Source organism: Streptosporangium sp. NPDC004379 (genome assembly GCF_042873875.1).
Lineage (GTDB): Bacteria > Actinomycetota > Actinomycetes > Streptosporangiales > Streptosporangiaceae > Streptosporangium.
On sequence record NZ_JBIAMC010000014.1, the window covers coordinates 1 to 57671 of the forward strand.

Genomic DNA, 57671 nt, shown 5'->3' on the forward strand with positions numbered 1-57671 from the left:
GACGGCATGTCGATCGAGATGCGCGACACCGACGAGGACGTCTTCCGCGCCGCGGAGGAGCTCGGCATCGACCTGTCCCGGCGCGAGCCGAGCAGCGTCGAGGAGGTCTGACGACCACGGAGGACCCGGTCGTGCCGTAGGGCGTCCGGCCGCCGGTGGGGCGGGCACGCGCGATGTGCCCGCCCGGCTCGCGGAAGGCTCCAGGACCCCCGGCCGACGGGTTCCGCCGCGGCGGGGACCGGCCGCGCGGAACTCACGGTTCCCCGGGACGACCGGTCCCCGCCGGGGCGGGACGGCCGCGCGGCAGCAGCAGCGCGGCCAGCGCGCCGATCCCGCACAGGGCGGCGGTGATGAGGAAGATCTCGCCGTACTCGGTGTGCAGGGCCGCCTTGACCTGGGCCTCGTAGGCGGCGAGCCGCCGCGCGTAGACGGCGGGGTCCACACCGAACGGCAGCGGCGTGTCCAGGTCCGCGGTGAGCGACTGGAACCGGTGGAACCCCCAGGCCGACAGCGCCGCGATCCCCAGCAGCATGCCCATCATCCGGGCCACGACCACCGCGGCCGACGCCACGCCGTGCCGGGCGGCGGGTACGGCCCGCAGGACCGCCGAGGAGACGGGGGCGATCACCGCGCCGAGGCCGAGCCCGGCCACGACGAGGTCGGCGTCCACCCGGAGACCGGCGGAGGCCAGGTCGAGCGGCCACCCGCCGATGCGGAGGTAACCGGCCGCGGCCACCGCCAGCCCGGCGACCGCCACGGCGCGCTCGCCGTACCGGCGGACCAGGGGGCCGCCCAGCAGGGCGGCCACGCAGAGCGCGACCAGGAAGCGCGACAGCACCAGCGCGCCGTCCAGCGCGTCCAGCCCGAGGAGGGTCTGCGCGGTGAGCTGCGCGTCCACGAGGGTGACCATGAGCGCCGCGCCGGTCAGCGCGCTCACCCCGAGCGTGGCGAAGAACGGCGTGCGCGCCACCCCCGCCAGGTCGAACAGGCGGACCCTGGCCCGTCGCTCCCAGACGGCGAACCCGGCGGCGGACGCCGCCCCGGCCGCGATCGTGACCGGCCCCCACGGCGGCAGGACCGACCGTCCCGGGTCGGGGTTGTACAGGCCCGCCACGAGCAGGCCCAGCGCGAGGGCCAGCAGCAGCCCGCCGGCGAGATCGACCCGGGCGGCCGGGGGCGCGGCGCGGTCGCGGGGCGGCACGGCCCGCCGTACGGCCAGCGCGGCCACGGCGGCCAGTGGGACGTTGATCCAGAAGATCGACCGCCAGCCGCCGAGCGGGACGGCGCCCAGCCGCAGGGACACCGGGACCGCGGCGGCGAGGGCCGCGCCGTACAGGGGGCCGAGCACGCTGCCGAGCTCCTGGGCCGCGCCGAGCGCGCCGAGGGCGAGCGGCCGGTCGCGGTCGTCCCACAGGTCGGCGACCAGGGCCATGGTGACGGGCAGCAGCGCGCCGCCCGCGACGCCCTGCAACGCCCGCCCGGCCACCAGCCAGGGGACGGTCTCGCCCAGCGCGGTGACGACCGAGCCGGCCGCGAAGCCCGCCAGGCACAGGTGGATCAGCGGGCGCCTGCCGTACCGGTCGGACAGGCCGCCGAGCAGCGGCATGGCCGCGACGTAGCCGAGCAGGAAGCCGGTGACGATCGGGGTGGCGCGTTCCAGGTGGTTGAGCGGCACCCCGGCGTCGCCCGCGACGTCCACCAGGATGGTCACCACGACGTAGGCGTCCAGGGCCGCCAGCAGCACGGCGGCGCCGCCGACGCCGAGGGCGGTGCGGCGCCGGACGGTCCGGGACGCGGTGGAGGGGGCGTCGGGGGGAGCGGGGGCGGTCACCGGGTCACCCGGCCGGCGCGGTGATCCGCACCGGCGCGCCGTAGTCGTGGAAGGCGACGGTCACCTTCCCGCCGTCCATCGGCAGGTCGGCCTTGAGCAGGCGGCCGGTGGCGCGGTCGATCCAGAGCGTGCCGTTCACGTCCTGGCCGAGGCCGGGGACCATCGTGACGAGGATCCGATGGGGGAGCGTGGCCGAGACCCGGTAGGCGTCGGAGCCGTCCACCTTCTCCGCGGCCTCCGTCCGGGGGTTCACCGCGCCGGACATGAGCTGGACGACCCCCCGGTCCGGGTCGAGGATGGCGGACGGGTCGTAGATCGTGGCGAGCTGGCCGCGTGACATCTTCTGGAAGCCGCCGGTGACGCCCTTGAAGTGGACGGTCTCGCCGAGGAGGACGAACTGGATCTCCTGGAGGGTGCCCATCAGATCGAGCTGGATGGTGCCGTCGGCGTCGCCGGTGCCGCTGAGGCGGCCGGTCGCCTTCTTGACCGGGACGGCGGGGCTGCCCTCGGTCTCCAGGGAGAAGGCCACGGACGTGACCGCCCGCATCGCCTCCGCCGACTTCCGCACCAGCTCCGGCCCGCCGGGCAGGCTCGGCCCGCCTCCGCCGCTGCACGCGGCGGTCAGGGACAGTACGGCGAGCACCGCGGCGAGCACCGCGGCGAGGGGGATCCGGCGACCAGGCATGGCCGGATAGTAACGACCGCGGGGACGCCGGACGATGCCGGAGCGGTATCGGTTTCGCCTCCTCCGGCTCCCGCGCGGACGTCCTCCGGGACGGGAGCGCTCCCAGCGGGACATGGCCGGAGGAGCCGGAGGGGGGACCGTTCCCGGAGGGCCCGGAGCCCGTCAGCTCCCGCTCGCCGTCCGCAGGCTCTTGAGGTGCTCGACCACCGGGGCGTACGCGGACTCCAGCGCGTGCAGCTGGTCGTCGGTGAGCAGGTCGATGAAGTGCCGCCGCACGCTGGCCACGTGGTGCGGGGCGACCTTCTGGATGGTGGCCCAGCCGTTCCCGGTCAGCACGGCGAAGGTGCCGCGCCGGTCGTCGGGGCAGTTCTCCCGCGTGACCAGCCCGGCCGCCTCCATCCGGGAGATCTGGTGGGAGAGGCGGCTGCGTGACTGGATCGTCGCGCTCGCCAGGTCGCTCATGCGCATCCGGTGCTCGGGGCTCTCCGACAGGTTGACCAGGATCTGGTAGTCGTTGATGGACAGCCCGAAGGATTGCAGCTCGCGATCGAGACGGTGTTCCAGCAGCCGGTAGGCGTCGAGGTACGCGCGCCAGGTGCGCTGCTCCATGGAGCTGAGCCAGCGGGTCTCCTCGTCGGTCACCGGCCGTTCACCTTCTTCCCCCGTCACGTGGGACGGCTCCGGCGAGGTGCCTGTCGCGTCCGCCGTACCGGTTCGACTCCCCGTTCATGGATCAGAACTTACCGGAAAACGGCGGAACGCCCTTTCCCCGGACCGGGAACGCGCCACACCGGCGCGGCGGGCGTCCTCCACGCGGTCCTGCGCGGTCCTGTGCGGCCCCGGGCGATCATGTGCGGTCCCGCGCGGTCCCGTCCCCGGGCGGTTCCGTCCCCCGAGCGACCGGCGGGGCGGCCGGCGCTCGGACGGGCGGCTCTCAGACGCCGGTGCCCCAGACGCCGGTGACTCAGACGCTGGTGACGACCTCGTCGTAGGGGAGGCGGGGAAGGCGGCCGAACCAGGCGTTCTCTCCGGGCCTGCCGATGTTGACCACCGCCATGACGGTGTGGGCGTCGTCGAGGAACTCCTTGTCGATGCCGTCGGCGTCGTAACCGGCCATCGGCCCGGCGGCCAGGCCGGCGGCGCGGACTCCCAGGATGAAGTAGCCGACCTGCAGGGCCGCGTTGAACGTGGCGGTGCGGGCGCGGACCGCCTCGTCGGCCGCGAACCGCTCCCTGGCGCCCGCGGCGTGCGGGAAGACCTTCGGCAGCTCCTCGTGGAAGTCCAGGTCGGCGGCGAGGATGGCGACCAGCGGGGCGGCGGCGGTCTTCGCCTGGTTCCCGGGCGCCATCAGGGGCACCAGGCGCTCCCGGGCCTCGGCGGAGCGCACCAGGACGATGCGGAGCGGCTGGCCGTTCATGGCGGTCGGGGCGTACTTCACCAGGTCGTAGATCGCCCGCATCTGCTCGTCGGTGACCGGCTCGTCGCTGAAGGCGTTCGCCGTACGGGCGTCGCGGAAGAGGAGGGCCTGCGCTTCGGGGGCGAGGACGAGTGACATATGTACTCCTAAGCGGCTGATGTCCTTTTCTCTCCGCAACATAGGTGAAGATTCAACTATTCCCGGTGTCTCGTTCCCCGGCTCGGAGGGAGGTTTCATCCTCCGGAGGGGAGGAACGAGACACCGGCGTACAGCGGCCGGACAGCGGAGATCCCAGTGAACGACCCCGAAGCGGACAGGAACGGCCCGGAGAAGCCCGACCCGGAGAAGTCCGGATCGGAGAGCCTCGGCACCGTCATCGTGGCCGGTCTGGCCAACCTCGCGATCGCCATCGCCAAGCTGGTCGCCGGCCTGATGAGCTCCTCGGCGGCGATGATGTCCGAGGCCGCGCACTCCGCCGCCGACACCGTCACCGAGGTGCTGCTGTTCGTCGCGGTCCGCCGGTCCGACAGCCCCCCCGACGCCAGGCACCCGTTCGGGCACGGCATGGCGGGATTCTTCTGGGCGCTGATGGCGGCCTTCGCCACCCTCATCGGCGGCGCGGGCTTCTCGATCACCCACGGCGTGCAGGAGATCATCCACGGCGAGGAGCTCGCCGACCTGAGGGTCTCCTACGCCGTCCTCGTGATCTCGTTCGTGATCGAGTCGGTCTCCTTCTTCAAGGCGCTGTCGCAGGTGCGCTCGGAGGCCGCCCGGGTGAGGGTGAGCCCGCAGCGCTACGTCGCCCGGACCTCCGACACCGCGGTCAAGGCCGTGCTCTTCGAGGACGCCGCCGCGCTGGCGGGCCTGGTGATCGCCGCCTGCGGCCTGCTGGCCTACGAGATGACCGGTGACCCCGTGTGGGACGGCGTCGCCTCGGTCGCCATCGGCCTGTTGCTGCTGGGCGTCGCCGCCCACCTCATCCGTGCCAACGTCTCCCTGCTGATGGGCCAGGCCGCGCCCGAGCGGCTCAGGAAGGAGGTCGAGCGGGAGATGCTCGCCCAGCCCGAGGTCGAGGACGTGGTGGAGCTGCTGACCATGATGCTCGGCCCGTCCGAGGTGATGGTCGCCGCGCGCGTCGACTTCTCCGACGAGAGCACGGGGGCCGCCCTGGAGCGGGCCGCCGACCGGGTGGAGGAGCGGCTCCGCGAGCGTTTCCCGTCGATCTCGCACGTCTTCCTCGACCCCACCCCGGGCAGGTCGTCCCACGACCACCGCCGGGCGGCGGACCAGGACTCCTGAACGGCGGGGGCGGCGGATCGCGGAGCCCCGACGGCGGGGCGGCGGTGCCGGGGTGACGGTAGCGGGCCGGATCGGCGCAGGCCGGGCCCCGGGGCCGGGGCGGGAGGTCCCAGGTGGCCTACTCGTCCTCTCCCGAATCGTCCGCGGAGTCGTCTCCCCAGGCGTTCCCGGAGGGGCCGGGGGACGGCGCCACGGTCCTGCCCTGGGGGTCGGTGACCAGCTCGTCGGCCGTGCCCATGACCGTCGTGTCGTCGACCTTCCAGTTCCCGCCCGTCCTGACCAGGTCGAGCCGCAGGTAGGTGCCCAGGAGCCGCCGGGTGCCCGCGGTGCTGGTGACCGTGGAGTCCACCACCGTGATCGCCCTCGCCCGGTCCGGGGCGACCCCGGAGACGTAGACGTCCCGCACCGATGCGGCCGAGCGCGCCCGCATCGAGATGATCGCCTCCTTGAGTCTCCCGAAGGCCTCGTCGTAGGCCCTCTCGAACCGCTCGCTGGAGGAGGCGCGGACCCGGTCGCGGCAGACCCGCAGGTCCGCGTAGTCGTAGGTCTGCAGCGCCACGGCGAACTCGCGCGCCCGCCCCGCGACCGCCGCGCGTTCGGACTCCTCCTGCCGGAGCCGGTCGGCGGTCCTCCACTGGATCGCGGCCGTCAGGGTGGTCGCGAGCATCCCCGCCACGGCCGCCGCCGCGACGACGCCGGCCCGGCGGGTGACCGTCCGGCCCGGAGCCTCCGGAGCCCCCGGAGTCCCCGGGCCCCTGCCCGCCTGGGCCGCGGCCGCATGACGGGTGGCCGGGTGGACGGAGGGCGTCCCGGCGGGCCGGGCCGCCGGGCTCGGCTGGGTGGGGGGTCCCCCGTCGCCGGAGTCCCCGCCGCCCGTGGCCCCGGCGCCGTAGGGGGTTCCCTCGGGAGCCCCGCGGTGGTCCGGGGCCGCCTCCCGGGGAGCCCCCTCGTCCGGCTGCCGAGGCGCCCGGCTCAACTGCTGCTCCTGATCACGGCGGCCCCGCTCCCGATCGCGGCGGTGCGGCGACCGGCGGGCGGCCGGGCTCGCCGTATCGCCTCCGGGCCCCGTACGGCGGCCCTTCACGGCGAGTCTTCCCTGACGGAGTGTGTCCGGAACGTCGCCTAACGTCCCTTTTGGTATGTATTGCTCAGTCGGGTCGGGCGGCCATGACCCTCCGCCCGGCCGCCGGGACGTCCCTGACCGGACACCCCCGCCCGGTGCGGCCGGGCGGGGGAGCGGTACGCGGTCAGGCGGAGAGCGCGGCCATCCAGCCTTCGATCTCGTCGGGGTGGCGGGGCAGCCCCGCCGACATCAGCCGGGCGCCGTCGGCGGTGATGACGAGGTCGTCCTCGATCCGCACGCCGATGCCCCGCAGCTCCGGCGGCAGCGTCAGGTCGTCCGGCTGCAGGTAGAGGCCGGGCTCGACGGTGAGCACCTGCCCCTCCTCCAGCACGCCGTCCAGGTAGACCTCCGCGCGCGCCCTGGCGCAGTCGTGGACGTCCATGCCGAGCATGTGGCCGCTGCTGCACAGCGTGTAGCGGCGGTACAGGCCGCTGCCGGGCTCCATGGCCTCGTCCGCGCTGATCTTCAGCACGCCCCAGTCGCGCAGCCCCTCGGCGATGACCCGCATGGCGGTCCGGTGGAAGTCGCGGAACCGCGCCCCGGGCCGCAGCGCCTCGATCGCCGCGCTCTGGGCCTCGTAGACCAGCTCGTAGACCTGCCGCTGGACCGGGCTGAACCGCCCGGAGATCGGCAGGGTCCGGGTGACGTCGGCGGTGTAGAGGCCGTCGGTCTCCACGCCCGCGTCGAGCAGCAGCAGGTCGTCGGGGTTCAGCCGCCCGTCGTTGCGGATCCAGTGCAGCACGCACGCGTGGGCGCCGGAGGCGACGATGCTCTCGTAGCCGACCGCGTTGCCCTCCAGGCGGGCCCGCAGGCCGAAGATCCCCTCCAGGTAGCGCTCGCCACGCCGGTGGTCCAGCGCCGCAGGCAGCGCCCGCACGACGTCCTCGAAGCCGCGCACGGTCGCGTCCACCGAGAACTGCAGCTCGGCGACCTCCCACTCGTCCTTGATCAGCCGCATCTCCGACAGGAACGTCTCCAGCTCGGCGTCCCCGTCGTGCGGGGCCACCCGGGCGTCCACCGAGGCGTCCACCCCGCGCAGCACCCGCGCCGGGCCGGCGAGAGCGTCGCCCAGACGGTCGATCGGCGCGCAGTCGAGGAGGTAGAGCGCCTCGGCCTCGGCGAGGTCGGGGCGGCGGCCCACCCAGAACTCCCCGTAGCGGCGGTCGCGGTAGAACTCCTGCCCGGCCGTCCCGGAGGCCGAGCGCGGCGACCGGGGGCGCAGGAACAGCGTCGCCTCCCCGGACGGGTCGACCACCAGGACGTCGTCGGGCTCCTGGTCACCGGTGAGGTGGGTGAACGCGCTGTGCGGGCGGAAGCGGTAGTCGCTGTCGTTGCTGCGGACCTTGAGCGTGCCGGACGGGATGACGAGGCGCTCGCCGGGGAACCGCGCGGCGAGCGCGGCGCGTCGCTTGGCCGTGTACGCGGCCACCGGCAGCGCCGCCACGTCGTCGCGGCGGCTGTCGGCCCAGCCGGTCCTCATGAACTCGGCGAGGGCGTCGGATACCGGCAGGTCGTGGCTGCCGGTGTTCAGCTTGTCGGTCATCGGATCCCCGGGGGCGAAGGCTTGTGATATTTCACACACTACAGTCGGGAGGAAGGGTCCGCATCCCCGGCGCGGAGACACGGCCGACGTCGGCCACGGGGATCCGGCGGCCGTGCCGCACGGCCGCGCCGCCGCGACGGGGAGGCTCGGCGGGAGCTCGCCAGGACGGGCGCGAACAGGGTGTACGGGCTGGGCGCGGGCGGAGGCTCAGCCGGGGATCCCGCCGGGACGGGGCACGGGCGGAGGCTTAGCGGGGAAGCCCGCCGGGCAGGAAACAGGAACCCCCACCCAGCCGAACACCCAGGTGGTCTCGATGCTCATCGGTGCGCTCCTCGCCAAAAAGGGAAATCAGGTGGTCACCGTCCGTCCCCGTTCGACGGTGACCGAACTGCTGGCCGTACTGGCCGACAACAACATCGGAGCCGCGGTGGTCTCCGAGGACGGTTCCTCGATCAGCGGCATCGTCTCCGAGCGCGACGTGGTCCGCGGCCTCGACGACCGCGGCGCCGCCGTGCTGGACGCCCCCGTGTCGGCCATCATGACCACCGAGGTCCGCACCTGCGGCCCCGGCGTCAAGGTGGAGGACCTGCGCCAGACCATGACCACGCACCGCATCCGGCACGTGCCGGTGGTGGCGGACGGCCGGCTCGCCGGGATCGTCAGCATCGGCGACGTGGTCAAGAGCGCCATCGAGGCGCTGGAGACGGAGAAGGCGCACCTGGTGGACTACCTCCACCGCTGAACGGATCCACCCGGCTTCCGCTCCCCGTCCCACCAGGCCCGCCGCGTCGCCGGGCGGGCCCCGCGCGGCACCCGGCGGCGTCCTGAGGGGCGTCGGCGGGGACGTCCGAGGGACGCCGATGGGGCCCGGCGCCGGGTGCCGGGCCCCACGGACCGCCGTCGCGCGCCGTTACCGGACGGTTATCCTGTCGACCTCGATGGTGAGGCCCTTCACCTCGGGCGTCGAGGTGCCGGTGGTCACCGTTCCCGTGCCCGTCGCGACCCCCTTGACCTTCATCGTGTAGGTGAGGGTGCCGCCCGGGGCGCCGGGCGTGCTGGTCACCCGGAGGTCCCGCGTCGGCGGGCCGCCGATCTGCGACCCGGCCGTGCCCTCGGAGTTCTCGGCGCCCACGGTCAGGCCGTAGCCCGCCGGGGTGTCACCGGGCAGCCGGTCCGGGTCGTAGGCGTAGGTGATGTCCTCGGTGCCGTTCAGCCCGATCCACTGCTGGAACACCTTGGTGTCGGTGGTGCCGTAGAGGTTGACCCGCCATTCGACGACGAGCCAGTCGTCGACGCCGTCGGTGAGGGTCGCGACGTAGACGCCGGGCGCGCCGGTGCCGTCCAGGTCGGTCCAGTAGGGGGCGAGCACGTTGTTGGGAGCCGCCGGGTCGGGCAGGGACTGCGGGACGGGGTCGATGTCGCCGGAGCCCGAGGTGCCTCCCGCGACCGTGTAGCCGTCGGAGACGACACCGATCCGGGTGTAGGTCCGTCCCGCGTACGTGAACGCCGGGACGGTGAAATTGAGCGCCTGCTCGTCGCCGATCGGCGTCGGCGCGATGCCGAAGGCGTCCAGCGGCAGGTACGGCGCGGGCCCGGTGCCGGGCGATACGACGGGCCTGTCCGGCTGCCTGCCCGCCAGGGTCGTCTTCGCCGTGGCGATCTGGGAGCCGGCCTTCGTGGCTCCCGTGACGCCGTTGAGACGCAGCTTAGCGTCCAGCGTGCTGACCGCCGTGACCTCGGTGTCGTTGAGCGTGTCGTTGCGCACGCTCACCGTGCAGGTGGATTCGCCGGTGTCGCGGGCGATGGTGTCCGGCGTGCAGGTCTGGTCGACCGGGACGGCGCCCTCCCTGCGGAAGAACGCCACCGGCAGGTGCAGGTCGCGGCTCCCGCCGACCTGCTTGAGGTCCACCTGGCCGAAGTACTGGCCGTCGGGCAGGTCGGGGGCGGTGACCACCACGGTGATCTTCGCGCTCTTGCCCGGCTTGACGATGAGCAGCGGCGGCAGCACCGCGATGTCCGCCCCGCTGACGGTCCTGCCGGTCGCGGTGTAGGTGAGCGTCCTGTCGGTGACGTTGGTGACGGTCCGCTTGGCGGTGATGAGACCCGGCATGGTCGGGGCGTTCACCGACGGCAGGTTGAGGTCGATGCGGTTCCGCTCGTCGGTGGCCGAGGCGGCGAAGTTCTCCGCGGTCTCGTCCAGGGTCAGGCCGGGGTCGCCGGCCCTGGTCAGGTCGATGCGGCCGCCGCCGAGGTCGAACGGGTCGGCGGGGGTGACGCGGTCCTGTTTGGTGACCGACGTCCTGGCCGTGGTCTCCAGCGCGGACTTGACCTGGCCGGGGGTCCAGCCGGGGTGCAGCGCGAACACCAGGGCCGCGGCGCCCGCGACGTGCGGCGACGACATCGAGGTGCCCGCGATGGCCTGGTACAGCTGGCCCGCCGGGCCGCCGGCCGGGTCCTCCGGCGTCGGCGTCTGCCCCGCCAGGATGTGCAGGCCGGGCGCGGTGACGTCCGGCTTGAGGAAGTCCCCGCCCGGTCCGCGGGAGGAGAACGTGGTCATGACGTCGCCCTGCCAGGTGGTCTTGGCGCCCTGCGGGAACGCCGCGGTCGCGCCGGGGTTGGCCGACAGGAAGGCCAGCAGGGCGTCGGTCTCCGGCTTGTCGATGTGGACCGTGGGCAGCCAGTGGTTGTCGGTCATCACGTCGAGCGGGGTGGTGTTGTAGAGGATCATCCCCGCCGCGCCGCCCTGGCGCACGTTGAAGCCCTTCAGGACCCGGCCGGGGCCGCGCTCACAGGCGACGATCTTGCCGGTGAACAGTCCCGGGGGAGCGGGGGCCGTGCACAGGGGGTTGGAGTACGGCGGAGCCGAGGCGAGCACGACCGGCAGCGGGGAGTTCACCCCCGCCGTGATGGAGGCGCCCCTGAGCTTCGCCGTCGCGCCGCCCGTGCCGGTCAGCGTGACGGTGGACTGGAACGTCCTGGACTGCGTGGAGGCCGCCACCGTGGTCACCCACGGGCCGCGGTGGTCGGTGGTCCCCGCGCCGGGGCCGGAGTTGCCCGCCGAGGCCGACACGAACACGCCCGCGGCGTAGGCGTCGAGGAAGGCCAGTTCCACCGGGTCGGTGTAGGGGGAGCCGCCTCCGGAGATCGAGAAGTTGATCACCCGGACGCCGTCCAGGATCGCCCGGCCCACGGCCTGCGCGGAGTCGGAGGGGAAGCAGCCCTGCACCCCGCACACCTTGTAGACCGACACGTGCGCCGCCGGGGCGATCCCGTGGATCGGGCCGCGGCTGATGCCGAGCGGGGCGGCGTCGGCCGCCGGGCCGCCGGCCGAGGTGGTCGCGGTGTGGGTGCCGTGGCCGTTGGAGTCGCGCGCGCTGTCGGGGTAGACCTCGCCGCCGATCACCGCGTTGTAGGTCTCCAGGAACGGCGCGCCGCCGATGAGCTTGTTGTTGCAGGTGAAGGGGTCGGCGGCCAGGGTCAGCGGATTGTCCCCGAAGTCGCAGACGCGCGGGGTCCCGTCCTTGGTGGGAGGCGGGGCGGGCAGGTCGCCGGGGTCGGCGAACTGGGGGTGCTCCGGCCAGGCGCCGGAGTCGAGGACGCCGACGACGACGCCCTTGCCGGAGGAGGAGCTGCCGCCCAGTCTGCTGTAGATCGCCGGGGCGCCGATGAAGTCGGAACTGGAGTCGGTCAGCGGTTTCTCCGGTTTGTCGTTCTGGACCGCGGCGACCCCGGGCAGCCTCAGCACCTCGGCCGCCTTGTCGGCGGGGATCCGCAGTGCGATGCCGCCGTAGACCGTCCGCAGCCTCTGCCCGGCCCGGGCGCCCGGCACCTTCCTGGACAGCTCGGCGAGGAAGGCGTTCTCCACCCGCTCGATGTGCTTCTCGTACTTCCTGGCGGTCGCGCTCCTGACGTCGAGTGCCCTGCCGGTCTTCGAGGGACTCGTGGCGGGAAGCCCTTCGAGGTCTCCCTGGTAGGCGGCGTAGGAGTCGTAGTCGAGCTTGACCATCACGTTGACGGGGGCGCTCGACGCCGACCTCAGCAGCGTCGTGTCGCTCCGGGCGAGCCTGCCGGTCGCCGACTTGGCGCCCTGGACCGGCTCGCCGCCGGTCAGCGGGGTCGCCGTCCATTTCTTCGGAGCCGGCGTGGGAGCGGGATCCGCGTTCGCCGGCGGCGTCATCGCCGCGACGAGCCCGAGGCCGGCGGCGAGCACCGCCGCCCGCCTGATCCCGGGCAGCTGCGGGGTACTGGGCAAGGAGACCTCCCTGTGGGGGGACGCATGAGCGCGTCACCCCGCGTGGAGGCCCCAGGTCACCCGGCCGTGCCCGGCCGCGGGCATGGCGTCAGGAGGTCTCGGCCCTCCCCGTTGGGTGACGAGCGATCGACCGTCCGTGAGGGCGGCCGACATGACTGGGAGACTAATCAGCGGCCATTTGCTTGGCTAGGGACGGAAATTGCCACAATAAGCGTCCTGCTTGGGCAAGTCTGATCGCATGATCACCGGCGCCCCCGCGGGGCCTCCTCGCGGAGACCGGTGTCCGCCGTACCGGTGCCGGGGCCGGCCGCCGCATCGGCGGCGCGGTCGTCCGCCTGGCGGGTGCGAGCGCGATGCCAGCCCAGCGCGGCCGGCACGCCGGCGACCGTTCCCGCGATCCCCGCGACGGCCAGGGCGCCCGTCATCCCCATCCGCTCGGCGAGCAGGCCGCCCGCGAGCATGCCCAGCCCCTGTGCGGCCACCAGCGCCGACGACGCGATTCCCAGCACCTGGCCGCGCCGTTCGGTGGGAGTGATCCGGACGAACTCCGCGTTGGCGGTGACCTGGTACGCCCCCAGCAGTCCGATCAGCGACCACAGCGCCAGGGAGGTGGCGACGCCGGGGAGGAACGCCGACGCCAGCAACGGCAGGCTCGCGGCGCACGCGAGCGGCCCGAGCCACCGCAGCCGGGCCGGGGTCGGCACGAACCGGGTGAGCAGGAACACTCCAAGCACGTTTCCCACCGGGATGGAGGCCATGAGCAGCCCCACCACCGCGGTGCCCTGCCCGAGCCCGGCGGCGTAGGGGCTGGCCAGGGCCTCGGGGACGACCTGGAATCCGGCGAGCATGGCGAGTGCCAGCAGGCTCCGCAGACGACGGTCACCGACGAGCAGGCGAAGCCCGGCCGCGGGGCCGTCCCGCCCCGCCCGTCCGCCGGAGTCGCGGGTCCCGGTGGCGGGCCGGAAGCGCACCCCCCGGAAGGCGATCAACGCGGCCGACACGAAGGTCGCGGCGTTGATGAGGAGCGATCCGGTCGTTCCCGCCGCCGCCACCAGGACGCCCCCGGCCGCGAAGCCGGCCAGCGTCACGATCTGCGAGGTCAGATGCTGGATCGCGATGCCGGCCTGGTAGGCGTCCTTGGGAAGGATGTCGGGGGTCATCGCCATCTGGGCGGACACGGCCGGCGATTCGAGCAGCTGCGAGGCGAAGAGGAGCGCGCACAGGACCGGGAGCGGGATCGACGGCACGGCGACCAGCGCGATCAGCACGGCCCGCGCCAGCCCGCACACGACGATCAGCCGCCGGCGCGGGTACCGGTCGGCCAGCCCGCCCAGCAGCGGGCCGCCGATGAGCGCGGGGAGAAGGGTGAGGGCGTAGACGAGGGCGGTCACGGCGGCCGAGCCGGTGCGCTCGAAGGCGAGCACCGCCAGGGCCACCCGTCCCAGCTGGTTGCCGGCTCTCATGATCGCCACGGCTGTCCACAGCGCCCGGAACTCGGGCACGCCGAAGGCCCTCCGGAAGCCGCCGGCGTCGGCGATGGCACTCAACTCTTCGTTCTCCTGCCTGGGGTTCACGGGCCGCCGTACGGGAGCCGTACGGGAGCCGTACGGGAGCCGTACGGGAGCCGTACGGGAGCCGTACGGGGCCCGTGTGAGAGGGGGAAGGCGTACGGAAGGCGGCGTCCGCGCCGGACGCCGCCTTCCGCCGGGTCGCGTCACGGATCCGGCGGGTCGCCCGCCCGTCCGTCCCGCGGCCCGGACGGGTTCATCGGATCAGGTCCGGACGAAGTCGCGCATGCCCGCCTCCCGCGGGTGTTCGCAGGTGTCGTGTGTCCGGGTTCCTGTCAGTGCCACTCGAAGTCGCGCGTGGTCACCTCCCACGGGCTCCGCAGGTGTCGCGTGGCTCCCATGTTCCGGTCAGTACCAGTCGAAGTCGCGCATGGTCACCTCCCGGTGGGTTCCGTCGGTGTCGGGCGGGTTCCGTCAGCCCCCGTCCCAGCCGCGCGTGATCACCTCCCGTCGTCGCGAACCGGCCGGTGATGCCTCGCCGGTGGTGAGCGGCCACCGGGTCATCGTGCCGAGGCCCTCCGGCGCCCCCGTGCGTGGCGAAACGGAGGGCTTCGACGGGTTCTTTATGGCAGAAAGGGTTGATACGTGAGCTATGCGCGAACTACACGTTCTCCTGCCGCTCCAGCTCAGCGCGTATCCGCCGGGCGTCGGCCCTCGCCCGTGCCGACGCCTCGGGCTCTCCCCGCCGATCGTGGATCTCCGCCAGCAGTTCCATGGCCTCGGCCCGCAGTGAAGGGGGCGCGGGCCGCGAGAAGAGCGGCAGGACGTGTTCGAGCGTCTCCGCCGCCTCGGCGGTGTGCCCGGTGCCCAACCAGGCACGGGCGCTCGCCACGCCGACCCTGCAGATCATCGGCGTGATCCCGCAGCGGGCGGCCTGCTCGGTCGCGAGATCGAACTGGACGCGTGCCTCCTCGTGGTCGCCGAGCTCGGTGGCCACCTCCGCCAGGCCCAGCCGGGCCCAGCTCGCCCCCGCGATGTCCCCCGCCGGCTCCACCGCCCGGACGACCGACAGGTAGGCCGTCCGCGCCTCCTCAAGCCGTCCCAGCTGCCGGTACGCCTCACCGAGCCAGTACAGCGTGGTCATCCGCGGCCAGTCCCCCCGCCCCCGCGCCGCCACGGCGTAGGCCTCCTCCAGGTACGGCAGAGCCTCGTCGAGGCGGCCCCGGGTCAGGTGTATCTGGCCGATGCAGCGCAGCGCCAGCGCCTCTCCGGCATGGTCCTCCTCCACCCTGAAGACCTCACTCAGTTCCTGGTAGCGCTGGAGGGCGGCGGCGTGCTCCCCCCGGACACGGTGCAGGTACCCGAGGTTCCGCCCCGCGTCGGCCGTTCCGTGCCGGTCCCCGAGCTCACGGAAGATCGCCTCGGCCTCCCGGAGCAGCGCCTCGCCCTCGACCAGGGCGCCGAGCATCACGCGCATGTCGCCGACGGCCGTGGTGACCACCGCCTCGGCGCGTCTGTCACCCGCCTCCCGGGCGGCCTCCAGCGAGATGGAGAGCAGGGCCTCGTACTCGCCGGTGTAGGTCTGGGCGTCGTAGAGCCAGCTCGTCATCAGGGCGATGCGCCAGCACTCGTCGAACAGCCGGTACGCCGACGTCTGCCGGATGAGGCCGGAGAGGGTGGACCGCTCCGCGTCCAGCCAGGTCACCCCGTGGGCGGCGGCGAGGGCCAGACTCCGGGCATCGACCTCGACGGCCAGTTCCTCGCCGCACCGGGTCCAGTAGTCGCGGCCCCGGTTGGCGGCTCTGGCCTCGGTGGTCAGCCGGAGCAGATACCGGGCGGCCGACGCGACCACGGCCGCCGCGCCGGCGTCGTCCTCCTCCTCGGCCATCCGCTCCCGGCAGTAGACGCGCACCAGATCGTGCATGCCGTACCGGATCTGCCCGGTGCGGTCGACGCCCTCGACCCGCAGCAGATGGACATCCGTCAGGCTCTCCAGCGTCTCCTCGGCCTCGGCCGGGCTCTCCCCGCAGGCGGCCGCGGCCAGCCAGGCGGTGGCCTGGTGGACGTCGAGGAGGGCCAGCCGTCGCAGCAGCCGTCGCTGCGGCACGCTCAGCCCCCGATAGCTCAGGTCGAGCCCGGACCGGACGGCGAGCCCGGAGTAGGAGAGCTCGTCCAGGCGGCGCCGTTCGTCGGCGAGGCGCTCGACCATCTCCCCGATGCCGCGGTGCGGCCGTGCGGCCAGACGCGCCCCCGCGATGCGCAGCGCGAGAGGCAGGCCCTCGCAGAGGCGCGCCAGCTCACGGGTCTGCGCGCTCTCCGCCGCGACGCGTTCCGCCCCCGCCAGCCTGCCCAGCAGGACGACCGCCTCGTCGCCGCCGAAGGGTCGCAGGTCGAGCAGCGTACGGGCCCCGAGACCGGTGAGCCTCCTGCGGCCCGTCACCAGCACCGCGCAGGTGCCGGTTCCGGGGATCAGCGGCTGCACGTGGTTCTCGTCCGTCGCGTTGTCGAGGACCACGAGCACGCGCCGTTCGGCGAGCAGGGTCCGGTAGAGAGCCGCGCGCTCGTCGCGGCTGTCCGGGATCGCCCCGGTCTCGACGCCCAGCGCGCGCAGGAAACCCGCGAGCACCTCCTCCGGTTCCATCGGGTAGGTGTCGGCGCCGCGGAGGTCGACGAAGAGCTGGCCGTCCGGGTAGTGCTCGCGGACCCGGTGCGCGACGTGGACGGCGAGGGTCGTCTTCCCCACGCCGGGCGGACCGGTGATCACGCAGATCCCCGGTGCCGTCTCCTGCGGTCCGGTCATGCCCCGGACGGCGGTGGCGATCTCCTCGTCCCGCCCGGTGAAGTCGACGGTGTCCGCGGGCAGCTGGGCGGGGACGCCGACCGGCGGCGCCCCGCCCGAGCCCGCCGTGACGGCCGTCGCCGGGAGGTCGAGAGAGGGATCGCCGCGCAGGATGGCCTCCTCCAGCTCGACCATCGCGTGACCGGGGTCCAGCCCGTGCTCCTCGACGAGCCTGCCGCGCAGGTCACGTGAGAGGTCGAGAGCCTCGATCCGGCGTCCGCTCCGGTAGAGGGCCAGCATGAGGCGGGTGCACAGCCTCTCCCGCAGCGGGTGGCTGTGGGCCAGCTCCCGGAACTCGCTGATCACCACGTCGTGCCGCCCCAGGGCCAGCTCCGCGTCGATCAGGTTCTCGACGCAGGCGAGCCGCTTCTCCTCCAGGTGCAACCGGGCGGGTTCCACGTAGGCTCCGGAGGCGTCGCTCAGCGCGGGGCCGCTCCAAACCCCGAGGGCGCGGCGCAGCAGCCGGGCGACCTGCGCGGGGTCCCGCTCCGTCCGGGCCCGCCTCTCACAGTTCTCGAACACGGCGAGGTCCAGGTCCTCCGTGCCCGCGCGCAGCAGGTAGCCGCCCCGGACCGACGCCACCTCCTCGATGCCGAGCCCTCGCAGCTCGCCGCGGATCGCGTGGATCCCCGAGTAGATCTGGGCGCGGGCCGACGACGGCGGCGCACCGCCCCAGAGGGCCTCGACCATCGCCTCCAGCGTGACGACCAGGTCGGCGTTGAGCAGCAGGAACCCGAGGAGCCCTCGGCGCTGGGACCGGCCGAGCGTGCTGACCCGTTCGCCGTTTCCTGCTCTGACCGGCCCCAGAACGGTGAATCTCATCAGTTCCCCCGCCACCGAATCGCTGAGACCAACAGGGAGCGGTCTCGTGAAGTCCGCTGTTTGCGATCATTCCAGGCGAGGCCCGATGTGGGGCCATTATGTCCCCGCGGGGGTACATCGGGGCGGAATCCGTGGCGCCCGCCGGACGGGGCTGCAGGCCGTACGGCGGGGCGAGCCGTACGGCGGGGCGGGCGGCGTGGCCCGGCCGGCGCCGATCGGCACCGGGCGACGCCGGACGGCCTGCGGGAAACCGGGCGCGAGGCCGTAGCCTGAGGGGTGCCGGAGCCCAGGAGGGCGTGACCGGCGTCGAGGGCCGCCCGGCGGAGGGGACACCGTGAAGCTCAAGCTGGACCTGCACCCGATCTTCAACCGCGGCGGCGAGATCGACAAGGCGCTGCGCGGCATCATCGACGAGGCGATCAGGAAGAAGGCCACCGAGGTCGAGATCATCCCCGGGAAGGGCTCCGGCCAGCTCAAGAAGAAGGTGCTGCGCTTCCTGGAGCAGAAGGAGATCAAGGCCCTCTACCACCGCATCGACAAGGACTCCAAGAACCACGGCCGGCTGTTCGTCTACTTCCGTCACAAGTGACGCGCTCCCCGGGGCACGCCGGCGGAAGGTTCCGCACCCCACCGACGTCCTGACCGGTCCGCCGGCCCCTCCCGGGCCCGCCCTCTCGCGGGCCCTCCGGGACCGCGCCCACCCCACACCCCTGGCCTGGAGCTTCGATGATCGCTTTGTCCGCGGACGGCGTCGGCGTCGTCCTCGACCTCGCCGGCCCGCACCCGCGCGTGTCGCACTGGGGCGCCTGCCCGGGGCCGCTCACCGGGCTCCCGCCGATGCCCGGCCAGGACGTGGTGCCCGGCCAGGGCGACGGCTGGTTCGGCAGGCCGGTCCTGTCCGGGCGTCACGACGGCGGCTGGCGTCCACCCCGGTTCACCCTGGCCGAGACCGTCGTTGCGGACGGGAACCGTGTCGAGACGCTCGCCACGGATCCCGGCTGCGGGCTGGAGCTCACCACCGGGATCGAGCTGACGCCCCAGGGCGTGCTGCGGATGCGGCACACGCTCGTCAACACCGCCGCCTCGCCGTACACGCTGGACCGCCTGGCCTGCCTGATGCCGCTGCCCGCGCAGGCCGGGGAGGTGCTCGACTTCGCCGGCCGCTGGGCGAGGGAGCGCTCCCCGCAACGGGCGCCGCTGCGCCAGGGCGTCTGGTCGCGGGAGAACCGCCGCGGCCGGACCTGGTTCGACGCCGGTCCGCTCGTCGCCGGCACCCCGGGGTTCGGGTTCCGGACCGGTGAGGTGTGGGCGGTGCACGTCGCCTGGAGCGGCGACCACGTCCAGTACGTCGAGCGGCTCCCCGAGGGGGAGACCGTGCTCGCCGCGGGCGAGCTGCTCGAACCCGGCGAGGTCCGGCTCGGCCAGGGGGAGTCGTACAGCACGCCGTGGGTGTACTTCGCGGCCTCCGACGCCGGTCTGGACGGGTTGAGCCGCCGGTTCCACGCCATGCTGCGCGCGCGGGAGACCCATCCGAGGTCGGCGCGCCCGGTGACGATGAACACCTGGGAGGCGGTCTACTTCGACCACCGCGAGGACCGCCTGCTCGCGCTCGCCGACGCCGCGGCGGAGGTGGGGGCCGAGCGGTTCGTCGTCGACGACGGCTGGTTCCGCCATCGCAGGAGCGACGACGCGGGCCTGGGCGACTGGTACGTGGACGAGACCGTCTGGCCGGACGGCCTGCACGAGCTGGTCCGGCGGGTGCGCGGGCACGGCATGCAGTTCGGGCTGTGGTTCGAGCCCGAGATGGTCAACCCCGACTCCGACCTGGTCCGCGCCCATCCTGACTGGCTGCTGGCCGACCCGCGGCGGTGGCCGCTGCCCCGGCGCAGCCAGCACACCCTGGACCTGGCGCGTCCCGAGGTGTACGCCTACCTGCTGGAACGGATCGGCGGCCTGGTGGCCGAGTACGGCATCGACTACATCAAGTGGGATCACAACCGTGACCTGGCCGAGCCCGTGCACGAGGGCGTGCCCGGCGCCCACGCGCAGACCGGGGCCGTCTACCGGCTGCTGGACGAGCTGCGCGCCCGGTTCCCGGGGCTGGAGATCGAGTCGTGCTCCTCCGGCGGAGGCCGGGCCGACCTCGGCATCCTGGAGCGCACCGACCGGATCTGGGGCTCGGACAACATGGACCCCGTCGAGCGCCAGCACATCCAGCGGTGGACCGGTCTGCTGCTGCCGTACGAGCTGATCGGCTCGCACGTCGGCTCCTCTCCCTCCCACCTCACCGGGCGCGTCACCACGCTCGGGTTCCGGGCCGCCACCGCTCTGTTCGGACACGCCGGGGTCGAGGCCGACATCACCGCGTGGACCCCGGCCGAGCGGGCCGCGCTGGCCGAATGGATCGCCCTGTACAAGGAACTGCGCCCGCTGCTGCACACCGGTGAGGTGGTGCGGGCCGACCACCCCGACCCCGCCGCGTGGCTCCACGGCGTCGTCGCCCCCGACCGGAGCCGGGCCGTGTACGCCTACGTGCAGCTGGAGACCACGGTCGTGGAGCGGACGGCGCCGATGAGACTCCCCGGACTCGACCCCGTCGCCGAGTACGCCGTCGAGGCCGTCCCCGGCGAGGTGTCCGGAGAGCCCGGCCGCCATCCCGGCTGGGCGTCGGACCGGGTGCGGCTCACCGGCCGCGCCCTCGCGACCATCGGCCTGCCCGCCCCGCGGTTCGCCGACAGGCCGGGCTCCGCCTTCCTGTTCGTGTGCCGCCGCGTCTGAGCCGCGGGGGAGGGCGAAGGGGGTCCGTGCCGGAAGCGGACGACTCCCCGCCGGAGATGTACGGCGGGCCGCCTGGTGTGTGAGGCGGCCCGCCGTTGAACGCCACGCGGGCGCGCGCGGACGCCCGCGCCTCGCGCCGGGCGGCGGTCAGGGGATGCGGGGGATCATCCGCTCCATGCCGTTGATCCAGTTGTCGCGCAGGGCGCTCACCGCGCCCTGAAGGTCGCCCTCGGCCAGTCGCTCGGCGATCCGGCGGTGCTCCTCGGCGGCGCGCGCCGTGGGGGTGGCGTCGCCGGACAGCAGGTGGGTGTAGCGGCGCATGCCCGCCTTGACGCTGGTGATCAGGTCGATCAGCCGTTCGTTGCCGCAGCCGCTCAGCAGCAGGTCGTGCCATTCGTCGTCGTGACGTTCGATCTCCTGGCGCGCGGCGACGTCGGCGGAGAACTCACGGGCGAGCCGGAGCAGCTCGGGGGCGATCTGGCGCAGGTGGGCCGGGTCGGAGCTCTCCAGGGCCAGCGCCTCCAGGGCCGCCACGATCGCGCACAGCTCCCTGAACTCCTTGCGGCTGACCGGGGCGAACCTGAAGCCCCTGCCCTGGTTGCTCTCCAGCACGCCCTCGCCGGCGAGGGTGATGAGGGCCTCGCGCAGCGGGGTGCGGCTGACGCCGAGCTCTCCGGCCAGGACGGCCTCGTTGATGTCGGTTCCCGCGGCGAAGTCGCCACGGTCGAGCCGGAGCATCAGCTCCTCGCGGATCTGCTCGCGGAGGGGGCGCCGCTCGATCGCCATTGCACTCCTTGCGTTGATCTTCCCTCAAGCCTAGCGGCTTGACGGCATTCAGTACACTGCACTATGAATTCTGCATACAAAATATTACATGTCACAGATTGGAGTTTCGGGTGGGGCTGACCAGGGTTTCCGGTCTGCTGTTCGGCGGTGACTACAACCCCGAGCAGTGGCCGGAGCACGTCTGGGAGGAGGACGTCCGGCTGATGGCCGAGGCGGGCGTCAACATGGCGACCGTCGCCGTCTTCTCCTGGTCCCGACTCGAACCGCGTCCCGGGGAGTACGACTTCGGCTGGCTGGACCGCGTCCTCGACCTGCTGCACGAGCACGGCGTCGCCGCGGACCTGGCCACCGCCACCGCGACCCCGCCGCCCTGGCTGGTCCGCGACCACCCCGAGGTGCGGCCGGTGGACGCCGCCGGGACGCGCCTGGAGTTCGGCTCCCGGCAGGGCTACTGCCCCAGCTCGCCGGTCTTCCGCGACGCCGCCGTCCGGCTGGTCCGCGCCATGGCCGCCCGGTACGGCCGGCACCCCGCCCTGGCCCTGTGGCACATCGGCAACGAGTACGCCGACCACGTCCTCGAATGCTTCTGCGCCGAGTCGGCCCGGCACTTCCGGAGCTGGCTGGAGAACCGCTACGGAACCGTCGACGGGCTGAACGACGCCTGGGGCACCTCCTGCTGGGGCCAGCACTACACCGCGTTCGGCCAGGTCGAACCGCCCCGCAGGGCCCCCGGCCCGGTCAACCCCGCCCAGGTCCTCGACTGGCGCCGCTTCTGCTCCGACGCACTGCTGGAGTGCTTCGAACTGGAGAAGGCCGTACTGCGCGAGGTCACCCCCGACGTGCCGGTGACCACCAACTTCATGAGCATCCTGCACGGCCTGGACTACTGGAAGTGGGCCGCCGCCGAGGACGTCGTCAGCGACGACGCCTACCCCGACCCCGCCGACCCCGGGTCGCACGTGGCGGTCGCGCTCAGCTACGACCTGATGCGCTCGCTGAAGCGGCGGCCGTGGATCCTGCTGGAACAGGCCGCGAGCGCGGTGAGCTGGCGGGAGGTCAACGCCCCCAAACCGCCGGGCATGATGCGCCTGCACAGCCTCCAGGCACTGGCCCACGGCGCGGACGGCGCGATGTTCTTCCAGTGGCGGCAGGCCCGCTACGGCCCGGAGAAGTTCCACTCCGCGCTGCTCCCGCACGGCGGCACCGCCGCCCGCGGCTGGCGGGACACCCTCCGGCTCGGCGCCGACCTGCGACGGCTCGCCGAGGTCGCCGGGACCGGGACGCGCGCCGACGTGGCGCTCCTCCTCGACTGGGACAGCTGGTGGGGCCTGGAGGCCCCCGAGTCGATGCCGTCGAACCGGCTCGCGCTCAAGGACCTCCTGCTGTCGTGGTACCGGCCGCTGCACGCCCGCGGCGTCGCGGTCGACCTCGTCCCCGCGGGCCGCGACCTGTCCGGCCACCGGGTGGTCATCGTCCCCAACCTCTACCTGTGCACCGAGGAGCAGGCCCGGAGCCTGGCCGCCTTCGACGGGCACCTCGTCGTCGGCCCGTTCAGCGGCGTCGTCGACGCGGCCGACCGGGTGCACGACGGCGGCGCCCCCGGCCCGCTGCGCGAGCTGCTCGGCCTGACGGTCGACGAGTTCTGGCCGCTCCCCGACGGACAGGTCCAGCGGGTCCGGCCCGTCACGGGGACAGGGGCGCCCGCGGCGGCCGTGCCGGCGCGGACCTGGGCCGAATGGCTGCGCGTCGAGGACGCCGAGGTGCTCGCCCGCTACGAGGGCGGCGACCTCGACGGGCAGCCCGCCATCACCCGCCGCGGGCGGGCCACCTACCTCGGCTGCCTGCTCGACGACGTCACCCCGGTGCTGTCGGAGGTCCTGGCCGCCGCGGGCGTCCGGCCGGTGGCCGACGTGCCCGAGGGCGTGGAGGCCACCCGCCGGGGCCCGTACCTCTTCCTGCTCAACCACGCGACGACCCCCGCCCGGGTGGACCTCGCCGAGTCCGGGACCGACCTGCTGACCGGCCGCGAGCTGCGCGGCCGGATCGAGATCCCGGCCCGCGACGCGGTGGTGCTCCGCACCGGCGCCGGGCCGACCGAAGGAGAACGGTGACACACCCCTACATCCCGAACGCCGAACCGGGCGTGCGGGCCGAGATGCTGGCGGCCGTCGGCGCCGCGAGCGTCGAGGAGCTCTACGCCGCCATCCCGGCGGACCTGCGCCTGGACCGGCCGCTGGACCTGCCCGAACCTTTGCGCTCCGAGCACGAGCTGGTCGCGCACATGCGCGGGCTGCTGGGCCGCAACACCGACACCACCGAGGCGCTCAGCTTCCTCGGCCACGGCTGCTACCCGCACCACGTGCCGGCCGTCTGCGACGAGATCAACGGGCGCGGCGAGTTCCTCACCGCCTACGCGGGCGAGCCGTACGAGGACCACGGCCGGTTCCAGGCCCTGTTCGAGTACGTCAGCATGATGGCCGAACTGCTGGAGATGGACGTCGTCAACGTCCCCACCTACGACGGCTACCAGGCGGCGGGCACCGCGATCCGGATGGCCGTCCGCTACACCGGCCGGTCGAAGGTGCTGATCAGCGGGGCCGTAGCCGCCGACAAGATGAGCAAGCTGCGTGACTTCCTCGACCACGACGTCGAGCTGGTCGTCGCCCCGGTCGGGCCGGGAGGCGAGATCGGCGACGTGGAGATCGACGAGACCTTCGCCGCGATCTACCTGGAGACCCCCAACGTCTACGGCGTCGTGGAGACCCGGGGCCGCGAGCTCGCCGACCTCGCGCACGCCGCCGGAGCGCTGCTCGTCGTCTCCGCCGACCCGATCTCGCTGGGCGTGCTCGCCCCGCCCGCCGCCTACGGCGCCGACATCGCCTGCGGCGACATCCAGTCGCTCGGCATGCACCAGGCCCACGGCGGCGGCCACGCCGGGTACATCGCCACCCGCGACGAGGAGCGCCTGGTCGCGGAGTTCCCCTCGCGGCTGTTCGGCCTCGCGCCGACCGAGGTCCCCGGCGAGTACGGCTTCGGCGACGTCTTCTACGACCGGACCTCCTTCGCCCACCGCGAGGAGGGCAAGGAATGGGTGGGCACCGCGGCCTCCCTGTGGGGCATCACCGCCGGGGTCTACCTCGCGCTGATGGGCCCCGAGGGCATGCGCGAGCTGGGCGAGACGATCCTGGCCCGCACCCGCTACGCGATGGAGCGGCTCGCCGCCGCCGGCGCCCGGGTGCTGCACCCCGAAGCGGTGCACTTCCGCGAGTTCGCGATCGAGGCGCCGTCCGCGGACGGCCTCCTCGCCGCGCTGCGCGGGCACGGCATCTTCGGCGGCGTCCGCCTGGACGACCGCACGCTGCTGGTCTGCGTGACCGAGCGGCACTCGAAGGACGACATCGACCGGCTGGCGGCAGCCGTACGGGAGGGACTCGGCGTGAACGGGACCAGCGAGGGCGCCGCGGGCGCCGGGACGCCGGCTGCGGGGGAGACGGCGTGAGCGGGCACGCGGGCGAGCCGTTCGCCGAGCTCCCGGTCGCGCCCAAGCCGCGGCTGCGCCGGTTCCACCAGGCCCGCTGGGACGAGCCGATCATCTTCGAGCAGTCGCGGCCCGGCCGGCGGGGCATCGCCGTACCGGCCCCGGGCGTGCCGCCGGTGGAGCTGCCCGACACGGTACGGCGGGCCGAACCGCCCAGGCTGCCGGAGATGTCGCAGCTGCACGTGCTGCGGCACTACGTCCGGCTGTCGCAGGAGAACCTGGGCGTCGACCAGGCCATCGCGGTCGGCCAGGGCACCTGCACGATGAAGTACAGCCCGAAGGTCAACGACCGCTTCGTCACCGATCCCAAGGTGGCCGAGCTGCACCCGCTGCAGCCCGACGACACCGTGCAGGGCGTGCTGGAGGTCTACTGGCGGCTGGAGCGGATGCTCGCCGAGATCTCCGGCATGCACCGGGTCTCGCTCCAGCCCGCCTCCGGGTCGGCCGCGATCTACGCCAACGTCGCGATGATCCGCGCCTACCACGCCTCCCGCGGCGAGGGGGAGCGGCGTGACCAGGTCATCACCACGCTGTTCTCGCACCCCTCCAACGCGGCCTGCGCCAAGACCGCCGGGTACGAGGTCATCACGCTGATGCCGGACGAGAACGGATACCCCGACATCGAGGCGCTGCGCGCCGCCGTCGGGCCCCGCACCGCCGCCCTGATGATCACCAACCCCGAGGACACCGGCATCTTCAACCCGCGCATCGCGGAGTTCGTCGAGCTGGTGCACGAGGCGGGCGGCCTGGCCTGCTACGACCAGGCCAACGCCAACGGCCTGCTCGGCGTCACCCGCGCCGCGGACGCCGGGTTCGACCTGTGCCACTTCAACCTGCACAAGACCTTCTCCACCCCGCACGCGAGCGGGGGACCGGCGGCCGGCGCGAGCGGCGTGTCCGAGGCGCTCGCGCCGTTCCTGCCGGGGCCGACCGTGGAGTACGACGGCTCGCGCTACCGTCTCGACGCCGACCGGCCGCTCTCCGTCGGCAAGACGCGCCCGTTCCTCGGCGTCACGCCGAACGTGGTCCGCGCCTACGCGTGGATCATGGCGCTGGGCGCCGCCGGGCTGCGTGAGGTCGCCGAGATCGCGGTGCTCAACAACAACTACCTGATGCACAAGGTCCTGCAGATCAAGGGGGCCTCGGCGCCCTGGGGACGCAGCCGCCTGGAGCAGGTCCGCTACTCCTGGCAGGAGCTGTCGGAGGAGACGGGCGTGCACTCGGAGGAGATCGGCGTGCGCGCCGCCGACTTCGGCGTGCACTACTGGACCAGCCACCACCCCCACGTGGTCCCCGAGCCCTTCACCCTGGAGCCGACGGAGTCGTATTCACAGGAGGACCTCGACGAGTACGCCGCGATCCTGGCGCACGTCGCCGACGAGGCCCGCCGCGACCCCGAACTCGTCAAGGGCGCCCCGTACAACCAGACGGTCCACCGGATCGACCCGTCGTCGCTGGACGATCCCAAGCGGTGGTCGCCCACCTGGCGGGCCTACACCCGCAAGCACCTGTCATGACAGCCGACCGGCCGGGCCCCTCCCGCGTCGCCGCCGAGCCCCCCGGCTCCTCCCGTGCCGCGGGCGGAGCGGGGGGAGCCGAGCGACCCGCGACCCGCGCGGCCTTCACGGTCGGGCTGGTCGTCAACCCCGTCGCGGGGATCGGCGGCCCGGCCGGGCTCAAGGGCAGCGACGGCGCGGGCGTGCAGCGCGAGGCCCTCGCCAGGGGAGCCTCCCCCCGGGCGGGCGAGCGGGCCGCGCTGGCCGTACGGGCGCTGCTGGCCCGCCGCCCGGACACCAGGATCGTCACCGTCGCGGGCCCGATGGGCGAGGACAGCGTCCGGGCCGCCGGCGGCGTCCCCGAACTCGTACGGCGGGCCCCCGGCGACCCCTCCTCGCCCCGGGACACGACGGCGGCCGTCGAGGCGATGCGCGACGTCGACCTGCTGCTGTTCGCCGGAGGGGACGGCACCGCCAGGGACGTCCTCGACGGCTCGCCGTCCTGCCCGGTGCTGGGCGTCCCGGCGGGCGTCAAGGTCTACTCCGGGTGCTTCGCGGTCAGCCCCGCCACGGCGGGGACCACGGCCGCCGAGTTCGGACGGGACACCGGCCTGGCCGGGAGCCAGGGGAGCCCGGAAGGTACGGAGAGCCGGGGGAGGACCATCGCCGCCGAGGTGGTGGACCTCGACGAGGACGCCTACCGGAGCGGCCGGGTCAGCCCCCTGCTCTACGGCACCCTGCGCGTCCCCGCCGCCCGGACGCGGCTGTCGGGCCGCAAGATCGGCTCCTCCGCCGCCGCCCCCGGCTCGGCCGAGGCGATCGCCCGGGAGGTCAGGGCACGGATGCGGCCCGGCGTCCGCTACGTCCTCGGCCCCGGCGCCACCACCATGGCCGTGGGACGGCTGCTGGGCCTTTCCACCACGCTGCTCGGCGTGGACGTGGTCCAGGACGGCGGGTTGGTCGCCGCGGACGTGACCGAACGGCGGCTGCTCGATCTCGTCGACGGGCACGACACCTGCGCGGTCGTCTCGGTCATCGGCGGGCAGGGCTTCGTGCTCGGCCGCGGCAACCAGCAGATCGGCCCCGCCGTACTCAGAAAGATCATGGCTTCCGGGGGGCTGCTCGTCCTGGCCACCCAGCAGAAGCTCGCCGGTCTCGGCGGCCGGCCGCTGCTGGCCGACACCGGAGACCCGGAGACGGACGCCCTCGTCGCGGGCCACGTCTCCGTCATCACCGGATACCGCGAGAGCGCGGTGTACCGGATCCGACCCGCTACCGAGGAGAGCTCAGCATGACCGCCCTGACTGACAAGGTCGCCATCGTCACCGGCGGCGCCTCCGGCATCGGCCGGGCCACCGCACTGCTCTTCGCCCGCCAGGGCGCGGCCGTGGTGGTCGCCGACATCGACGGCACCGGCGCCGCGACGGTCGCCAAGGAGATCGAGAACGAGGGCGGCCGGGCCGTGGCGGTCGAGACGGACGTGGCCGCCGAGGCCGACTGCGCGCGGGCCGTACGGACCGCGGTGGAGACCTTCGGCGGGCTGCACGTGTTGTTCAACAACGCCGGCATCATCCGCCGCACCACCGTGCTGGACCTGCCGGTCGACGAGTGGGACCGGGTCATGGCGGTCAACGTCAGGTCGGTCTTCCTGATGTGCAGGCACGCCATCCCCGCCATGAAGGACGGCGGCTCGATCGTGAACACCGGCTCCGGCTGGGGCCTGAAGGGCGGCGGCAACGCCATCTCCTACTGCGCCTCCAAGGCCGCCGTGGTCAACATGACCCGGGCCCTGGCCATCGACCACGCCAAGGCCGGGATCCGCGTCAACTCCGTCAACCCCGGTGACACCGACACCCCGATGCTCCGCGACGAGGCCCGTCAGCTCTCGGAGGACTGGGCGGCCTTCGCCGCCGACGCCGCCGACCGGCCGATGGGCCGCGCCGGATCCCCGGACGAGATCGCCCAGGCCGTCCTCTTCCTGGCGAGCGACGCCGCGAGCTACGTCACCGGCGCGGCGCTGGTCGTCGACGGCGGCGGACTCGCCTGACCTGCCCCTTCGCAAGGCGCCCTGTGCGGCCCAACCCCTCGCAAGGCACCTCGCCTGATCCGTCCCCTCACATGACGCCCCGCGTGACCCGCCGTTCCGCACGGCGTCCCGTGTGACCCGTCACCCCGCGACGCACCCCGTACGACCCGTCACCCCGCAAGGCATCCCGCGTAACCCACCCCCCGCGAACCCCCAGGAGGCACCCCGTGTCCTTCCCTCCGACCAAGAAGATCCTCGCCGCGGCCCTCGCCCTGACCGCGGCCCTCGCCACCGCGTGCAGCGGCGGCGGCGGTGCCGGCGGCGGCCCGGCCGCCGCCGGGAAGGTCACCGTCCGCTGGTCGACCTGGGGGTCGGCCGAGGACGTCGCGCTCTTCAAGACCTTCAACGACGACTTCATGAAGCGCCACCCGGACATCGTGCTGAAGATGGAGACGGTCCCCAAGTACGAGGACTACCACCCCAAGCTCCTCACCCAGCTCACCTCGAAGACCGCGCCCGACGTCTTCTTCGTCGGCGACGACAACATCGGCAAGTTCGTCGCCGCCGGGGTGCTCGCCCAGCTCAACGACCGGCTCGCCGGCCCCGCCAGCAAGAGCAGGCCCGAGGACTTCTTCGAGGGCGTCTACGGCGGCGCCAAGAAGGACGGCAAGATCTACGGCGTCCCGAACGACACCAACCCCGAGGTCCTCTGGTACGGCAAGAAGGCCCTCAAAGAGGCCGGGATCACCGAGGACCCCGCCGAGCTGAACGCCGCAGGCAAGTGGACCATGGCCAAGTACCTCGACATGAACGCCAGGCTCAAGGCCGCGGGCAAGGCCGGATCCATCTTCTGGAACTGGTACGGCTCCACCTACAGCGTGATCGGCGGCTTCGGCGGCAAGGTCTGGGACGGCGGGAGGTTCGTCGCCACCACCGACCCCAAGTCCCGCGAGGCCCTGCAGACCCTGGCCAAGGGCTACGCCGACAAGACCTTCCTGTCCGCCGACGTGCTGCCCGCCAGCAACGGCCCCAGCACCCAGTTCCTGCGCGGCAAGGCCGGCTTCTACGCCGGCGGCCGATGGGTGATCGACGTGGTCAAGAAGGGGGGCGACCAGGCGAACTACGACGTCGTGCCGTTCCCGTCGCAGACCGGCGAGCCGATGCCCGCCGCGGTCGCGGCCTCCTACCTCGCGCTGAACAAGGACTCCCGCGTCCCCGACGCGGCGTTCACCTTCCTCACCGAGTTCGTCAGCAAGGAGGGCCAGCTCCTGCGGCTCAAGAGCGGCGGCGCGGTCCCCTCCATCAAGGGCGCCGAGCAGGTCGTGCTGGAGGGCGGCTACCCGGCGCACGCCCAGACGTTCCTCGACGTGCGTGACACCGGCTTCGCGAACTACCCCGAGGAGGTCGCGGTGCCCGGCCTCACCAAGGACATCAACGACCTCCTGCTGAAGGTCTGGACCGGCAAGGTCGCCTTCGACCAGGGCATGACCGAGCTCCAGTCCCTCGTCGACGGCAAGATCGGATAACGGCCGTGGGCGTCGTCACCCCGGCACGCCCCACCGCGAGGACCCGGCCCGCACGCGCGGCGACGCGCGTGCGGAACCGGGACGGCTGGTGGGCCGCGCTCTTCCTCGCCCCGCAGGTGCTGGGCCTGCTGGCGTTCCTGGTCTTCCCGCTCGGCTTCGCGGTCGTGCTCGCGTTCATGAGATGGGACGGGCTCGGCGAGAAGTCCTGGGTCGGCTTCGACAACTTCGCCGCCCAGCTCACCGACCCCGAGTTCGGCACGGCCGTCTGGAACACCGTCAAGCTCGCCCTGCTGACGGTCCCGGCCGGCCTGGCGCTCGCGCTGCTCGTCGCCCTCGCGCTGAACAACGTGCGGGGGAGGACCTTCTACCGGGTCGTCTACTTCCTGCCCGTGGTGACCAGCTCCGTCGCGGTGGCCGTGATGTGGCAGGTCATCCTGGCCGGCGGCGACTACGGCGTGCTCAACAGCACCCTCCACGCCTGGTTCGGGATCACCCCGCCCGACTGGCTGGAGGACCAGGGCTGGGTCATCGTGGCCATCGCGGTCGTGACCATCTGGTCCTCGCTCGGCCTCAACGTGGTCATCTTCCTGGCCGGGCTGCAGACCATCCCGCCGTCGCTGACCGAGGCCGCCCGCATCGACGGCGCGGGCCCGGTCCGTGTCCTCCGCTCGGTGACGCTGCCGATGATCTCCCCGACGATCTTCTTCTCCACCGTCGTCGCGGTGATCAGCTCGTTCCAGGCGTTCGACCAGATCTACGTGCTGGTCAACCCCGACCACAACGAGGGCGCCCGGACGATCGTCTACCAGGTCTACGACCTGGGCTTCCAGAAGTTCGAGTTCGGGATGAGCAGCGCCGCCGCGCTGATCCTGCTCGCGCTGACGCTGCTCGTCACCTTCGTCCAGTTCGCGGCGCAGAAGCGCCTCGTCCACTACGACTCCTGAGGGGAGGCGTCGATGGCTGTGATCCCTGCCTCTCCCGGTGCCCATCCCGGCTCCCGCCCCGGTCCCCGCCGTCTGGGACAGGTCGGCCTGCACGTCGCGCTCGCCGCCGGCGGGCTGCTGATGCTGTTCCCGTTCGTCTGGATGCTGCTGACCTCGTTCAAGGGCGCGCACCAGATGCTCAACGCGCCGCTCGACTGGCTGCCGAACCCGTGGCGGGCGCGGAACTACCCCGACGCGTTCGGCGCGCTGCCCTTCGCCCAGGCGTACTGGAACAGCTTCTACATCGCGGCCCTCAACGTGGTGCTCACGCTGGTCACCTCCGCGATGGCCGCCTACGCCTTCGCCCGGATCCGCTTCCGCGGCTCCGGCCTGCTGTTCGGCCTGTTCCTGGCGACCCAGATGGTCCCGGCGCAGGTCACCGTCGTCCCGCTCTACCTGATGCTGGCGGAGCTGGGCTGGGTCGACTCCCACCTGGCGCTGATCGTGCCGGGCTTCGTCAACCCGTTCGCGGTGTTCCTGCTGCGGCAGTTCATCCGGGCCGTGCCCATCGAGCTGGAGGAGGCCGCCCGCCTCGACGGCGCCGGCCGCTGGACGATCTTCTGGCGCGTCGTGCTGCCCAACGTCCGGCCGGGCATGGGCGCGCTCGGCATCATCGTCTTCCTGGCGAGCTGGAACAGCTTCTTCTTCCCGCTGATCTTCCTCAACTCGCCGGAGCTGGCCACCGTGCCGCTGCTGGTCAGCCAGTTCGCCGGGCAGCACGGCGCCACCGACTACGGCCTCACCCTCGCCGCCTCGGCCATCTCGGTCATCCCGATGATGATCGCCTTCCTGATCGGCCAGCGGCGCATCCTCAACAGCATGGCCATGTCCGGCCTGGGAGGACGCTGACGATGCTCGACCTGCGAGTGACCCCCTTCACCGAGCGCGGCTCCCGGCTGCTGGTGCTGGCCGACCCGGACGGCTCGCTCCGCGTCGCCCGCGCCGAGTACGAGACCCGGCTGTCGGACACGACCGTGCTCACCGGGCTGCGGCTGTTCTCCGGCGACCGCGAGCTGCCGGTACGGCGGGCCTTCCCCGACCGGGTCTCCTTCGGAGCCGGGGTGGACCTGGTCTTCGCCGACCCGGAGACGCTGGTGCTGACCGGCTCGGGGGCGCGGGCCGTCTGGGACGGCGGCTCGGGGGTGATCGACGGGACCCTCGTGCTCACCGGCCGGGCGGGCCCGTACGACGCCGGGGAGCTGCTGGCGCGGGCCGGGGAGCGCCGCCGGGAGTGGTTCGCGCGGATGCCGGCCGTACCGGCGGAGCTGCGGGAACGGGCCGAGCAGGCGTGGTGGACGCTCGGGGTGAACCTGCTGCCCATCGCGTTCGCCGGGGGCCGCGAAGGCGTGGTCCCCTCCAAGCTGGGATATGTCGGCATCTGGAATTGGGACTCCTACTTCCACGCCGTCGCCCTGCGCCACGCCGACCCGAAGCTCGCCCGCGACCAGCTCCGCATCCTCCTCGACCACCAGCGGCCCGACGGCCTCATCCCCGACGTGGTCCACGACCGGGGCGTGCTCGCCGAGACCACCGACCTGCCCCGCTCCGACCACGACCGGCTCGCCCAGCACGTCGGCGGCCCCGCCACGCCGGGCGAGCCGATCGGCGGCGTCGTCCCGGTGACCAAGCCGCCGCTGACCGCCTGGGCCGCCTGGAAGATCCACGAGGCCGCCCCCGACCCCGGCTTCCTCGACGAGGTCTACCGGCCGATCGCCCGCTCCCAGCGGTGGTGGCTGACCGCCTCCGACCCCGACGGGGACGGCCTCGCCGAGTACCTCCACCCGTACTCCTCCGGCCTGGACGACAGCCCCGTCTGGGACCACGGACCCCGGGCCGAACCGCCGGACCTCAACTCCTACCTGGCCCTCCAGTTCGACCGGCTCGGCGACATCGCCGAGGCGCTGGGCCGTACGGCCGAGGCCGAGGAGTGGCGGCGGCGGGCCGCCGGGCACGTCGAGCTGCTGGTCGCCCGCCGCTGGAACGGCGACCGGTTCGTCACGCTGACCAGGTCCGCGTCCGGTGTCGCGGCCGAGGTCGCCACCCGCACCCCGCTGGAGCTGATGCCCCTGCTCACCGGCCGCCTGCCCCGGCAGATCGCCGAACGCCTGGTGGCCGACCTGCTGTCCCCGGCCTTCTGGGGCGAGCGCCCGGTGCCCACCGTCGCCTTCGGCGACCCGGCCTTCGACCCGGACGCCATGTGGCGCGGCCCGGTCTGGCTCAACGTCAACTACCTGCTGATCGAGGGGCTGCACCGCTCCGGCTTCGCCGCCGAGGCCGAGGAGCTGACCGGGCGGACCCTGGACATGGTCAACGCGGGCGGCGGGCTGCACGAGTACTGGAACCCGCTCACCGGCGCCCGCGCCCGCGGGGCCACCACCGGCTTCGGCTGGTCCGCCGCGCTCTTCCTGGACCTGGCCCACCGCCGGGCCCGGCCGTGAGGCGACCGGCGCGGTGACCGTCCCGCCGTACGGCCCGATGAGCCGTGCGGCGGGACGCGTACGGCCCGATGAGCCGTGCGGCGGGACGATCCGTACGGCGAGGCGGTCCACGTGGCGGTACGGGGTCAGGGTCAGGGCGCGCCGTCGACCAGGGCCGGGAGCGCCGACAGCGGCGTGCCCTCCGTCGCCGCGCCGACGACGAGCGCCTCGACCGCGTACAGGAACCGGTCCACCAGATCGGGCGGCATGGTGACGGTGTCCGCGGTCAGGCTGACCCCCAGGACACCGCCCTCGTCGTCGACCAGGTGGACGCAGAACCCGCAGTTGAGCCGCTCCACACCGGGCGGACGCCGGATAAGGGTCTCCGCGCGGGCCGCGACCGCCTCCCGGGGATCCTCGGGCGCGTCCCGCCCCAGCGGGTCGGCGGCCCGCTGGTCGTTGAAGCAGCAGCCGGGGAAGACCGGGAGCCCGCGCTCCCCGCTGACCTCCTCCACCATGCGGTACCACTCGGCCTGGTCGTAGCGGGCGTGCCGGTAGGCCTGGAGAGCGCGGTGCCTGGTCCCGGCGAGCAGGTCGTCGAACGTCGCCGCTCCGGTCGCCCCGGCGTCGAGCACGAACAGGCCGAGCTGGCACAGGGAGGTGACGAGCGTCCTGCTCTCCGGGGCGAACCGGTTGTTGACCAACGGGTTGACCGCGACCGTACGGTGACCCGAGACGGCCGAGACCAGCGCCGCCACCGCGGTGAGCAGGACGGTCGCGGTGCTGACGCCGTGCCGCCCGGCGAGCGTCCTGGCCGCCAGGTCGATCGCCCGGGACACGATCACCGCCTGCTGGAAGCGCGGGCTCCCGGGGGCTCCCCGTACCTCGGAGAACATCGTGTGCGGGATCGCCCGGTAGTGGCCCGCCCAGTACCCGAGCGCGGCGGCGCTCCCGCGCGCCGCCCGCCCGCCCTGGGCGGCGACCAGGTCCATCAGCTGGTACGGCGCGGGCGGCGCACCGCCCCTGAGCAGGAGCCGCAGGTCACGGACGACGACGTCGGCGGCGAAGGCGTCGGCGGCCAGATGGCACAGCACGAGGACCACGTGGCTGACGACGCCGTCGCCGGTCACCAGGCCGGCGCGCAACGGCAGGTCCTCGGCGTAGGAGAACCGGCGGCCGGCCAGTCGTTCACGGAGCGCCTCCGCCACGGCCCCGGCGCCCTCCAGCGGGGCTTCGGCCACCTCGACGGCGACGGCGCCGCGGGCCTCCACCGTCTGCAGGGGATCGGCCGGTGGAGAGGCCGCGTACGAGAGGCCGGTGTGCGAGGAGCCGGTGTGTGAGGAGCCGGCCCGCTCCTCCAGGCACAGGCGGCTGCGCAGCGCGTCGTGCCGGGCCAGCAGCCGTCCGATCGCCGCCACCGCCGCGTCGGGGCCGATCCGCCAGCTGCGCGGCAGCCGCACGATCCTGGGCACGTTGTAGTAGTGGTCGCCTTCCGGGCCGACGTCGCGGATCGCGCCCCAGATGGCCCGCTGTCCCCAGGCCAGGGGAACCGTCCCGGTCCGCTCCGTGGCGAAGCGGGCCTCCAACGAGGCCGCGGTGGCGGGGTTCACGGGCGTCTCCTCGACGTCGATCATGATCGGGGTCCGGGGAGACGGCTTGGTGGGAACGCTCCCAGTTCTGGGCAGGCTAGAGACAGCGCCGACGCCCCGTCAAGATTCACCGGCGCGGCCGCGGGACTCCGGCGGCCCTTGACACACCGGGCAGGAGAGCCCGTCGATTCGCAGGTCAGAAGGGTCATCCCCTGGTCGGCGGGCTTTCGGGCAGGGTGGCCGCGGCCACCCGCGCCCCTGCTTTCCCGAATCCTTCCCCTCCCTTGGCGCAGGCCCGACCGGGGCCGCGGAGGGCCGCACTACCGTTGAGGGCGATAAGGGCCCGACGACGGAAGGCCGCAGATGACGGCAGCCGATTTCGACAGCCTCCGGGGCCCGGCGGACGACGGCCGGTACCCGCCCATCGCCGACCACGGGCTGATCGGCGACCTGCGCACCGCCGCGCTCGTGGACACGCGCGGCACGATCGACTGGTACTGCTTCCCACGCTTCGACGCGCCGAGCGTGTTCGCCGCCCTCCTCGACGCCGACCGGGGCGGGGCGTTCGAGCTGGCCGCCGACGTGCCCGCGAGGACCAGGCAGTTCTACTTCCCCGACACCAACGTGCTGATCACCCGGTTCATGGCCCCCGACGGGGTCGGGGAGATCCACGACTTCATGCCGGTCGCCGCCGACACGCACGAGATCGACCGCCACCGGCTGATCCGCCGGGTGAGATGCGTACGCGGGACGCTGCCGTTCCGGGCCCGGATCGCTCCCCGGTTCGACTACGGCCGCCGGTCCCACACCGTGGACCTGCGCGAGGGCCGGGCCGTCTTCACCTCGCCGTCGCTCTCGCTCACCCTGACCTCCAGCGCGCCTCTGGAGACCGACGGCCGCGACGTGCTCTCGGCGTTCAAGCTGACCGAGGGCGAGTGCGCGGTCTTCGCCCTCGACCGGTACGGCGAGGGCGTCGAGACGCGGGCCTGCCCCCTCGCCGAGGCCGAGGAGGAGTTCACCGCCACGGTCGCCTACTGGCGGCGCTGGGTCTCCCGGTCACGCTACCGGGGCCGCTGGCGGGAGATGGTGCACCGCTCGGCGCTGACGCTGAAACTGCTCACCTACGCGCCGACCGGCGGCACCGTCGCCGCGGTGACCACCAGCCTGCCCGAGCGGATCGGCGGCGAACGCAACTGGGACTACCGCTACGTCTGGATGCGCGACTCGGCGTTCTGCATGTACGCGCTGATCAGACTCGGCTTCGACGAGGAGGCCGCGGCGTTCATGGGTTTCCTTTCCGAGCACGTCAGCTGCGGCTGCGACGGCGAGGCGGGCCCCCTGCAGATCATGTACGGCATCGACGGCCGCACCGACCTGCCCGAGGTCGAGCTGCCCCACCTCGCGGGCTACCGCGGCTCCGCGCCGGTCCGGGCCGGGAACGCCGCCGCGGGCCAGCTCCAGCTCGACATCTACGGCGCCCTCATCGACTCCGTCTACCTCTACGACAAGCTGTGCCGGCCGATCTCCAGCGACCAGTGGGAACAGGTCTGCACGCTCGTCGACTGGGTCTGCGCCAACTGGGACCGGCCCGACGAGGGCGTCTGGGAGACCCGCGGCGGACGCCGCGACTTCGTCTACTCGCGGCTGATGTGCTGGGTGGCGATCGAACGCGCCATGCGGATGGCCCGCCGCCGCGGGCTGCCCGCCGACACGCAGCGCTGGCAGCGCACCCGCGACGAGATCTACCGGCAGATCATGCGGCGCGGCTGGTCGGACCGGCTGGGCGCGTTCGTCCAGCACTACGACGGTGAGGTCCTCGACGCCGCCGTGCTGATGATGCCGCTGACCAAGTTCATCGCCCCCACCGACCCAAGGTTCCTGTCCACCCTCGACGCGCTGCGCCGTACCCTCGTCGCCGACTCGCTGGTCTACCGCTACGACCCCGTCGAGAGCCCCGACGGCCTCAGCGGCGAGGAGGGCACGTTCTCGATCTGCTCGTTCTGGTACGTCGAGGCGCTCACCCGCGCCGGACGGCTCGACGAGGCCCGGCTCGCCTTCGAGAAGATGCTCACCTACGCCAACCACCTCGGCCTGTACGCCGAGGAGATCGCCATGACCGGCGAGCAGCTCGGCAACTTCCCGCAGGCGTTCACCCACCTCTCCCTGATCAGCGCCGCCGTCAACCTCGACCGCGCCCTCGGCTGACGGCCCGTCCCGCCGTGGGCGGCCGCCCGGCACGCCGGCGTCTACGGCCTACGCGCAGACGCGCGACCCAGGCGACACCGCCGCCGGGGTGACGATCTGGACATCCCGTACGACCTCCGAGAGGGGCGTGTCCAGGGCGTACGGCTTCGCACCCAGCGAGACCGTCCCCTCCCGGCCGCAGGCGAAGGGCAGCGTCATGACCATGACGTCCGCCACCTGGACGGCGATGTTCACGGTGTCGCCCTCCGGGCCGAGCTGAGCCAGGATCCAGCCGATCGTGTCGGACGCGACCGCGCAGACGTAGACCACCTCGCCGACGGCGTTGGCCGGCGCCGAGACCAGCCCTTCCGCCTGGAGCGGGTCACGTAGCGCCCGGCTCAGAGCCGCCTGAACGTCCTTCCGCTCCTGGGCATGCCCGTCAGCGGCCAACCGGAAGACGAGTTCCCCGCCCGCGACCTCGTGGTGGCGCTCATGGTGCTCCACGATGTCGAAGGGGCCGGGCCGGTCGAAATGGAAACCCAGGACGTCCTGCAGATCGGCGTGGAGCTCCTCCATCGTCGGGCGACCGTAGACGAGGCCCGGCGCCTGCGGGGACGACGCGTACGGATGAAGGCCACCCGCCTCCAGCCTGACGATCAGGTGAATGACATCATCTGTCACTGCGCCACCTTCAATGCTTCGTCCCTGCTCAGCCCTACCTGCTTGACCAGTATGTCCCTGACCACCCCCGGAGCGATACTGTCTCCGTGATGGAATGCGAACGTCAGCTGCGGTCTTCCCTCACAGGCGAGCTTTCGATGTGATCCCCTCCGGGCGATCTCCTTGTAACCGAGGGCGAGGAGGATGCGGAGCATCTGCTGCGCCTTGAGAGAGGGAAACGGGTTCGGCACGCGTCGACACCTCTCGGGTAGGACCGAACAGGCAGGAGCCTATACCGGTCCTCTTCGAGCCCGGGCTGATTCGCGGTACATCCGAAGTCAGCGCACCGCCTCTGCGGGATCGGCTGAACCGGATTCACGGAAACATCAGGCGGGGGCCCGCGAGGGTGGGGAGGGCGAAGGCTACGGCCTTGCCGGGGGTGGCGGTGGTGAAGGCGGTGGCTGGGTGGACGTGACAGTGGCCGCTGGAGAGGCGGTGGACCAGCAGCAGGCCCCGGCCGTTCTCCACGAGCAGCGGCGCGTCGATCTCCTTCACCAAGCGCAGCAGGCCCAGGACGACGGCGACCTCGTGCGCGTCGGGGTCGCCGTCGACGACCTCGCACCAGGCGGGCACCCCGTTCAGGCTGAAGATCCTCACCTCGTACGGCGGGCGGGCGTGCCTCTCGGCGTTGGCCGCCAGTTCCGCAACGACGAGTTCGGCGTCGGCGACGGCGTCACCGTCCAGGCCGGCCTGCCGGAGTACCTCCCGTACGACCTCGCGGGCCCGGCGCGAGGCGGAACCGGGCGGGAGCGCCCGGACCAGCACCCGGACGCGGCTCCCCTCCGCCGCGACGGGTGATGGCTCGCCGGGTCCGGGACGGGAGGGCGGGAACGGTGAGGGGCGGCCGGGGGTGCCCGGGGGGATGCTGCCGTCTGGCCGCATGGACACGACTCCTTCGCTGTCGGATGATCGTGGACAGCAGGAAACGCCCTGGGACGGCGGCAGGGAACGCCGCCACCTGCTCGTCGTCGGTGATCTGGGGGCTCCGCCGTCGGCGCTGGTCGCTTGCTGGTCGTTTCTCGTCCGGGCGATGGCGCGGGCCTTCCCCGGCCATCACAATGAGTAGTCGAAGAACTACTCATAAGGAGTGTCCGTGGTTGAGGAGCTGCGGTGCGGGGGGCGTCCGGAGCTGGCGCGGGCGCGCAGGCGGCTGGGCATGAGCCAGGAGCAGGCGGCCGAGGCGGTCGGGGTCTCGGTCACGACGTGGGCGCGGTGGGAGCGCGGTGAGCAGGGGGTGCGGGCCTGCTACCGGGCGAGGATCGCCGCCGTGTTCGGGGCGGAGCCGCATCGGGTGGAGGAGTGGATAGAAGGCTGGGCCCTGACGGCGACATCATCGTGTCCGGCCGCCGACAGCGCGGGCGGCTCGCCGATGGCTACCGTGAAGGCCGCCGCGCATCTGTGGAGGTTGGAGATGGACCCGTCCCGGCGTCACCTGCTGGCCGCGCTGCCGTTCGTGCCCTCGGCGCTGGGGGAGTGGCTGTTGGCGTGGCAGTACGGTGGTCCGGTCGCGTCGGTGGCGCGTCTCGGGGCGGGACCTGTCGTGGGACTCGCCGACGTGGCCAGGATCAACGAGGCTCGCAAGGCGTTCGTGCAGATGGACCGCCGATTCGGGTCCGGACTGGTCCGCCCGGTGGTGATGCGCTATCTGAACGAGAACGTCGCTCCGTTGCTGCACGGGCGGTATGACGACGAGGCCGGGGCCGAGTTGATGAGCGCGGCGGCGGGGATGAGCTGGCTGGCGGGCTGGACGGCCTTCGACATCAGTCGGCACGGCGAGGCCCAGCAGCACTTCGGCCAGGCGCTACGGCTGGCCAAGGCGGGGAACGACCCACTGACCGGTGTGTGGGTACTGGCCACGCTGACCCGCCAGGCGATCCACCTGGAGCAGCCCACCTGGGCGGTGTGGCTCGCCCGCGCGGCGGCGGACACCGCGCGCCGGGCTGACGCGCCGCCGCGCGTCATGGCGTTGATCCTCGTCAAGGAGGCGTGGGCGACGGCCTTGGAAGCGGGCGAAGCGGAGACCGCCGACCGGCACACCGCGAGGCGGGTGGAGCGCCTGCTCGCCGAGGCCGAGAGCGCCTACACGCGGGGGACCACCGACCGCGATCCGGAATGGGCCGACAGGTTCGAGGAGGCAGAACTGACCGGTGAGGCCGGGAACTGCTGGCGTCTGCTGGGCGAGCACCGGCGGGCGGCGGAGTGGGCGGAGGCGGCTGTGAACGCCTTCGGTGAGCGTCTTCCTCGATCGGCTCAGCTCAACCGGATTCACGCCGCCGAAGCGTATCTGGAGATGGGTGAGGTGGAGCAGGCGCTCGCCAGTGCGCGGTCCGCCGTTCCGATGACCAGAACCCTCACCTCCGCCCGTCCGGCCGATCTCCTCCGGCGGTTCGCCGGGCGGCTGGAGCCGTACGGTGACAGCGTGATGGTCCGGGAGTTCCGCGACCACCTGCGCGTCGAACTCGCCGCCTGATGGTGACGATGCGGGCGAGCGCCTCCCGTCGGGGCCTGACCTGCTTCCTGACCGGCTTCGGGTCCTCAATCACCTCGGACGTCAGCCGCCCGGGGCGGTGAGGGACGACGCGGCGGAGCGGATGAGTTCGGCGCGGGAGGTGATGCCGAGCTTCGTGAAGATGTTGCGCACGTGGTAGTCGACCGTGCGGGGGCTGACGAACAGCCTCGCCGCGATCTCCCGGTTGGTCGCCCCCTCGGCGACGAAGCGGGCGATCTGCAGCTGCTGGGCGGTGAGCACCTCCCCGATGGAGCTGCCCGGCCCGGACACCGGCTCACCGGCGGCCCGCAGCTCGGCCGCGGCCCGCTGCCGCCAGCGCGCGGCGCCGAGCCGTTCGAAGACCTCCGCCGCCTCACGCAGGTGGTCGCGCGCCTCCTCACGGTGGCGACGGTGGCGCAGGTACGCGCCGTACAGCAGCGCGGTGCGGGCCCGTTCGAAGTCCCGCTCGCCGCGCGCGTGCAGTTCCAGGGCCGCCAGGTAGTGCTCGCCGGCGTCGCGCTCCGGGGCCAGCAGCGCCCGGCACCGCTCCACCAGGGCCCGCGCCCACGGGCTGCCGACGGTCTCGGCCCAGGTGCGGAACGCCTCCAGGGCGCGGGCGGCGCGCTCGCGGTCGCCGTCGCGTACGGCGGCCTCCACGTAGTGCGGGGCCGACAGCAGCGTGATGGCCCCGTGGCCGAGGCCGGCGTCGGCCCGGCTCATCCGCGTCAGGCGTTGTGCGGCCTGGCCGTACCGGCCCGCCGACAGGTCGCTGAATGCCAGCGCCCAGGTGGCCACGGCGGCGGCCAGGCCGATGCGGTGCTCGCGGGCGCGGGCCAGCGCGGCCTGCGCCCGTTCCCGGCAGGCGTGCTCGTCGCCCTCGATGGCGGCGTGCAGCGCGAGGAGGGCGTGCAGGTGGCAGACGCAGTTGAGCTGCCCGGTGTCGGTGGCCAGGCGCAGCCCCTCCAGCGCGTTGGCTCCGGCCATGCCGAGCCGGCCGGTCCACAGCTCGCTGTAGACGAGCAGTTCCAGGGCCTGCGGGACCGCGGTCACCGCGCCGCGGGCGCGGGCGAGTGCCACCGCGCGGGAGGAGAGCGCGTGCGCGGCCTCGTCGTCGCCCAGCATGAGCGCCGCCGTGCCGGCCCATCCCAGGGCGTCGGGGTCGGCGACGAGTCCGGCCGCGTCCACCACCTGGCGCAGCGGTCCGACGGCCCGCGGGAGGTCGCCGGAGGCGGCCTCGGCCAGCGCGGCCAGGTAGGCGCGCATCAGCGCGGCACGCGTGCCCGGCGTGTCGCCCAGGGAGCCCGCCCGGCGGGCCGCGGTGGCCAGCCGTACGAGGTCACCGGCGTAGGAGGCGGCCTCGGCGGCGCCCATCAGGGCGCGCAGGGCCCGCGCGGGGTCGGGCAGGCGCGCGGCCGACAGCAGTGACTCGTAGGCGGTCCCGGTGGCTCCGACCCGCAGGCCGATGACCCCGGACAGGAAGGCGATCTCGTCGGGATCCCCGGTCTCCTCCGGCTCACCGGGGCCCGCCGCCCTCTCCGGGGCGGTGTCTCCGGTCCTCTCCGGGGCCGGGAGGCCGGGGTCGTCGCCGGACGGACGCGCGGAACCGGCGTCGGCGTCGGCGCCGGTCGGCCGGCCGGCGCGGTCCAGCAGGTGGACCGCGAGGTCGGTGTGCCCGGCCTGCCAGCGGTCCCACGCCGCCGCGACGAGGCGCCGCCCGCGCTGGGCGGCGGCCGGGGTCAGCTCCGCGGCCCGCTCCAGGGCGACGGCCGCGGCCGCGTAGCCGCTGCGCACCCGCGCCCGTACGGCGGTCGCCTCCAGTTCGGCGGCCAGGCCGGCGTCGGGTTCGAGCGCGGCGGCGGCCCGGTGCCAGGAGCGCCGGTCCGGCGGCCCGGAGGTCTCGGCCAGCACCTGGTGCGCCCACCGCCTGCGGGTCAGGCCCGCCCCCTGGTGGACGGCCGAGCGCATGAGCGGGTGCCGGAAGCGCACGCCCGCCTCCGAGAGCTGGACCAGCCCCGCCGCCTCCGCCGCCTCGATCGCCGAGACGTCGATCCGGGCGTGGGCGGCGGCGCGGACCAGGGTCGCCGCGTCGATCTCCGACTCCACCGCGGCGAGCAGCAGCAGCGTCCGCGTGTCCTCCGGGAGCGCCGCGACCCGGTCGAGGTAGGCGCGCTCCAGGCCGGGGCCGACCGGCAGCGGCCGGGGGAGGGCCGTACGGCCGGCGAGCTGGTCGGGGGTGAGTCCGTCGACGATCTCCCGCAGCGCCAGGGGATTGCCGCCGGTGTGCGCGACCAGCCGGGCGCACACCGCCTCGCCGACCGGTCCCCGGGCGCGCTCGCGGACGAGCCGGCCGGCCGCCTCCGCCTCCAGCCCGCCGACCTGTGCCGTCGGCAGCCCCTGGAACACCGGGGGGTGGTCGGGGCGGCGGGCCGCCAGCAGCGCCACCCCCTCCGCCTCCAGCCGGGCCGCGGCGAAGGCGAGGGCGTCGAGGGAGGGGGCGTCCATCCAGTGCGCGTCGTCCGCCACGGCGAGGACGGGGCCGCGCTCGGCCGCCTCCGACAGCAGGCTGAGCACCGCCACCGAGATCAGGAACCGGTCCGGCGCGGGGCCCTCGGCCCGGCCGAGCGCGACCGCCAGGGCCCGGCGCTGCGGCTCGGGGAGCCCGTCGACCAGCGGGGTCAGCGGGCGGACGAGCCGGTGCAGCGCGGCGAAGGGCAGCCGTGACTCCGACGGCACCCCCCGGGCCGCCAGCACGGTGAAGCCCCCGGCGCGGGTGGCGGCGTAGTCGAGCAGCGCGGTCTTCCCGGCCCCGGGCTCGCCGACCAGCACCCGCACGCCGCTGCGTGAGGCGGCCGCGGCCCGGACCAGGGCGTCGAGGTCGGCCCGTTCTCGTTCGCGGCCGTGCAGATCGGGGGGTGTGATGGCCGTCACACCCCATAAGTTACTTGCCAGTCACATCCGTGTGAATAGGGGACGGCCAACGGGTCCCCCGGTGAGATCACCGGTTCGGAGAAGACCGGTGATGTCACCGGTGCCCCGGAGCCGCCGTCGACGGACTCTTTCGTCGGCGCCGCCGTGTTCGGCGGGCCGTACGAAGGAGGAGAAGCCCATGCGACGACGGCTGTGGCTCGCCCTGGTGGCGGGACTGGCGATGATCGTCCCGTTCGTCCCCGCCCCGGCCCAGGCGGCCGCCCCCGACCCCGTCATCTTCGTGCACGGCTGGGCGGGGGCCGCCTGGAACTGGGACGTCATGAGGGGCGACTTCCAGCGGGACGGCTGGCCCGCCGACCGGCTGTTCGCCTGGGGCTACAACTCGGCGCAGTCCAACGTCACCACCGCGAACCAGCTCGCGGACTTCGTGAACCAGGTCCGCGGCCGGACGGGCGCCCAGAAGGTGGACATCGTCACCCACTCGATGGGCGGCCTGTCATCGCGCTGGTACCTCAAGTTCCTCGGCGGCGTCGACGCCGTCGACGACTGGGTGTCCGTCGGCGGCCCCAACCACGGCACCAACGCCTCCTACCTCTGCGACCTGCTGATCGTCTCCTGCGCGGAGATGAACTACCACTCGTCCTTCCTGGACCGGCTCAACGAGGGCGACGAGACGCCCGGCGCGGTCCACTACGGCGCGTTCCGGTCGTGGTGCGACGAGATCATCAACCCCGACGACAGCGTGAAGCTGGACGGCGCGACCAACGTCAACGTCGGCTGCATCGGCCACCTGTCCCTGCTGCTCTCCTGGTCGGTCTCCCAGCAGGTACGCGACTTCGTCCGCTGACGATCCGTACGGCGGTCCGGTACGGCGGGCGGGCCGGGCCGCCTCCACCGGTCACCGCGCCCGGCGTCCCGGCGCGGTCCGGAACCACCGCGACCGGGCCGCGCCGGTCCCCTCAGAGCTTGCGGAAGGTCCTGGCCTCCTCGGCGGCGGCGACCACGTCCTCCAGCGAGGCGCCGGAGCCCGCCGAGACGACCGCCGCGATCGCGCCCTCCACGAACGGCACGTCCGCGATCACCACGCCGGGACCCTCCATGAGCCGGGCGGTCAGCACCGAACTGCCCAGGTCCGGGATCAGGACCACCCCGTCGCCCCGGTCCACCTCCTCGATCGCCCTGGACACCAGGTCGGGGCTGGTGCCGAGACCGCCGTCGTCGGTGCCGCCGGCCCCGGCCAGCGGCACGTCCGCGCCGCCGATCTGCCGGGCCAGCCGCACCAGCTCGTCGGCCAGTGGGCCGCTGTGGGAGACGAGGACGACGCCGACCATCACACCGGTCCTTCCTGGGCGGGCCGGGAGGGTTCTCCCGCCGTCGGCCCGGACGGGTCTTCCGCCGCCCGCCGGGACGGTGAACCGGACGGGTCTTCCGCCGGCCGCCGGGACGTCCCCTCCGCGGCGGACCCGGACCGCCCGTCCGGGTCGCCCGCCGTACGGGACACCGCCGCGTGCAGCGCCCGGACGATGAGGGCGGTGGACGCGGCGCCGGGGTCCTCGTGCCCCACACTGCGCGGGCCGAGATAGCTGGCCCGGCCCTTGCGGGCCTGCATCGGGATCGTGGCCTGCGCCCCGGCCTCCGCCGCCTCCGCCGCCGCGCCGACCGCCTCCACCGGCGCCCGCCCCTCCTGTACGGCCTGCGTCAGCGCCCGGAGCGCCGGGGCGAGCGCGTCCACCATGGTCTTGTCGCCCTCGGCGGCCGATCCCAGCCTCCGGATCCCGGCCAGCCCGGCGGCCAGGGCCTCGTCCAGGTCGGCGAGGGAGACCTCGGGGGAGTCGCCCAGCGCCTTGCCCGCCTCCCGGAACGCCATGCCGTACAGCGGCCCGGACGCCCCGCCGACCTTGCGGATCAGCGTGTTGCCCACCAGGGACAGCAGCGCCCCCGGGGTGTCCGGCCGGCCGCCGGCCAGTGCCTCGGCGACCGCGGTGAAGCCCCGGTCGAGGTTGGCCCCGTGGTCGGCGTCGCCGATCGCGGAGTCCAGCGCGGTCAGCCGGTCCCGGTCGGCCCGGACCGCCGCGGCGATCCCCTCGACCCACGCGGCGAAGAGGGCGGCGTCCAGGCCGCCGGTCGCGCCGGCCGTACCGGTGGCACCGCCTATACCGGCCGGGCCGCTCATGCCCCCCGTGCCGACCGGGTCCGTCGTGCCGGTCGTGTCGTCCGTGGCGTTCGTGTCGCTCATCCCGTCGGCGTTCCCCGTGCCGCCCGTGTCACGCGCGCGGTCGTCCGGCCCGGTCACGTCAGCGGCCCCACCGCAGCGCAGGCGTCTGCACCGGCGCGTCCCACAGCCGGGTCAGCTCCGGCGTCAGCAGGCAGGCCGTCACCGAGAAGCCCTGCATGTCGAGGCTCGTGACGTAGTCGCCCACCAGGTTGCGCGACGGCGTCGCGCCCTTCTCCTCCAGGTAGGCGGCCACCTCGGCGAAGGCGACGTACAACTCGATCAGCGGGGTGCCGCCCATGCCGTTCACCATGACCAGGACGTCCCCTTCGAGGGGCATGTCCTCGTGGAGGGCGTCCATCGCGACGCGCACCAGCTCGCGCGCCCCGCGCATGGCCGACCGGGTGCGGCCGGGCTCCCCGTGGATGCCGATGCCCAGCTCGACCTCGTCGTCGCCCAGGTCGAAGGTGGGCACGCCCGCGGCGGGCGTGGTGCAGGCGCTCAGCGCGACGCCGAACGACCGGCTGCGCGCGTCGACCTCCTCGGCCACCCGCCGCACCTCCGCCAGCGGCGCGCCCTCCTCCGCCGCGGCTCCGGCGATCTTCTCGACGAAGACCGTGGCGCCGGTTCCCCGGCGTCCCGCCGTGTAGAGGGAGTCGCGGACGGCCACGTCGTCGTCGACCACCACGGTCGCGACCTCCACGCCCTCGTCGGCGCACAACTCGGCGGCCATGCCGAAGTTCAGGACGTCGCCGGTGTAGTTCTTCACGATGTGCAGCACCCCGGCCCCGCCGTCCACGGCGGTACTGGCCGCGATCACCTGGTCGGGGACGGGCGAGGTGAAGACCTCACCGGGGCAGGCGGCGTCGAGCATGCCGTACCCGACGAAACCGGCGTGCAGCGGCTCGTGTCCCGAGCCGCCGCCGGAGACCAGGCCGACCTTGCCCGGACGTGGTCCGGAGGCGCGCGTCACGAACTGGTTCTTCACATCGACCCGCAGGTCCGGGTGCGCGGCGGCGAGCCCGCGCAGCGCGTCGGCGACCACCGAATCGGCACTGTTGATGAGCTTCTTCACATCCCGAAGATCTGCCCGTTCGGCGGGGAGGGCAAGCGCCGCGACCGGAAAACCTCGGTGTCCGGGGCCGGAACGCGGTGTGGTTGGGTTGAATCTTGTGAACGTCATCGAGACGCTGGGACTCGCCGGGGTCGGGGCGCTGGCCGGGGTGGTCAGCACGGTGGTGAGCCTGGCGTCCGTCGTCTCCTACCCGGCGCTGCTGGCGTTCGGGCTGCCCCCGCTGACCGCGAACGTCACCAACACGACCGCCCTGGTCTTCACCGGCCTCGGAGCGGCGGCCGGGTCGCGGCCCGAACTGGCCGGGCAGGGCGGGCTGGTGCTGCGCATGGGCTGGGTGACGGCGCTCGGCGGCGCCACGGGTGCGGCCCTGCTGCTGCTCACGCCGTCGCGGACGTTCGAGGCGATCGTGCCGTGGCTGGTCGCGGTCGCCTCGCTGACGCTGATCCGCCCGCCCCGGCTGCCCGGCCTGGCCGCCGCCACCCGCCCCGGTACGGCGGGCGGCCCTCCCGGCGGTTCTCCCGACAGCCCGTCCGATGACCCGCTCGCCGGTCCAGTCGGCGCGTCACCGGGCGACGCGGGCGGTCCCGCGGGCGGCCCGCCGTACGGCGTGTCCCGCGACGCGGAGGCGGGGGAGCGCTGGCCGGTCCGGGCCGCGCTGTTCGCGGTCGCCACCTACATCGGCTACTTCGGCGCGGCCGGCGGGATCGTCATGTTCGCGGTGCTCACCGCCGTGCTCGACCAGTCGCCGGTCCGGGTCAACGCCGTGAAGAACGTCGTGTCCTCCTTCGCCAACGCCGTCGCCGCTCTCGGCTTCGCGGTCTTCGGGCCGGTGCAGTGGTCGGCGGCGGTCCCGCTGGCCGCGGGGTTCCTGGTCGGCGGGCGGATCGGCCCGGTGATCGCGCGGCGGCTCCCCGGCGCGTCCCTGCGCGTCGTCGCCGCCGTCTGCGGCCTGCTCGTCGCGGCCAAGCTCGCCCTCGACGCCTATCTCTGAACGGCCGCCCCGGGCCGGGGACGACACGGCGCGGAGGGATGGCGGAGGCCTCCGGCGTGTAGGAGGATCCGACCAGGCCATCTCCCGACCTCGGAGGCGTCATGTCGGTGCTGCGGAACCTGGTGGAGAGCATCCGTAACGGCGGGATAGAGGTGATCGACCTGACCGCGCCGCTGTCGTCCGAGACGCCGATCCTGCGGCTGCCGGAGCCGTTCGCGAACACGGTCCCGTTCACGCTGAAGGAGATCAGCCGCTACGACGACCGCGGTCCCGCCTGGTACTGGAACGACTTCACCACGGGCGAGCACGTCGGAACGCACTTCGACGCGCCCGTCCACTGGGCGACCGGCAAGGACGGCGAGGACGTCTCCCAGGTGCCGCCGGAACGGCTCGTCGCCCCCGCCGTCGTGCTGGACGTCGCGGGCGAGGCGGCCGGGAACCCCGACTTCCTGCTGGAGATCGGCCACATAGAGGCGTGGCAGAAGGAGAACGGGCCGCTGCCCGACGGCGGGTGGCTGCTCTACCGCACCGGGTGGGACGCCCGCTCCCACGACCAGGAGAGCTTCCTCAACGCCGACGAGACCGGCCCCCACAGCCCCGGGATGTCGGTGGAGTGCGCCAGGTGGCTGGCGGAGGAGACCCCGATCGCCGGGATCGGCGTGGAGACCGTGGGCACCGACGCGGGCGCGGCGCACGGCTTCGACCCGCCCTTCCCGTGCCACTCGTTCCTGCTGGGCGCGGGCAAGTACGGCCTGACCCAGCTCCGCAACCTCGACCGGCTCCCGGTCACCGGCGCGGTGGTCGTCGCCCCGCCGCTGCCCATCGTCGGCGGCTCGGGCAGCCCGGTGCGGGTGCTGGCCCTGGTCGAGCGGTGAGCGGCGGCGGGACCGTCGCGGAGACCGTCGGCGCGGTCCTCGCCTCCCTGGGCGTGGACACCGCGTTCGGGGTGGTCGGCAGTGGCAACTTCCACGTGACCAACGCGCTGGTCGCGCACGGCGTGCGGTTCGTCGCCGCGCGCCACGAGGGCGGGGCGGCGACCATGGCCGACGCCCACGCGCGGATGACGGGCCGGGTCGGCGTGCTCAGCGTCCACCAGGGGCCGGGGCTGACCAACGCGCTGACCGGCGTCGCCGAGGCGGCCAAGAGCCGGACGCCGCTCGTCGTGCTGGCCGGTGAGGTGACCGCCCCGCGGTCCAACTTCTTCGTGGACCAGGCCGCGCTGGCGGCGGCGGTCGGAGCCGTCCCGATGCGGGTCGGCTCCGCCGCGGACGCCGCGGCCCTGACGGCCGAGGCGTTCCGCGCCGCCCGCGACGGGCGCCGCACCGTCCTGCTCGGCCTGCCGCTGGAGGTACAGGCGCTGACCGTCTCCGGTCTGCCCGGGGTGGGGGACGGGGAGACCGGCGGCTCCGGGACCGCCGGTTCCACTCGATCCGCTGATTCCGTCCGATCCGCCGGTCTCGCCGGGTCCGCCGGTCTCACCGGCGGGGCGCGCCCGCTCCCGGCCGGACCCGACCCGGAGGCGGCCGCCCGGCTGGCGGAGATCCTCGCGGGCGCGCGGCGGCCGGTGTTCGTGGCCGGCCGGGGAGCCCGTACGGCCCGGCGCGAGCTGGAGGAGCTCGCCGAGCGGGCCGGTGCGCTGCTCGCCACCTCCGCCGTCGCCAAGGGTCTGTTCCGGGGCAGCCCGTGGGACCTGGACGTCAGCGGCGGCTTCGCCTCACCCCTGACCGCCGAACTGATCCGCGACGCCGACGTGATCGTCGGCTGGGGATGCGCCCTGAACATGTGGACCACCCGGCACGGCGCGCTCGTCGGCCCGGACACCGTGGTCGTCCAGGTGGACCTGGATCCCGACGCCCTGGGCGCGCACCGCCCGGTCCGCCTCGGGGTGACCGGCGACGTCGCCCGCACCGCGCGGGCCGTCGCGGACCTGCTCGCCGACGGGGCCGGGGCCCGCCCCGCGCCCGTCGTGGCGGACGGAGAACCCGGCGGGACGCGCGCCGTGCCGGAAGGGGCGGGGCCGCGTGCCGTACGGCGGGAGCCCGGGACGCGCGCCGTGCCGGGCAGGGCGGGGTACCGGTCGGAGGCGCTGGCGCTGCGGATCGCCCGGGAGGTCCGCTGGCGGGACGTCCCGTACGCCGACGAGAGCGGCGACGGCCGCATCGACCCCCGGACCCTGACGATCGCGCTCGACGACCTGCTGCCCGTCGAGCGCGTCGTCTGCCCCGATTCCGGAAATTTCATGGGATATCCGGCGATGTTCATGGACGTCCCGGACGAAGGGGGCTTCTGCTTCACCCAGGCGTTCCAGTCGATCGGCCTCGGCCTGGCGACCGCGATCGGTGCGGCCCTCGCCCGGCCGGACCGGCTGGCGGTGGCGGCGCTCGGCGACGGCGGCGCGCTGATGGGCGTCTCCGAGCTGGAGACGGTCGTACGGCTCGGCCTGCGCATGGTGGTCGTGGTCTACGACGACGAGGCGTACGGCGCCGAGGTGCACCATTTCGGACCGGACGGCCATCCCCTGGACACCGTGGTCTTCCCGCCGACCGACATCGCCGGCATCGCCCGGGGTTTCGGCTTCGAGGCGGTCACCGTACAAGCCCCCGGAGACCTCGCGGCGGTGGCCCGGTGGCTGGACGGCCCGCGGGAGCGGCCGCTGCTGGTCCACGCCCGTGTCACCCGGGCGCGCGGCTCGTGGTGGCTGGAGGAGGCGTTCCGCGGCCACTGAGGCGGGCCCCCGGGTCCGCCACGGGTTCTCCCGGTCCGCCACGGGGTCCCCGGTCCGCCACGGGGTCCCCGGTCCGCCACGGGGTCCCCGGCCCGTCGCGGGTCCCCGGTCCGCCGCGGTCCTTCGGCCTGCCCCGGTCCCACCCCGTCGCGGGACCGGGGCAGGCCGGTGAGCGGGGAAGCTGAGGTACGGTTCAGCCATGGCTGAGATCGTGTATCCCCCGGTCATCGGGGCCGCGCGGACCATGTTCCGCGCGCTGGATTTGAAGATCCGCGTCGAGGGCGCCGAGCGGATACCGAGGACCGGGGGCGCGGTGCTGGTCAGTAACCACATCAGTTATCTGGACTTCATCTTCGCCGGCTTCGCCGCCCTGCCGGCCAAGCGGCTGGTCCGGTTCATGGCCAAGAAGGAGGTCTTCGACCACAGGATCTCCGGCCCGCTGATGCGCGGCATGCACCACATCCCGGTGGACCGCGCGGCGGGCGCCTCGGCGTTCGGGGCGGCCATGAAGGCGCTCAAGGCGGGCGAGGTCGTCGGCGTGTTCGCCGAGGCCACGATCAGCCGGTCGTTCACCGTCAAGGACATCAAGAACGGCGCGATCCGGATGGCCGTGGCCGCCGGGGTGCCGGTGATCCCGGTCGCCCTGTGGGGCACGCAGCGGCTGTGGACCAAGGGCCGCCCCAAGAAGCTCCTCCAGCGGCACGTCCCGGTGACCATCCTGGTCGGCGAGTCGATGCATCCCAAGCGCGGTGACGACTACGACGCCGCCACCGCCGACCTGCGCACCCGCATGACCGAGCTGCTCGACCGGGCCCAGCGGAACTACCCCGAGCAGCCCCAGGGCGTCTGGTGGCAGCCCAGGCACCTCGGCGGGACCGCCCCCACCCCGGAGGAGGCCGCCCAGATGGACGAGGCCGAGGCCAAGGAGCGGGAGGCCCGCCGCCAGGCGTGAGCCGGAGGGCGGGCCGCCACGACCGCCCGCCCCCGGAGTCCCGCCGCGTGGAGGACGCGCGGCGGGACTCGCGAAGGACGCGTGGAGGACGCGTGGCGGGACTCGCACGGGGAGGACGCGCGCCGGGAACGAGCCGGAGGGCGGCCCGCCGCAAGCCGGAGGCAGGTGATCCGCAAGCGGCAGGGTGCACCTTTCCGTTCCATGAACGACGCGCTGGAAAACCTCCTCGACGCCATGGAGCCCGGACCGGCCCCGGGTCCCGGGCGCACCCCCGGACCCGTCGGCATGACCGTGCTCCTGGTCTGCTGGCTCGCCCTGGGCCTGATGCCCTTCGTCTTCGCCGTGGACGACCTGGAACTGGCGACAGGCCGGACCGGCACGCCGGGCACGCTCACCGTCGTCTCCTGCGTGCCGCTGGGGGAGGGGCGCTACGACTGCCGGGGGAGGTTCACGCCCGACGGCGGCGGCGCGGCGATCGCGGTGACGGCCTCGCCCGACTCCACCGCCGGGGACGTCAGGCGCGCCCGGCTCGCCCCCGGGCGCGACCGCGCGGTCCCGACCGGGACCGCGGGCCTGCTGGCCGCGCTGACCATGCCCTTCCTCGGCGCCGGTGTGCTCGCCTTCCTCCCCTACGTGGCGCTCCACGCCCTGCGGATACGGCGGGGCCGCCGGGGCGCGGTGATCTTCGGGGCGCTCCTGACGTCCGTCGCGGTGGCGGGGATGGTGGCCGGAATGGTGGCGTCCTACTCCTGATCGGGGGCCGGCCGTGCCTTTCCCCGGATCCGGGACCGTTCCTGATCCCGGGGGGGCCGGTCGCGCTTCTCCCCGGATCCCGGCCTGTTCCTGATCCCGGAGGACCGGCGGCCGGTGGTCAGAGGCGGTCGGCGACGCGTTCCAGCAGGGGGAGCGCCTCGGCGAGCAGGCGCCGTTCCCGGTCGTCCAGGGCGTCGCCGAGCGCGCGCTCCAGCCGTTCGGTGACGGCCTGGGTCCGGCCGTCGTGGGCGCGCGTCCCGGCCTCGGTGAGCCGGCTGACGACCTTCCGGCCGTCCCGCGGGTCGGGCTCGCGGGCGATCAGGCCACGCCTGGCCAGCGCGCCGAGCGTCGTGCCGATCGCCTGGGGGGTGACCTGCTCGGAGTCGGCCAGCTCGGCGGAGGTCGAGGGACCCAGGCGGTGCAGCCGGGACAGCACGGCCAGCTCGGTGAAGGTGAGGTCGCTCGCGCTGTCGGCGACGCCGTACAGCTGCCTGATCCGGCGGGCGATGCGGCCGACGGCGATCCTGAGGTCGCGCGCCGTGTGATCCGGCCGGCCGGAATCCGCCGGGGTGTCGTCCATCATGATGCCAAGGTTAGCTTTATCAATCTGACTTTGCTACTTTCGCGTCATCCCGGTATCCCCCGGTATCCCCCCGGCATCCACGGCATCCATCGAAAGGACACGCCCGTGTGTTACGACGCTGACGCCACCCCGCCGGTCGCCTCCACCGGCACGCCCGTCACCTCCGGCCCGCTGACCCTGACCTCCGCCGACGGCACCCGCCTCGCCGCCTACCTGGCCGTCCCCGAGCGGCCGGCGGGAGCCGGGGTGGTGGTGATCCCCGACAACCGGGGGCTGGCGCCCTTCTACGAGCGCCTGGCCGTACGGCTCGCCGAGCACGGCCACCCCGCGATCGCCTACGACCACTTCGGCCGCACCGCGGGCCCCTCCACCGAGGGCCGGGGCGACGGCTTCCCCCGCATGGAGGACTATGCCGCGCTCACCCGGTCCCGGCAGCAGGACGACATGACCGCCGCCCTCGGCCGGTTGCGGGAGTACGGCGGCGCCCAGGCGGCCCTGGGCTTCTGCATGGGCGGGCGGCTGGCCTTCTTCGCCTCCGAGCCGCGCTTCGGCCTGGCCGGGGTGGTCGGCTTCTACGGCCACCCCGGCATCGCCGGCCCGTACGGTCCCGGGCCCGCCCAGCACGCCGCCGACCTGTCCGCCCCGGTTCTGGGCCTGTTCGGCGGGGCCGACGAGGGCATCCCGGAGAGCGCGGTGAAGGAGTTCGGCGACGCCCTCACCGCCGCCGGGGTGGAGCACGAGTTCGTCGTCTACCCCGGCGCCCCGCACGGGTTCTTCGACGTCAGGGACGACGAGCACGCCGGCGCGTGCGCCGACGCCTGGCGGCGCGTCCTCGCGTTCCTCGACCGGGTGGGCTGAGCGCGCCCCGCCCGCCGACGACCCCCTCGTGGGAGCGCTCCCGTGACAGACTGGGCGTGTTCCGAAGATCGAAGGGCTTGGCCGAGAACCCGTACCCCCGAGGAGATCCGATGACGGAACCCGTCGTCCTGCCCGCCTTCCCCGCCCCCATGCACTGGCTGCACGAGCCGGTCGCCTACGAGGTGGTGGGAGAGGACGCCCTTTCCATCACCGCGGGGCCGAAGACGGACCTGTTCTGCGACCCCGGCGGCCCCGGCCGCTTCGACGACGCCCCCGCGCTGGTCGGCCGCCTCGACGGAGACTTCACCCTCGGCGCCCGCGTCCGGCTCGACCTGCTGTCCACCTACGACGCGGGCGTGATGCTGCTGTACGCGGGCCCGGACCACTGGGCGAAGTTCTGCCTGGAGCTCTCCCCGCAGGGCAGGCCCACGGTCGTCACCGTGGTGAACCGGGGGGTGTCCGACGACTGCAACGCGTTCACCGTCGAGGGCGACGACGTCCGGCTGCGGATCTCCCGGCTCGGCTCCGCCTACGCCTTCCACGTCGCCGTGGGCTCGGACTTCTGGCAGCTGATCCGCTACTTCGCGCTGGACGGCGACCCCGAGGTCGGCTTCCAGGCCCAGTCCCCGACGGGGGAGGGCTGCACCGTGCGGTTCGAGGACGTCCGCCACTCCGCCGGCCGCCTGGCCGACCTGCGCGGCGGCGTCTAGCGGCCGGGAGCCCGGCGTCCACGCGCCGTCGCGGGCACGGCGGCCGGCCCGGCGCTCCGGCGGCCGGACGGCACCGCGAACCCCTCGCCGGGAAACAGGCTGGAAAATCAGCGACCCGCTGTGGGAGGCTTCGTGGCCGTCGCATCAGGGTGAGACGGAGGAGATTCGCATGTGGCGGCAGACCGACCCAGGGGAGGCGGGTTTCGCCCCCGATATGGCCGACCGGTTCGATGCCCTGGCCCGGAAACATCCGCCTGGCCCGCACGGCGTGGTGGTGGTCCGCCACGGCGCCCTGGTGCTGGAGCACTACGGCAGCGGCCCCGACGTCTCCTGGAACACCCCGCTCGGCACGGTCGACTTCGGGCCGGAGACCCTGCACGACGTCCGCTCGGTCACCAAGAGCGTCGTCGGGCTGCTGTACGGCCTCGCCCTGGCCGACGGCCTGGTCCCCGGCCCCGGCGAGCCGCTCCTGGCGGGGTTCCCCGAGTATCCCGACCTGGCCGCCGACCCCCGCCGCGCCCGGCTGACCGTCGGGCACGCGCTCACGATGTCCCTCGGCCTGCGGTGGGACGAGAGCGCGCCGTACACCTCTCCGGAGAACGACGAGATCGGGATGGAGCTGGCGCCCGACCGGATCCGCTTCGTGCTGGAGAGACCGGTCGTCGAGGAGCCGGGCCTGCGGTGGGGCTACAGCGGCGGCGCCGCCGCCCTGGTCGGCGCGCTCATCGCCCGGGGGACCGGGCGCCCGCTCGCGGACTTCGCCCGCACCGCGCTCTTCGAGCCGCTCGGCGTCGGTCCCTTCGAATGGATGACGGGTGCGGACGGGGTCGCCTCGGCGGCCTCCGGCCTGCGGCTGACCCCGCGCGGCATGGCCAGGATCGGCCAGGCCGTGCTCCGCCGCGAGGTCGTCCCCGAGTGGCTCGGGGAGATGCTGCGTCCGCGGGTGCCGGCCTGGGAGGGGACCTCCTACGGCTACCTCTGGTACGTCGCCCCGGACGGGGCGGTCTCGGCCATGGGCAACGGCGGGCAGCGGATCTTCGTCGTCCCCCGGCTCGACCTCGTCGTGGCCGTCACCGCGGGCGACTACAACGGCGCGGAGCAGGGCGCGCTGCCCCTGGCCGTCATGGAGGACGTCGTCCTTCCGGCCTTGGACGCCTGAGGCGGCGGGCGGGCTCGCGCTCCGGCGCGGATCGGAGGCCCTCCATGGATCTGGCGGGGAGGCCGCGGGCCGCTTCTGAGATGCTGGAAATCGCGGGCCCGTCCCCGGGGCGGGCGCGACGGCCCGGCACGGATCGGAGGCTCTCCATGGATCTGGCGGGGAGGCTGAGGCGGTGGTGGGGGGTGCGCGCCGACGCGTGGCGCACCCGGCTGTGGCCGATCCCCGTCGCGGGAGTGGCCCTGGCGGCCGTGCTCGGGGTGGTGCTGCCCCGCCTCGACGCCCGCCTCGACGACGAACTGCCTCCCTGGATGACGGCCTACCTGTTCACCGGCGGGCCGGAGGCGGCACGCACGGTGCTGTCGGCGATCGCGGGTTCACTGATCACCGTGACGTCGCTGACGTTCTCCCTGACCGTGGTCACGCTGCAACTGGCCAGCAGTCAGTACTCCCCGCGCCTGCTGCGGACCTTCGTCCAGGACCGGTTCGTCCACGTCGCGCTGGCGCTGCTGCTGGCCACGTTCGTCTACTCGCTGACCGTGCTGCGCACGGTTCGCGCGTCCGCGGAGGACCGGTCGGCGTTCGTGCCCCAGCTGTCGGTGACCGTGGCGTACCTGCTCGCGCTGGCCGGCGTGATCGCGCTGGTGGCCTTCCTGGCTCACCTGGCCCGGCAGATCCGGGTGGAGTCGCTGCTGCGCGTGGTGCACGCGGAGGCCGACGCGACGATCGCACGCAACCTGCCGGAGGAGGACGGGGGAGAGGACGAGGGGACGACGGTCCCGTCCGGCGTCCCGCCGATGCGCACGGACCAGACGGTGCCGTTGTGCGCCCGGTCGTCGGGTTTCCTGACCTCCGTCGACGAGGAGGAGCTCCTGGCCGCCGCGGTCGACGCCGGCGCCGTGGTGCTTCTCCGGCACTTTCCCGGCGACTCCGTGGTCGCCGGCATCCCGATCGCGGCGGCACGTCCCCTCGACGAGGGCGCGGCGCTGGATCCGGAGACCGTCGGGGCGCTGTCCGGACGCGTCGCGGAGGCGGTCGGAACCGGCTACGAGCGCACCGCGGCCCAGGACGTCGCGTTCGGGCTGCGGCAGATCGTCGACGTCGCGCTCAAGGCGCTGTCACCGGGGATCAACGACCCGACCACCGCGGTCCACGCCCTCGGCCACGTCGCCGCGCTGGTGTGCGACCTGGCCCGCCGTGACCTGGGCCCCCGCCTGCTGCGGGACGACTCCGGCCGGGTGCGTGTCGTGCTCCGGCGCCCGGGGTTCCCCATGCTCCTCGACCTGGCGATCACCCAGCCCCGCCGCTACGGCACCGGCGACCCCGAGGTGCTGGCGCGGCTGTTCACGATGCTGCGCGAGGTCGCCTGGTCCACCCACCGGCCCGAGCACCACCGGGCCGTCGCCGACCAGCTCGTCCGGCTGTGCACCACCGCCGACACCCAGGGGTACGACCGCGAGGAGGCGGCGCGGATGGGCGCCCTGGCCCGGTCGGTACGGGAGGCGCTGGCCGGCCGCTGGCCGCCGGATGCGGGCTTCTGACCGGCCGGCCCGGATCGTGACCAGGCGGCCCGGACCGTGACGGGCCGGGTATCACGGCGCGGTGCCGTGCCCGGCCGGGCTCCGCGGCGCCGGACCGTGACGGCCGCTCCGGAACCCGGCCGCGCCCCGGGCCGCGGTCCCTACCGCTCCCTGGCCCGCTTCTGATGGCGGTCGGCCCTGGCGTGGGTCCAGCCCATCGTGTCGTCCATGATCCTGATGGCCCTGCCGACCGGGATCATGAGGATCACCGCGGCGAGGCAGCCCCAGAACAGCGGCATGTTCCCGATGACCAGGGCGAGGCCGCCGGCCGCGAAGAAGACCAGGAAGGCGCCGACGAACACCCAGGAGATCGGGCGGCCGTGCGGGCGTCCCCGGCCGGAGACGGGCCTCGGTTCGCTGCGCGGCACCGGCCTGAGGGCCGGCGGCGTTTCCCCGGAGGCGTCCGGCGTGTCCCGGGGACCGTCCGGCGTGCCGTCGAGGGCGCGTGACGTGTCCCCGGAACCGTGCGGCGCGTCCCCGGGGTCGTACGGAGTCTCGTCGCGGTCGCGCCGCGGGTCGTCGTTCATGGGATGCTCCTGGACTGCGTAGACGGTGGTCGCCGGCCGCGGCCCCCTCCGGGAGGGCCGCGGCTCCGCGCGGTTCCGGCTCACCCGGCCCCGGCGCGCCGGGCGAGCCAGGTCAGGCCGGCCAGGCCCGCCGCGGCTCCGGCGGCGGTCACCAGGCGGCGGTGCTCGGAGACCCAGACCTGGGGGCTGCGGGAGTGCGAGCGGGAGTCGAAGCGCCCGTGCGCGCCGTAGTCCTTTCCGCTCTCGTCGTCCGCGGGCTCCCACAGGTTGGCCGGGCGTCCGGCCCTCCGGTGCTCCGGCGTCTGCTGGGAGGAGAAGCCCGTCCTGGCGAGGTACCTGTCGAGCAGGGCGGGCGCCACCCGGTCGGCCAGCAACGTGGCGGCCGTCATGGCCCCCACCCAGAACTCCTTGCGCTCGGGGTGGTCGGCGGCGAACACGATGGCCCGCGCCGCGACCTCCGGCTGGTAGATGGGCGGCACCGGCTGCGGGCGGTTCGGCAGGCGGGACAGCACCCAGTCGAACTGCGGGGTGTTGAGCGCCGGCAGCTGCACCATCGTGACCCGCACGCCGCTCCTGTCATGCATCAGCTCGCAGCGCAGGGACTCGGTGAACCCCTTGATGGCGTGCTTGGCGGCGCAGTACCCCGACTGCAGCGGGATCGCCCGGTAGGCCAGCGCGGAGCCCACCTGGACGATGGCGCCCTCGCCGCGGGGCAGCATGCGGTCCAGCGCGGCCTTCGTGCCGTACACGTAGCCGAGGTAGGTGACCTCG

Annotated in this window: 46 protein-coding genes (1 of these 46 running past the window's edge); 25 read left to right on the forward strand and 21 right to left on the reverse strand. The window is 73.8% G+C overall.

Annotated elements, in window-relative coordinates:
* Positions 1 to 253: 253 nt before the first annotated feature.
* The 4 genes from ACFYSC_RS26925 to ACFYSC_RS26940 form a co-directional block, all read right to left on the reverse strand.
* A complete protein-coding gene (locus tag ACFYSC_RS26925) occupies positions 254 to 1831 on the reverse strand; it encodes an MFS transporter (RefSeq protein ID WP_389967158.1) in 1578 nt (525 codons plus the stop codon).
* A gap of 4 nt (positions 1832 to 1835) precedes the next feature.
* On the reverse strand, positions 1836 to 2516 hold the full coding sequence (locus tag ACFYSC_RS26930; RefSeq protein ID WP_389967161.1) for an LppX_LprAFG lipoprotein: 681 nt from the start codon (positions 2514 to 2516) through the stop codon (positions 1836 to 1838).
* Between the two features lie 162 nt (positions 2517 to 2678).
* Positions 2679 to 3158 carry a MarR family transcriptional regulator gene (locus ACFYSC_RS26935; RefSeq protein WP_362943659.1) on the reverse strand — a complete coding sequence of 160 codons (480 nt, stop codon included), beginning with the start codon at positions 3156 to 3158 and terminating at the stop codon, positions 2679 to 2681.
* 322 nt (positions 3159 to 3480) lie between these two features.
* Positions 3481 to 4071 carry a malonic semialdehyde reductase gene (locus tag ACFYSC_RS26940; RefSeq protein WP_389967164.1) on the reverse strand — a complete coding sequence of 197 codons (591 nt, stop codon included), beginning with the start codon at positions 4069 to 4071 and terminating at the stop codon, positions 3481 to 3483.
* Positions 4072 to 4227: 156 nt separating this feature from the next.
* On the opposite strand from ACFYSC_RS26940, the gene ACFYSC_RS26945 reads away from it, so the two are divergent.
* Positions 4228 to 5232 carry a cation diffusion facilitator family transporter gene (locus ACFYSC_RS26945; RefSeq protein ID WP_389967167.1) on the forward strand — a complete coding sequence of 335 codons (1005 nt, stop codon included), beginning with the start codon at positions 4228 to 4230 and terminating at the stop codon, positions 5230 to 5232.
* 118 nt (positions 5233 to 5350) lie between these two features.
* Here ACFYSC_RS26945 and ACFYSC_RS26950 read toward each other — a convergent pair whose 3' ends face one another.
* Positions 5351 to 6208: a hypothetical protein gene (locus tag ACFYSC_RS26950; protein WP_389967170.1), complete on the reverse strand. Its 858-nt coding sequence runs from the start codon at positions 6206 to 6208 to the stop codon at positions 5351 to 5353.
* A 271-nt stretch (positions 6209 to 6479) separates the two neighbouring features.
* Complete coding sequence (locus ACFYSC_RS26955; protein ID WP_389967173.1) at positions 6480 to 7898, reverse strand: aminopeptidase P family protein; 1419 nt, start codon at positions 7896 to 7898, stop codon at positions 6480 to 6482.
* Between the two features lie 313 nt (positions 7899 to 8211).
* On the opposite strand from ACFYSC_RS26955, the gene ACFYSC_RS26960 reads away from it, so the two are divergent.
* Positions 8212 to 8640 carry a CBS domain-containing protein gene (locus ACFYSC_RS26960; RefSeq protein WP_389967176.1) on the forward strand — a complete coding sequence of 143 codons (429 nt, stop codon included), beginning with the start codon at positions 8212 to 8214 and terminating at the stop codon, positions 8638 to 8640.
* A gap of 168 nt (positions 8641 to 8808) precedes the next feature.
* Here the strand turns inward: ACFYSC_RS26960 and ACFYSC_RS26965 are convergent, their stop codons facing one another.
* From ACFYSC_RS26965 to ACFYSC_RS26975, 3 genes are all read right to left on the reverse strand, one after another.
* Entirely contained in the window at positions 8809 to 12150 is a 3342-nt protein-coding gene (locus tag ACFYSC_RS26965) for a S8 family serine peptidase (protein ID WP_389967179.1), read from the reverse strand.
* Positions 12151 to 12392: 242 nt separating this feature from the next.
* Positions 12393 to 13697, reverse strand: coding sequence for an MFS transporter (locus tag ACFYSC_RS26970; RefSeq protein WP_389967182.1), 1305 nt, complete (start codon positions 13695 to 13697; stop codon positions 12393 to 12395).
* Positions 13698 to 14319: 622 nt separating this feature from the next.
* Entirely contained in the window at positions 14320 to 17319 is a 3000-nt protein-coding gene (locus ACFYSC_RS26975; RefSeq protein WP_389967185.1) for a BTAD domain-containing putative transcriptional regulator, read from the reverse strand.
* Between the two features lie 334 nt (positions 17320 to 17653).
* Here ACFYSC_RS26975 and ACFYSC_RS26980 point away from each other — a divergent pair, with 334 nt between their 5' ends.
* Together ACFYSC_RS26980 and ACFYSC_RS26985 are read left to right on the forward strand one after the other, a co-directional pair.
* Positions 17654 to 17908 (forward strand): Smr/MutS family protein, encoded by a 255-nt coding sequence (locus tag ACFYSC_RS26980; RefSeq protein ID WP_184757641.1) that lies wholly within the window; start codon positions 17654 to 17656, stop codon positions 17906 to 17908.
* A gap of 137 nt (positions 17909 to 18045) precedes the next feature.
* A complete protein-coding gene (locus tag ACFYSC_RS26985; RefSeq protein WP_389967190.1) occupies positions 18046 to 20097 on the forward strand; it encodes an alpha-galactosidase in 2052 nt (683 codons plus the stop codon).
* 147 nt (positions 20098 to 20244) lie between these two features.
* On the opposite strand, the gene ACFYSC_RS26990 is transcribed toward ACFYSC_RS26985, so the two are convergent.
* The gene (locus ACFYSC_RS26990; RefSeq protein ID WP_389967193.1) at positions 20245 to 20883 is read right to left on the reverse strand and encodes a GntR family transcriptional regulator; all 639 of its coding nucleotides are present in this window, start codon (positions 20881 to 20883) and stop codon (positions 20245 to 20247) included.
* A gap of 110 nt (positions 20884 to 20993) precedes the next feature.
* Here ACFYSC_RS26990 and ACFYSC_RS26995 point away from each other — a divergent pair, with 110 nt between their 5' ends.
* From ACFYSC_RS26995 to ACFYSC_RS27035, 9 genes are all read left to right on the forward strand, one after another.
* Positions 20994 to 22994, forward strand: coding sequence for a beta-galactosidase (locus ACFYSC_RS26995; protein WP_389967196.1), 2001 nt, complete (start codon positions 20994 to 20996; stop codon positions 22992 to 22994).
* Complete coding sequence (gene gcvPA / locus ACFYSC_RS27000; protein ID WP_389967199.1) at positions 22991 to 24382, forward strand: aminomethyl-transferring glycine dehydrogenase subunit GcvPA; 1392 nt, start codon at positions 22991 to 22993, stop codon at positions 24380 to 24382. Before ACFYSC_RS26995 ends, gcvPA begins: the two co-directional genes overlap by 4 nt.
* Positions 24379 to 25938: an aminomethyl-transferring glycine dehydrogenase subunit GcvPB gene (gcvPB, locus tag ACFYSC_RS27005; RefSeq protein ID WP_389967202.1), complete on the forward strand. Its 1560-nt coding sequence runs from the start codon at positions 24379 to 24381 to the stop codon at positions 25936 to 25938. Before gcvPA ends, gcvPB begins: the two co-directional genes overlap by 4 nt.
* Complete coding sequence (locus ACFYSC_RS27010; protein WP_389967205.1) at positions 25935 to 27212, forward strand: ATP-NAD kinase family protein; 1278 nt, start codon at positions 25935 to 25937, stop codon at positions 27210 to 27212. Before gcvPB ends, ACFYSC_RS27010 begins: the two co-directional genes overlap by 4 nt.
* Entirely contained in the window at positions 27209 to 27964 is a 756-nt protein-coding gene (locus ACFYSC_RS27015; RefSeq protein WP_362943591.1) for an SDR family NAD(P)-dependent oxidoreductase, read from the forward strand. Before ACFYSC_RS27010 ends, ACFYSC_RS27015 begins: the two co-directional genes overlap by 4 nt.
* Before the next feature lie 206 nt (positions 27965 to 28170).
* On the forward strand, positions 28171 to 29469 hold the full coding sequence (locus ACFYSC_RS27020; protein WP_389967208.1) for an ABC transporter substrate-binding protein: 1299 nt from the start codon (positions 28171 to 28173) through the stop codon (positions 29467 to 29469).
* A gap of 5 nt (positions 29470 to 29474) precedes the next feature.
* Entirely contained in the window at positions 29475 to 30413 is a 939-nt protein-coding gene (locus ACFYSC_RS27025; RefSeq protein ID WP_389967211.1) for a carbohydrate ABC transporter permease, read from the forward strand.
* Between the two features lie 12 nt (positions 30414 to 30425).
* Complete coding sequence (locus ACFYSC_RS27030; RefSeq protein ID WP_389967214.1) at positions 30426 to 31301, forward strand: carbohydrate ABC transporter permease; 876 nt, start codon at positions 30426 to 30428, stop codon at positions 31299 to 31301.
* A gap of 2 nt (positions 31302 to 31303) precedes the next feature.
* Positions 31304 to 32890: an amylo-alpha-1,6-glucosidase gene (locus tag ACFYSC_RS27035; protein WP_389967217.1), complete on the forward strand. Its 1587-nt coding sequence runs from the start codon at positions 31304 to 31306 to the stop codon at positions 32888 to 32890.
* Between the two features lie 131 nt (positions 32891 to 33021).
* Here ACFYSC_RS27035 and ACFYSC_RS27040 read toward each other — a convergent pair whose 3' ends face one another.
* Positions 33022 to 34503 carry a condensation domain-containing protein gene (locus ACFYSC_RS27040; protein ID WP_389967220.1) on the reverse strand — a complete coding sequence of 494 codons (1482 nt, stop codon included), beginning with the start codon at positions 34501 to 34503 and terminating at the stop codon, positions 33022 to 33024.
* A 318-nt stretch (positions 34504 to 34821) separates the two neighbouring features.
* On the opposite strand from ACFYSC_RS27040, the gene ACFYSC_RS27045 reads away from it, so the two are divergent.
* On the forward strand, positions 34822 to 36663 hold the full coding sequence (locus tag ACFYSC_RS27045) for a glycoside hydrolase family 15 protein (protein WP_389967223.1): 1842 nt from the start codon (positions 34822 to 34824) through the stop codon (positions 36661 to 36663).
* A gap of 48 nt (positions 36664 to 36711) precedes the next feature.
* Here ACFYSC_RS27045 and ACFYSC_RS27050 read toward each other — a convergent pair whose 3' ends face one another.
* The 3 genes from ACFYSC_RS27050 to ACFYSC_RS27060 form a co-directional block, all read right to left on the reverse strand.
* Positions 36712 to 37323 carry a hypothetical protein gene (locus ACFYSC_RS27050; protein WP_389967226.1) on the reverse strand — a complete coding sequence of 204 codons (612 nt, stop codon included), beginning with the start codon at positions 37321 to 37323 and terminating at the stop codon, positions 36712 to 36714.
* The gene (locus tag ACFYSC_RS27055; protein WP_389967229.1) at positions 37320 to 37517 is read right to left on the reverse strand and encodes a type II toxin-antitoxin system HicA family toxin; all 198 of its coding nucleotides are present in this window, start codon (positions 37515 to 37517) and stop codon (positions 37320 to 37322) included. Before ACFYSC_RS27055 ends, ACFYSC_RS27050 begins: the two co-directional genes overlap by 4 nt.
* A 160-nt stretch (positions 37518 to 37677) precedes the next feature.
* Entirely contained in the window at positions 37678 to 38244 is a 567-nt protein-coding gene (locus tag ACFYSC_RS27060) for an ATP-binding protein (protein ID WP_389967559.1), read from the reverse strand.
* A 211-nt stretch (positions 38245 to 38455) separates the two neighbouring features.
* On the opposite strand from ACFYSC_RS27060, the gene ACFYSC_RS27065 reads away from it, so the two are divergent.
* On the forward strand, positions 38456 to 39832 hold the full coding sequence (locus ACFYSC_RS27065) for a helix-turn-helix transcriptional regulator (protein ID WP_389967232.1): 1377 nt from the start codon (positions 38456 to 38458) through the stop codon (positions 39830 to 39832).
* An 81-nt stretch (positions 39833 to 39913) separates the two neighbouring features.
* Here ACFYSC_RS27065 and ACFYSC_RS27070 read toward each other — a convergent pair whose 3' ends face one another.
* Positions 39914 to 42778, reverse strand: coding sequence for a LuxR C-terminal-related transcriptional regulator (locus ACFYSC_RS27070; protein ID WP_389967235.1), 2865 nt, complete (start codon positions 42776 to 42778; stop codon positions 39914 to 39916).
* Positions 42779 to 42956: 178 nt separating this feature from the next.
* On the opposite strand from ACFYSC_RS27070, the gene ACFYSC_RS27075 reads away from it, so the two are divergent.
* Positions 42957 to 43625: an esterase/lipase family protein gene (locus ACFYSC_RS27075; protein WP_389967238.1), complete on the forward strand. Its 669-nt coding sequence runs from the start codon at positions 42957 to 42959 to the stop codon at positions 43623 to 43625.
* Positions 43626 to 43737: 112 nt separating this feature from the next.
* Here ACFYSC_RS27075 and dhaM read toward each other — a convergent pair whose 3' ends face one another.
* Genes dhaM through dhaK form a run of 3 tightly spaced genes read right to left on the reverse strand, consistent with a single transcriptional unit; the run spans position 43738 to position 46065 of the window.
* Positions 43738 to 44109 (reverse strand): dihydroxyacetone kinase phosphoryl donor subunit DhaM, encoded by a 372-nt coding sequence (dhaM, locus tag ACFYSC_RS27080; RefSeq protein WP_389967242.1) that lies wholly within the window; start codon positions 44107 to 44109, stop codon positions 43738 to 43740.
* Positions 44109 to 45014, reverse strand: coding sequence for a dihydroxyacetone kinase subunit DhaL (gene dhaL / locus ACFYSC_RS27085; RefSeq protein WP_389967245.1), 906 nt, complete (start codon positions 45012 to 45014; stop codon positions 44109 to 44111). Before dhaL ends, dhaM begins: the two co-directional genes overlap by 1 nt.
* Before the next feature lie 58 nt (positions 45015 to 45072).
* Positions 45073 to 46065, reverse strand: coding sequence for a dihydroxyacetone kinase subunit DhaK (gene dhaK, locus ACFYSC_RS27090; RefSeq protein WP_389967248.1), 993 nt, complete (start codon positions 46063 to 46065; stop codon positions 45073 to 45075).
* A gap of 97 nt (positions 46066 to 46162) precedes the next feature.
* On the opposite strand from dhaK, the gene ACFYSC_RS27095 reads away from it, so the two are divergent.
* The 5 genes from ACFYSC_RS27095 to ACFYSC_RS27115 all read left to right on the forward strand — a co-directional run bounded on the left by ACFYSC_RS27095 (position 46163) and on the right by ACFYSC_RS27115 (position 51486).
* Complete coding sequence (locus ACFYSC_RS27095; RefSeq protein ID WP_389967251.1) at positions 46163 to 47056, forward strand: sulfite exporter TauE/SafE family protein; 894 nt, start codon at positions 46163 to 46165, stop codon at positions 47054 to 47056.
* A gap of 101 nt (positions 47057 to 47157) precedes the next feature.
* On the forward strand, positions 47158 to 47931 hold the full coding sequence (locus ACFYSC_RS27100; RefSeq protein ID WP_389967254.1) for a cyclase family protein: 774 nt from the start codon (positions 47158 to 47160) through the stop codon (positions 47929 to 47931).
* A complete protein-coding gene (locus tag ACFYSC_RS27105; RefSeq protein WP_389967257.1) occupies positions 47928 to 49781 on the forward strand; it encodes a thiamine pyrophosphate-binding protein in 1854 nt (617 codons plus the stop codon). The genes ACFYSC_RS27100 and ACFYSC_RS27105 overlap by 4 nt, the downstream gene beginning before the upstream one ends.
* 199 nt (positions 49782 to 49980) lie before the next feature.
* Positions 49981 to 50733 carry a lysophospholipid acyltransferase family protein gene (locus ACFYSC_RS27110; RefSeq protein ID WP_362939945.1) on the forward strand — a complete coding sequence of 251 codons (753 nt, stop codon included), beginning with the start codon at positions 49981 to 49983 and terminating at the stop codon, positions 50731 to 50733.
* A 201-nt stretch (positions 50734 to 50934) separates the two neighbouring features.
* Positions 50935 to 51486, forward strand: a complete 552-nt coding sequence (locus ACFYSC_RS27115) for a hypothetical protein (protein ID WP_362939948.1) — start codon at positions 50935 to 50937, stop codon at positions 51484 to 51486.
* 118 nt (positions 51487 to 51604) lie between these two features.
* Here the strand turns inward: ACFYSC_RS27115 and ACFYSC_RS27120 are convergent, their stop codons facing one another.
* Positions 51605 to 52069, reverse strand: coding sequence for a MarR family transcriptional regulator (locus tag ACFYSC_RS27120; protein ID WP_362939951.1), 465 nt, complete (start codon positions 52067 to 52069; stop codon positions 51605 to 51607).
* Positions 52070 to 52174: 105 nt separating this feature from the next.
* Between ACFYSC_RS27120 and ACFYSC_RS27125 the strand changes: the two genes are divergently transcribed.
* From ACFYSC_RS27125 to ACFYSC_RS27140, 4 genes are all read left to right on the forward strand, one after another.
* A complete protein-coding gene (locus ACFYSC_RS27125; RefSeq protein WP_389967262.1) occupies positions 52175 to 52927 on the forward strand; it encodes a dienelactone hydrolase family protein in 753 nt (250 codons plus the stop codon).
* Positions 52928 to 53037: 110 nt separating this feature from the next.
* On the forward strand, positions 53038 to 53637 hold the full coding sequence (locus ACFYSC_RS27130) for a DUF1349 domain-containing protein (RefSeq protein ID WP_389967265.1): 600 nt from the start codon (positions 53038 to 53040) through the stop codon (positions 53635 to 53637).
* 169 nt (positions 53638 to 53806) lie between these two features.
* Complete coding sequence (locus ACFYSC_RS27135; RefSeq protein ID WP_389967268.1) at positions 53807 to 54796, forward strand: serine hydrolase domain-containing protein; 990 nt, start codon at positions 53807 to 53809, stop codon at positions 54794 to 54796.
* Positions 54797 to 54942: 146 nt separating this feature from the next.
* Positions 54943 to 56334, forward strand: a complete 1392-nt coding sequence (locus ACFYSC_RS27140; RefSeq protein ID WP_389967271.1) for a DUF2254 domain-containing protein — start codon at positions 54943 to 54945, stop codon at positions 56332 to 56334.
* A 140-nt stretch (positions 56335 to 56474) separates the two neighbouring features.
* Here the strand turns inward: ACFYSC_RS27140 and ACFYSC_RS27145 are convergent, their stop codons facing one another.
* Both ACFYSC_RS27145 and ACFYSC_RS27150 read right to left on the reverse strand, forming a co-directional pair.
* The gene (locus ACFYSC_RS27145; RefSeq protein ID WP_389967274.1) at positions 56475 to 56900 is read right to left on the reverse strand and encodes a hypothetical protein; all 426 of its coding nucleotides are present in this window, start codon (positions 56898 to 56900) and stop codon (positions 56475 to 56477) included.
* A gap of 80 nt (positions 56901 to 56980) precedes the next feature.
* Positions 56981 to 57671: the 3' portion of an SDR family oxidoreductase gene (locus ACFYSC_RS27150; protein WP_389967277.1), read on the reverse strand. The gene runs 332 nt beyond the window's last position; only the last 691 of its 1023 coding nucleotides appear in the window; the start codon falls outside the window, past its right edge — the gene reads right to left on this strand; the stop codon is at positions 56981 to 56983.

What these genes read in the sequence shown, in the direction of transcription:
- ACFYSC_RS27075 (WP_389967238.1), top strand. Translation starts at nt 42,957, where the DNA reads ATGCGACGACGGCTGTGGCTCGCCCTGGTGGCGGGACTGGCGATGATC.
- ACFYSC_RS27130 (WP_389967265.1), top strand. Translation starts at nt 53,038, where the DNA reads ATGACGGAACCCGTCGTCCTGCCCGCCTTCCCCGCCCCCATGCACTGG.
- ACFYSC_RS27140 (WP_389967271.1), top strand. Translation starts at nt 54,943, where the DNA reads ATGGATCTGGCGGGGAGGCTGAGGCGGTGGTGGGGGGTGCGCGCCGAC.
- ACFYSC_RS27060 (WP_389967559.1), bottom strand. Translation starts at nt 38,244, where the DNA reads ATGCGGCCAGACGGCAGCATCCCCCCGGGCACCCCCGGCCGCCCCTCA.
- dhaL (WP_389967245.1), bottom strand. Translation starts at nt 45,014, where the DNA reads ATGAGCGACACGAACGCCACGGACGACACGACCGGCACGACGGACCCG.
- ACFYSC_RS27100 (WP_389967254.1), top strand. Translation starts at nt 47,158, where the DNA reads ATGTCGGTGCTGCGGAACCTGGTGGAGAGCATCCGTAACGGCGGGATA.
- ACFYSC_RS26975 (WP_389967185.1), bottom strand. Translation starts at nt 17,319, where the DNA reads ATGAGATTCACCGTTCTGGGGCCGGTCAGAGCAGGAAACGGCGAACGG.
- ACFYSC_RS27115 (WP_362939948.1), top strand. Translation starts at nt 50,935, where the DNA reads ATGAACGACGCGCTGGAAAACCTCCTCGACGCCATGGAGCCCGGACCG.
- ACFYSC_RS27035 (WP_389967217.1), top strand. Translation starts at nt 31,304, where the DNA reads ATGCTCGACCTGCGAGTGACCCCCTTCACCGAGCGCGGCTCCCGGCTG.
- ACFYSC_RS26990 (WP_389967193.1), bottom strand. Translation starts at nt 20,883, where the DNA reads ATGGCGATCGAGCGGCGCCCCCTCCGCGAGCAGATCCGCGAGGAGCTG.
- ACFYSC_RS27010 (WP_389967205.1), top strand. Translation starts at nt 25,935, where the DNA reads ATGACAGCCGACCGGCCGGGCCCCTCCCGCGTCGCCGCCGAGCCCCCC.
- ACFYSC_RS27055 (WP_389967229.1), bottom strand. Translation starts at nt 37,517, where the DNA reads ATGCTCCGCATCCTCCTCGCCCTCGGTTACAAGGAGATCGCCCGGAGG.
- dhaM (WP_389967242.1), bottom strand. Translation starts at nt 44,109, where the DNA reads ATGGTCGGCGTCGTCCTCGTCTCCCACAGCGGCCCACTGGCCGACGAG.
- ACFYSC_RS27110 (WP_362939945.1), top strand. Translation starts at nt 49,981, where the DNA reads ATGGCTGAGATCGTGTATCCCCCGGTCATCGGGGCCGCGCGGACCATG.
- ACFYSC_RS27030 (WP_389967214.1), top strand. Translation starts at nt 30,426, where the DNA reads ATGGCTGTGATCCCTGCCTCTCCCGGTGCCCATCCCGGCTCCCGCCCC.
- ACFYSC_RS27145 (WP_389967274.1), bottom strand. Translation starts at nt 56,900, where the DNA reads ATGAACGACGACCCGCGGCGCGACCGCGACGAGACTCCGTACGACCCC.
- ACFYSC_RS26955 (WP_389967173.1), bottom strand. Translation starts at nt 7,898, where the DNA reads ATGACCGACAAGCTGAACACCGGCAGCCACGACCTGCCGGTATCCGAC.
- ACFYSC_RS26960 (WP_389967176.1), top strand. Translation starts at nt 8,212, where the DNA reads ATGCTCATCGGTGCGCTCCTCGCCAAAAAGGGAAATCAGGTGGTCACC.
- ACFYSC_RS26940 (WP_389967164.1), bottom strand. Translation starts at nt 4,071, where the DNA reads ATGTCACTCGTCCTCGCCCCCGAAGCGCAGGCCCTCCTCTTCCGCGAC.
- ACFYSC_RS27120 (WP_362939951.1), bottom strand. Translation starts at nt 52,069, where the DNA reads ATGATGGACGACACCCCGGCGGATTCCGGCCGGCCGGATCACACGGCG.
- ACFYSC_RS27015 (WP_362943591.1), top strand. Translation starts at nt 27,209, where the DNA reads ATGACCGCCCTGACTGACAAGGTCGCCATCGTCACCGGCGGCGCCTCC.
- ACFYSC_RS27040 (WP_389967220.1), bottom strand. Translation starts at nt 34,503, where the DNA reads ATGATCGACGTCGAGGAGACGCCCGTGAACCCCGCCACCGCGGCCTCG.
- ACFYSC_RS26930 (WP_389967161.1), bottom strand. Translation starts at nt 2,516, where the DNA reads ATGCCTGGTCGCCGGATCCCCCTCGCCGCGGTGCTCGCCGCGGTGCTC.
- ACFYSC_RS27135 (WP_389967268.1), top strand. Translation starts at nt 53,807, where the DNA reads ATGTGGCGGCAGACCGACCCAGGGGAGGCGGGTTTCGCCCCCGATATG.
- ACFYSC_RS26985 (WP_389967190.1), top strand. Translation starts at nt 18,046, where the DNA reads ATGATCGCTTTGTCCGCGGACGGCGTCGGCGTCGTCCTCGACCTCGCC.
- ACFYSC_RS27045 (WP_389967223.1), top strand. Translation starts at nt 34,822, where the DNA reads ATGACGGCAGCCGATTTCGACAGCCTCCGGGGCCCGGCGGACGACGGC.